General features: G+C 74.8%; 40 protein-coding genes and 1 pseudogene. 21 read left to right on the top strand and 20 right to left on the bottom strand.

Going from position 1 to position 44328, the window contains the following annotated elements:
* Positions 1-132, top strand: a pseudogene (locus ACI783_RS15740) (IS481 family transposase); the annotation flags it as partial.
* Here ACI783_RS15740 and ACI783_RS15745 read toward each other — a convergent pair.
* Positions 129-365 (bottom strand): DUF6458 family protein, encoded by a 237-nt coding sequence (locus ACI783_RS15745; RefSeq protein ID WP_457141312.1) that lies wholly within the window; start codon positions 363-365, stop codon positions 129-131. The pseudogene ACI783_RS15740 and the gene ACI783_RS15745 overlap by 4 nt on opposite strands.
* 128 nt (positions 366-493) lie before the next feature.
* The gene (locus ACI783_RS15750; protein WP_457141313.1) at positions 494-1117 is read right to left on the bottom strand and encodes an HD domain-containing protein; all 624 of its coding nucleotides are present in this window, start codon (positions 1115-1117) and stop codon (positions 494-496) included.
* 39 nt (positions 1118-1156) lie between these two features.
* On the opposite strand from ACI783_RS15750, the gene ACI783_RS15755 reads away from it, so the two are divergent.
* Positions 1157-1972: an LURP-one-related/scramblase family protein gene (locus ACI783_RS15755; protein ID WP_457141314.1), complete on the top strand. Its 816-nt coding sequence runs from the start codon at positions 1157-1159 to the stop codon at positions 1970-1972.
* Between the two features lie 257 nt (positions 1973-2229).
* Here ACI783_RS15755 and ACI783_RS15760 read toward each other — a convergent pair whose 3' ends face one another.
* The gene (locus ACI783_RS15760) at positions 2230-3651 is read right to left on the bottom strand and encodes a glucose-6-phosphate dehydrogenase (protein ID WP_457141315.1); all 1422 of its coding nucleotides are present in this window, start codon (positions 3649-3651) and stop codon (positions 2230-2232) included.
* A 195-nt stretch (positions 3652-3846) separates the two neighbouring features.
* On the opposite strand from ACI783_RS15760, the gene ACI783_RS15765 reads away from it, so the two are divergent.
* The 4 genes from ACI783_RS15765 to ACI783_RS15780 all read left to right on the top strand — a co-directional run bounded on the left by ACI783_RS15765 (position 3847) and on the right by ACI783_RS15780 (position 8225).
* On the top strand, positions 3847-4368 hold the full coding sequence (locus ACI783_RS15765) for a DUF7282 domain-containing protein (protein ID WP_457141316.1): 522 nt from the start codon (positions 3847-3849) through the stop codon (positions 4366-4368).
* A gap of 50 nt (positions 4369-4418) precedes the next feature.
* A complete protein-coding gene (locus tag ACI783_RS15770) occupies positions 4419-4928 on the top strand; it encodes a DUF7282 domain-containing protein (RefSeq protein ID WP_457141317.1) in 510 nt (169 codons plus the stop codon).
* Positions 4929-5073: 145 nt separating this feature from the next.
* On the top strand, positions 5074-5199 hold the full coding sequence (locus ACI783_RS15775; protein WP_457141318.1) for a hypothetical protein: 126 nt from the start codon (positions 5074-5076) through the stop codon (positions 5197-5199).
* 47 nt (positions 5200-5246) lie between these two features.
* Positions 5247-8225 carry a helix-turn-helix transcriptional regulator gene (locus ACI783_RS15780; protein WP_457141319.1) on the top strand — a complete coding sequence of 993 codons (2979 nt, stop codon included), beginning with the start codon at positions 5247-5249 and terminating at the stop codon, positions 8223-8225.
* 71 nt (positions 8226-8296) lie between these two features.
* Here ACI783_RS15780 and ACI783_RS15785 read toward each other — a convergent pair whose 3' ends face one another.
* A complete protein-coding gene (locus ACI783_RS15785; protein WP_457141320.1) occupies positions 8297-8623 on the bottom strand; it encodes a PspC domain-containing protein in 327 nt (108 codons plus the stop codon).
* 395 nt (positions 8624-9018) lie between these two features.
* On the opposite strand from ACI783_RS15785, the gene ACI783_RS15790 reads away from it, so the two are divergent.
* The 3 genes from ACI783_RS15790 to ACI783_RS15800 are packed head-to-tail and all read left to right on the top strand — an operon-like array spanning position 9019 to position 16255.
* Positions 9019-10536, top strand: coding sequence for a DNRLRE domain-containing protein (locus tag ACI783_RS15790; RefSeq protein WP_457141321.1), 1518 nt, complete (start codon positions 9019-9021; stop codon positions 10534-10536).
* 35 nt (positions 10537-10571) lie between these two features.
* Positions 10572-15749 carry an RHS repeat-associated core domain-containing protein gene (locus ACI783_RS15795; RefSeq protein WP_457141347.1) on the top strand — a complete coding sequence of 1726 codons (5178 nt, stop codon included), beginning with the start codon at positions 10572-10574 and terminating at the stop codon, positions 15747-15749.
* Between the two features lie 35 nt (positions 15750-15784).
* Positions 15785-16255 carry a hypothetical protein gene (locus tag ACI783_RS15800; RefSeq protein ID WP_457141322.1) on the top strand — a complete coding sequence of 157 codons (471 nt, stop codon included), beginning with the start codon at positions 15785-15787 and terminating at the stop codon, positions 16253-16255.
* Between the two features lie 32 nt (positions 16256-16287).
* On the opposite strand, the gene ACI783_RS15805 is transcribed toward ACI783_RS15800, so the two are convergent.
* Positions 16288-18066: a DEAD/DEAH box helicase gene (locus tag ACI783_RS15805; RefSeq protein ID WP_457141323.1), complete on the bottom strand. Its 1779-nt coding sequence runs from the start codon at positions 18064-18066 to the stop codon at positions 16288-16290.
* 510 nt (positions 18067-18576) lie between these two features.
* Here ACI783_RS15805 and ACI783_RS15810 point away from each other — a divergent pair.
* Both ACI783_RS15810 and ACI783_RS15815 read left to right on the top strand, forming a co-directional pair.
* On the top strand, positions 18577-19779 hold the full coding sequence (locus tag ACI783_RS15810; RefSeq protein ID WP_457141324.1) for an aminotransferase-like domain-containing protein: 1203 nt from the start codon (positions 18577-18579) through the stop codon (positions 19777-19779).
* Positions 19780-19860: 81 nt separating this feature from the next.
* Positions 19861-20706 (top strand): alpha/beta fold hydrolase, encoded by an 846-nt coding sequence (locus ACI783_RS15815; protein WP_457141325.1) that lies wholly within the window; start codon positions 19861-19863, stop codon positions 20704-20706.
* Between the two features lie 15 nt (positions 20707-20721).
* On the opposite strand, the gene ACI783_RS15820 is transcribed toward ACI783_RS15815, so the two are convergent.
* From ACI783_RS15820 to ACI783_RS15835, 4 genes are all read right to left on the bottom strand, one after another.
* Positions 20722-22407, bottom strand: a complete 1686-nt coding sequence (locus ACI783_RS15820) for a DNA repair helicase XPB (RefSeq protein WP_457080510.1) — start codon at positions 22405-22407, stop codon at positions 20722-20724.
* Positions 22408-22630: 223 nt separating this feature from the next.
* The gene (locus ACI783_RS15825) at positions 22631-23077 is read right to left on the bottom strand and encodes a PaaI family thioesterase (RefSeq protein WP_457141326.1); all 447 of its coding nucleotides are present in this window, start codon (positions 23075-23077) and stop codon (positions 22631-22633) included.
* A 19-nt stretch (positions 23078-23096) separates the two neighbouring features.
* Positions 23097-24380 carry a class I SAM-dependent methyltransferase gene (locus ACI783_RS15830; protein WP_457141327.1) on the bottom strand — a complete coding sequence of 428 codons (1284 nt, stop codon included), beginning with the start codon at positions 24378-24380 and terminating at the stop codon, positions 23097-23099.
* 124 nt (positions 24381-24504) lie between these two features.
* Positions 24505-26781, bottom strand: coding sequence for a helicase-associated domain-containing protein (locus tag ACI783_RS15835; protein ID WP_457141328.1), 2277 nt, complete (start codon positions 26779-26781; stop codon positions 24505-24507).
* A gap of 79 nt (positions 26782-26860) precedes the next feature.
* Here ACI783_RS15835 and ACI783_RS15840 point away from each other — a divergent pair, with 79 nt between their 5' ends.
* Positions 26861-27376, top strand: a complete 516-nt coding sequence (locus ACI783_RS15840; protein WP_457141329.1) for a hypothetical protein — start codon at positions 26861-26863, stop codon at positions 27374-27376.
* Positions 27377-27491: 115 nt separating this feature from the next.
* Positions 27492-27713 (top strand): hypothetical protein, encoded by a 222-nt coding sequence (locus ACI783_RS15845; RefSeq protein WP_457080525.1) that lies wholly within the window; start codon positions 27492-27494, stop codon positions 27711-27713.
* Between the two features lie 116 nt (positions 27714-27829).
* Here ACI783_RS15845 and ACI783_RS15850 read toward each other — a convergent pair whose 3' ends face one another.
* Entirely contained in the window at positions 27830-28150 is a 321-nt protein-coding gene (locus ACI783_RS15850; RefSeq protein WP_457141330.1) for a hypothetical protein, read from the bottom strand.
* Between the two features lie 211 nt (positions 28151-28361).
* On the opposite strand from ACI783_RS15850, the gene ACI783_RS15855 reads away from it, so the two are divergent.
* Positions 28362-28745 carry a cold-shock protein gene (locus tag ACI783_RS15855; protein WP_457141331.1) on the top strand — a complete coding sequence of 128 codons (384 nt, stop codon included), beginning with the start codon at positions 28362-28364 and terminating at the stop codon, positions 28743-28745.
* A gap of 13 nt (positions 28746-28758) precedes the next feature.
* Here ACI783_RS15855 and ACI783_RS15860 read toward each other — a convergent pair whose 3' ends face one another.
* Together ACI783_RS15860 and ACI783_RS15865 are read right to left on the bottom strand one after the other, a co-directional pair.
* Positions 28759-29259 carry a DUF2771 family protein gene (locus ACI783_RS15860; RefSeq protein ID WP_457141332.1) on the bottom strand — a complete coding sequence of 167 codons (501 nt, stop codon included), beginning with the start codon at positions 29257-29259 and terminating at the stop codon, positions 28759-28761.
* Entirely contained in the window at positions 29256-30521 is a 1266-nt protein-coding gene (locus ACI783_RS15865; protein ID WP_457141333.1) for an MFS transporter, read from the bottom strand. Before ACI783_RS15865 ends, ACI783_RS15860 begins: the two co-directional genes overlap by 4 nt.
* Before the next feature lie 516 nt (positions 30522-31037).
* Here ACI783_RS15865 and ACI783_RS15870 point away from each other — a divergent pair.
* On the top strand, positions 31038-31865 hold the full coding sequence (locus ACI783_RS15870; protein ID WP_457141334.1) for a DUF3027 domain-containing protein: 828 nt from the start codon (positions 31038-31040) through the stop codon (positions 31863-31865).
* Positions 31866-31905: 40 nt separating this feature from the next.
* Here ACI783_RS15870 and ACI783_RS15875 read toward each other — a convergent pair whose 3' ends face one another.
* Positions 31906-32115, bottom strand: a complete 210-nt coding sequence (locus ACI783_RS15875; protein WP_457080537.1) for a DUF2530 domain-containing protein — start codon at positions 32113-32115, stop codon at positions 31906-31908.
* A gap of 164 nt (positions 32116-32279) precedes the next feature.
* On the opposite strand from ACI783_RS15875, the gene ACI783_RS15880 reads away from it, so the two are divergent.
* From ACI783_RS15880 to ACI783_RS15905, 6 genes are all read left to right on the top strand, one after another.
* The gene (locus tag ACI783_RS15880) at positions 32280-33821 is read left to right on the top strand and encodes an NCS2 family permease (RefSeq protein WP_457141335.1); all 1542 of its coding nucleotides are present in this window, start codon (positions 32280-32282) and stop codon (positions 33819-33821) included.
* Positions 33822-33912: 91 nt separating this feature from the next.
* Entirely contained in the window at positions 33913-34347 is a 435-nt protein-coding gene (locus ACI783_RS15885; RefSeq protein WP_457141336.1) for a MarR family winged helix-turn-helix transcriptional regulator, read from the top strand.
* The gene (locus ACI783_RS15890; protein WP_457141337.1) at positions 34344-35729 is read left to right on the top strand and encodes an MFS transporter; all 1386 of its coding nucleotides are present in this window, start codon (positions 34344-34346) and stop codon (positions 35727-35729) included. Before ACI783_RS15885 ends, ACI783_RS15890 begins: the two co-directional genes overlap by 4 nt.
* A 126-nt stretch (positions 35730-35855) precedes the next feature.
* Positions 35856-36344 carry a hypothetical protein gene (locus tag ACI783_RS15895; protein ID WP_457141338.1) on the top strand — a complete coding sequence of 163 codons (489 nt, stop codon included), beginning with the start codon at positions 35856-35858 and terminating at the stop codon, positions 36342-36344.
* 32 nt (positions 36345-36376) lie between these two features.
* Positions 36377-36922, top strand: coding sequence for an RNA 2',3'-cyclic phosphodiesterase (gene thpR / locus ACI783_RS15900; protein ID WP_457141348.1), 546 nt, complete (start codon positions 36377-36379; stop codon positions 36920-36922).
* 34 nt (positions 36923-36956) lie between these two features.
* On the top strand, positions 36957-37781 hold the full coding sequence (locus ACI783_RS15905; RefSeq protein ID WP_457141339.1) for an acyl-CoA thioesterase: 825 nt from the start codon (positions 36957-36959) through the stop codon (positions 37779-37781).
* A gap of 14 nt (positions 37782-37795) precedes the next feature.
* Here the strand turns inward: ACI783_RS15905 and ACI783_RS15910 are convergent, their stop codons facing one another.
* The 7 genes from ACI783_RS15910 to ACI783_RS15940 form a co-directional block, all read right to left on the bottom strand.
* A complete protein-coding gene (locus ACI783_RS15910) occupies positions 37796-40471 on the bottom strand; it encodes a hypothetical protein (protein WP_457141340.1) in 2676 nt (891 codons plus the stop codon).
* On the bottom strand, positions 40468-41169 hold the full coding sequence (locus ACI783_RS15915) for an ABC transporter ATP-binding protein (protein ID WP_457141341.1): 702 nt from the start codon (positions 41167-41169) through the stop codon (positions 40468-40470). Before ACI783_RS15915 ends, ACI783_RS15910 begins: the two co-directional genes overlap by 4 nt.
* Positions 41166-41849, bottom strand: coding sequence for an ABC transporter ATP-binding protein (locus ACI783_RS15920; protein WP_457141342.1), 684 nt, complete (start codon positions 41847-41849; stop codon positions 41166-41168). Before ACI783_RS15920 ends, ACI783_RS15915 begins: the two co-directional genes overlap by 4 nt.
* 12 nt (positions 41850-41861) lie before the next feature.
* Positions 41862-42431: a TetR/AcrR family transcriptional regulator gene (locus tag ACI783_RS15925; protein WP_457141343.1), complete on the bottom strand. Its 570-nt coding sequence runs from the start codon at positions 42429-42431 to the stop codon at positions 41862-41864.
* Between the two features lie 74 nt (positions 42432-42505).
* The gene (locus tag ACI783_RS15930) at positions 42506-43273 is read right to left on the bottom strand and encodes an ABC transporter permease (protein ID WP_457141344.1); all 768 of its coding nucleotides are present in this window, start codon (positions 43271-43273) and stop codon (positions 42506-42508) included.
* The gene (locus ACI783_RS15935; protein ID WP_457141345.1) at positions 43270-43992 is read right to left on the bottom strand and encodes an ABC transporter ATP-binding protein; all 723 of its coding nucleotides are present in this window, start codon (positions 43990-43992) and stop codon (positions 43270-43272) included. Before ACI783_RS15935 ends, ACI783_RS15930 begins: the two co-directional genes overlap by 4 nt.
* A gap of 61 nt (positions 43993-44053) precedes the next feature.
* Positions 44054-44328: diguanylate cyclase (locus ACI783_RS15940; RefSeq protein ID WP_457141346.1), on the bottom strand; the 275-nt coding region annotated here is incomplete at its 5' end.

Raw genomic sequence — 44328 nt, forward strand, 5'->3', positions numbered from 1 at the left:
GCCAGTGACGCCGACCGCGCCGCTGCCTACCCTGCCTGGCTACACCACTACAACCACCACCGCGGCCACACCGCACTCGCCGGCAGACCCCCGGCCAGCCGCGTCACCAACCTGTCAGGTCAGAACAACTAGTGGCTCTCCTCCGTGGTGGACCGGCGCACCGGGCCGCCCTCGTAGCCGTCGGTGCGCACCACGCGGCGACGGCGCGGTGCCCAGACGGCGAGCTCGACGATGATGCCGAGCGCGCCGACCGCCATCAGGATCCAGCCGACGACGTCGAGGTCGACCCCGCTGACCTGGGCGGTCACCGCGAAGGTGAGCACAGCGCCGACGGCGAGCAGGAAGATGCTGGTGCCGAGTCGCACGGGGAACTCCTCACGTCCGGCGACCGGGGCCCTGGCGGGAGCCGCTGGACGGCGGCTGGTCGCCGGGCAACCGTGGATCACGGCCGGCCTGCGCGCGACCCGACGATCACCCGATCGGGTGGTCGTCGTCAGCTGCGCGCGCGCAGCAGGGTGAGCTCGGCGGTCAGGTTTGCCCGCGCGCGGGGCTCCCACCCGGCGGCCAGCTCGGGCAGCCGGTAGAGCGAGGGCAGCTCCAGCAGGTGCTCCAGCACCGCGATCCGGCCGGTCGTGAACTCGGCGTCGGAGAGGTGCCCGTACTCCTCCCGCACCGCGGAGGCGTAGGCGGCGTAGGACTCCGGTGGGCCGGCCAGCACGGCGAGGTCGGCGTCGCACAGCACCGCGCCGTTGGCGTCGTCGTCGGCCGGGTCGTGCCCGGCGGTGAGCAGCACCAGCCGCTCCACCTCCGCGACGGTCTCCTCCGATACCAGCCCGAGCAGGCCGATCCGGGCCCGGGCGGCGCTGACCTCCTCGTTGTCGCTGCGAGCCGGTTCGTAGGCGACGTCGTGGTACCAGGCGGCCAGCCGGACGGCGGTGGGGTCGGTGGCGTGCGCGGCCAGCCGGTCGACGATGCCGAGGACGGCGGCCAGGTGGGCGACGTCGTGGTAGCGGCGGTGCGGTTCGCTCCACGCGCCGACGACCGCGGCCCACTCGGTGCGCGAGGTCGGGGAGTCCCCGGCCAGCGCCGCCCACTGCTCGAACCCGACGCCCGCCACGTCCCCGAGTCTGGCAGGCGCGGTGGTTAGCGTGCAGGCATGACCCAGCCGCCCCCGCCGCCGGGCTGGTACCCCGACCCGGCCGGGGGTGGCGGCCTCCGCTGGTGGGACGGCGGCGCCTGGACCCAGCAGACCCAGCCCCAGCACACCCAGCCCCAGCACAGCCAGCCCCAGCACGCCCAGCCCCAGCACACCCAGCCCCAGCACGCCCAGCCCCACCGCACCCAGAGCGAGCAGGTGCCGCCCGGGCACCCGCGGTCGGTGCTGCTGGAGCAGCCGGTGCTCGTCGTCCAGCAGCGGGCGAAGCTGGTCGAGCTCACCAACGAGTACGCGGTGCTGGACGGCGCCGGTCAGCAGGTCGGCGCCGTGACCCAGGTGGGGCAGAGCAGCCTGCGCAAGGCGTTCCGGCTGATGACCCGCTGGGACCAGTTCCTCACCCACACCCTCGAGGTGCGCGACGCCGCCGGCCCCGTGCTGCTGCTGACCCGCCCGGCGAAGCTGATGCGCTCGCGGGTGCTGGTGGCCCGCCCCGACGGCACGCCGGCGGGAGAGATCGTCCAGGCGAACGTCGTCGGGCACATCCGGTTCGACCTCGTGGTCGCCGACCGGCTGGTGGGCGCGATCCAGGCCGAGAACTGGCGGGCCTGGGACTTCGCGGTCGTCGACGCCGCCGGGGCCGAGGTTGCCCGGATCACCAAGACCTGGGAGGGGCTGGCCCGCACCCTGTTCACCACCGCCGACGACTACGTCGTCCAGGTGCACCAGCGGCTGCCCGACCCGCTGGCGACCCTGGTGCTGGCCAGTGCGCTGACGGTGGACACCGCACTGAAGCAGGACGTCCGCGGCCTCAACTGAGGTCCCGATTGAGTTCATCGCCACGCGCATGGGGCAGGGGGGCGCGGGTACGGTGGAGGACGTCCGGGCCGGGCGACCTGTGTCCCCGGGCTCCACTTGATAACTGCCGCTGGGGAACACCGCTCCGACCTCGGTCGGGGGTCTGGAGCCCCAGATGTGCAAACCGCCGCGAGGCGACCAGCGTCCGGTCCGGACCTCACCGACGCAGCGAAGCCCCCGCTCTCCTCGAGAGCGGGGGCTTCGTGCGTTCGCAGGTGCTACTGCTCGGTCTGGCCCAGCAGCCAGCCGACCTCGCCGGCCAGCTCGTTGGCCGCCGCCGGGCCCCACGAGCCGGGCTCGTAGCGGTGCACCTCGGGCCGGGAGTCGAGCACCGGCTGCAGCGCCCGCCAGGTCTGCGCCAGGCCCTCGCTGGTGGTGAACAGCGACCGGTCGCCGACCAGCACGTCGTGGATGAGCGAGACGTAGGGCGGCAGCGGCTCACCACCGGACACCTGGGAGAGGTCCAGGGTGGCGCGGGCGCGGGCGGTCTCCAGCTCCGGGCCGGGGCGCTTGGCCAGCATGTCGATGTCCAGCGAGCCGGCCCCGGCGAGCGACAGGCTGACGACGTTGCCGTTGGCGGGGACGTCGTGCACGGGCCCGATCGGGCGGTGCAGCACCAGGCTGACCCGCTGCTGCTTGGCGGCCAGCCGCTTGCCGGTGCGCAGCAGGAAGGGCACGCCCCGCCACCGCCCGGTGTCGATGAAGAGCTTGGCGGCGACGAAGGTGTCGGTGTCGCTGTCGTCGGGGACGGCGTCCAGCTCCCGGTAGCCGTCGAACTGGCCGAGGACGACGTCGGCCGGCGCCAGCGGGCGGAACGCGGCGAGCACGGACTCGCGGGCGGCCAGGATGTCGCTGGCCCGGAAGCTGACCGGTGGCTCCATGGCGACCTCGGCGGCGACCTGGAACAGGTGGGTGACCAGCATGTCCAGGGTCGCGCCGGTGGCGTCGTAGAAGTCGGCGCGGTCGGCGACGTCGAGGTCCTCGGGGACGTCGATCTGCACCTGGGCGATGTGCTCGCGGCTCCAGATGTGCTCGAACAGGCCGTTGGCGAAGCGCAGCACGTGCAGGTCCTGGGTGCCCTCCTTGCCCAGGAAGTGGTCGATCCGGAAGACCTGCTCCTCGTCGAAGACCGAGTGCACGACGTCGTCGAGCTCGCGGAAGGCCTCCGGGGAGTCGCCGAACGGCTTCTCGTAGACCACCCGGGCGCGCTCGGCCAGCCCGTGGGCGCCGATCGCCCTCGTGTACCCGGTGAACGCCTTCGGCGGCAGCGACAGGTAGTGGACCACCTGGGCGTCCTCGCCGATCTCCGCCCGGGCCTTGGCCACGACGTCGAGCAGCTGCCCGGGGTCGTCCTCGGTGAACCCGCCCCCGGCGAAGCGCAGCCGGGTGGCGAACTCGTCCCACGGGCCCTCGTCGGGGGAGGGGCCGAACTCGGTCAGCGAGCCGCGGACGTGGTCGACGAACTCCTCGTCGGTCCGCTCGCCGCGCCCGCTGCCGATGAGCCGCCACTCGTCGGGCAGCAGGCCGTGCTGGGCGAGCTGGAAGAACGCCGGGAGCACCATCCGGCGGGCCAGGTCACCGGTCGCGCCGTAGAGCACGAACACGGTCGGGGTCAGGTCGTTCGCGCCGTTCTCGGGCACTGTCGTCCTCTCACACGTCGTCCGGGCCGGGTCCGCCAGGGGACCGGCCCCAGGGGATGCCGCCCACGACGTCGGGGGTGCACCAAGCTGTTCCGGACAACCGCCCGGTGCCCGGCAGTCTTCCCCATGTCGGTCCCGCCGCGCGCGTCGATCACGGTGTGTGGACAGCGGCCAGGAGTGGGCAGTGACAGGACCATGAGACGACCTGCGCTGCTCGCCCTCCCTGCTGCCGCCGTCCTCGCCCTGACCGCCTGCGGCGACGACGCCGCCGAGCAGGAGCCCACGCCCGCCGTCGGCACCACGTTCGCCGAGGACGGCACCGACGACTCGGCCGCGGCGACCGAGACCGGCCGGGCGACCGGTGCCCCGATCGCCGAGGTGGAGTTCGACGACCAGTCCGGGGACGGCAGCTCGGTCACCGTCGCCCGGGTCGCGATGACCGTCGACGGGTTCGTCGTGATCCTGCCCGGCGACGGGTCCGACGACGACGTCACGGAGGCCGAGGTGCTCGGCTCCACCGCCGTGCCGGCCGGCGAGGCGACCGACGTCGAGGTGCCGCTGTCCCCGGCGCTGACCGAGGACACCGACCTGGCGGCGGTCCTCTACGGCGACACCGACGAGGACGGGGACTTCGACCCCTCGATCGACCAGCGGATCCCGGACACCGACGACGAGGACGGCGTCGTCTCCGACGACGCGTCCTACACCGTGAGCTGATCGGGCGTACGGCGGGTGTGGTCCGGCGGGGCCCGGGGCAGGAGGTCTGCATGACCAGCTCCCGCCGGGCCCTCGTGACCGTCCCTGCCGCCGTCCTCCTGCTGTCCGCCTGTGGGGACGGCGCGGATGCACCGGCCGGTGACGCCCCGCCGTCCTCGCCCGCCACCGCGGGATCGACCACGATCGCGCCCGAGGGGGAGTCGGGCAGCGGGCAGATGGCCGACCTGGAGTTCGAGGACCAGTCCGGCGCCGGCGACCGCGTGGTCGTCGCCAGGGTGACCGCACCGGGCGGCGGCTTCGTCGTCGTCAGTGGCGGCGACGACGCGGTGCTCGGCTCGACCCTGGTGCAGGTGGGGACCACCAGCGACGTGGCCGTGGACCTCGACCCGGCGCTGACCGCGGACACCGACCTGACCGCCACTCTGTACGCGGACACCGACGCCGACGGCGAGTTCGACCAGGCGGTCGACGAGCCGGTGCCGGCGCCCGAGGACGCCCGGGAGCCCGCGGACGAGCAGGACGACGTGGTCGCCGACGAGGCCACCTACTCCGTGGGCTGAGCGCCTGACGTTGCTCCGCGGCCCCGCCTGAGGGGGCCTCAGACGCCGACCGCTCCCGGGAACTGCCCGATCGCCCGATGCCCGGGGCCCTCCCTCAGGGCGACCGTCCTCCTCGTCCACCCACGGACGACACGAGGAGACGGTCATGGCGCACTACCCCAACCCCGCCCTGGAGGCCGAGCTGGCCTGGCGCCGGGAGCTGGTCGAGCGGTCCTTCGCCCGGGGCAGCCGGCGGGGGTCCTGGACGACCCGGCTGCGGCGGGCGCGCTGACCTCGTCGGCGGCCGGCGCGTCGGTGGGCCGTGCCACGATCACCGGCGTGCCGCGCTGGGACGAGGGTCCGCTGGTCGGCCGGGTGACCGAGCTCGGCCGACTGCTGGCGCACGTCGACGCGGCGGCCGCGGGGCGCCCGTCCGGGGTGCTGGTGGCCGGCGACGCCGGCGTCGGCAAGACCCGGCTGCTCGACGAGCTGGCCCGCCGGGCCACCGGGCGCGGGGTGCGGGTGCTCACCGGGCACTGCGTCGACCTGGGCGACGTCGGCCTGCCCTACCTGCCCTTCGTCGACCTGCTGCGGCCGGCGGCCGCCGACCCGGAGCTGGCGCCGGTGCTGGCCCGCCACCCGGTGCTGGCCGGCCTGCTCGGCGGTGGTGCCGTGCCGGAGCGCTCCCGCCCCGAGCTCGGCCTGTCGTCGCCGCACCGCACGCTGCGCCCGCCGGACGACGACGGCCGGCTCCAGCTGTTCGAGTCGGTGGCCGCGCTATTGGGCGAGCTGGCCGGCGAGCGGCCGGTGCTCGTCGTCCTGGAGGACCTGCACTGGGCCGACCGCTCCAGCCGCGACCTGCTGCGCTACCTGCTGGCCCGGCTGGCCGACGAGCGGGTCGCCGTCGTCGCCTCCTACCGCGCCGACGACCTCCACCGCCGGCACCCGCTGCGCCCGCTGCTCGCCGAGCTGGTGCGGCTGCCCGGCGTCGAACGGCTTCCCCTGGAGCCGCTGGCCGACGCCGAGGTGGAGACGCTGGTCCGCCGGCTGGCCGCCGTCTCCGGTGGGCCCGGCGCTGTTCCGGTCGAGGACGTCGTCGCCCGCGCCGAGGGCAACGCCTTCTACGCCGAGGAGCTGGTGGCAGCGGGGGAGGCGCTGCCCGGTGGGCTGTCCGAGGTGCTGCTCGCCCGGGTGGAGCAGCTCGGCCCGGCCGCGCAGCAGGTGCTGCGGGTGGCCGCCGTGGCCGGGCGCTCGGTGCGGCACGAGCTGGTCGCCGCGGTGGGCGGGCAGTCGGCGGCCGAGCTGGAGGCGGCGCTGGCCGAGGCGGTGCACCGGCACCTGCTGGTGGTCTCCGACGACGGGCGCTACCGGTTCCGGCACGCGCTGCTGCGCGAGGCGGTGCTGGCCGACCTGCTGCCCGGTGAACGGGTGCGGCTGCACGCCGCCGTCGCCGCCCAGCTGGCCGACCGGCCGGAGGCGGGGACGGCGGCGGAGCGCGCCCACCACCTGCGCGAGAGCAACGACCTGCCCGGCGCGCTGAGCGCCTCGCTGGAGGCCGCGGCCGCCGCCCGCCGGGTGGGCGCTCCCGCCGAGCAGCTGCAGCACCTGGAGGCGGTGCTCGAGCTGTGGACCGCGGTGCCGGACGCCGCCGACCGCGCCGGCCGCCCGCAGGAGGCGGTGCTGCTGGACACGGCTGCGGCGGCCCGGGCGGTCGGTGACCTGCACCGGGCGGTGGCGCTGCTGCGCTCGGCCGGGGAGCTGCTCGGGCCCGACGGCGAGCCCGAGGCGCGAGCGCGGGTGCACTACACGCTGGCGCAGGTGCTGGGCCGGATCGAGGAGGCGGCCGAGGCCCACCGGGAGAGCGCCGCGGCGATGGCGCTGGTGCCCGCGCAGCCGCCCTCGGCGGTGCGCACCTGGGCGGCGGCCACGCACGCCCGCACCAGCTACTCGCTGGGCCTGGTGGAGGAGGCGGACGCCGCGGCCGAGGAGGCGCTCGCGGCGGCCGACGCCCTGGGGCTGGACAGCGCGTGGGCCGACACCGCCGTCTCCCTGGCCCGCGGGTCGGGCGGCGGCGACCGGGCGGCGGTGCGGGCGCGGTTCGACGAGGCCCGGGCGCGGGCGGCGCGGTCCGGCGACGGCGACGTGGAGATGCGGGTCTGGTTCAGCCAGGCGATCACCGCCTACGACGCCGGCGAGCTGGCCGAGACGCTGACGCACGTCACCGCCGGGCTGGCCCGGGCGGCGACGCTGGGTGTGGAGTGGTCGTTCTACGGTGCCGAGCTGCGGCACCTGGAGGTGCTGGCCCGGTACGTGCTCGGCGACTGGGACGGCAGCCTGGTCGCCGCCGACGCGCTGGCCAGGGTCCCCGACATGGCCGCGCACGTGCGCGCCGACGGGCTGCTGGTGCTGGTCGGCCGGGGTGACCCGCGGGCGGCCGAGCGGCTGGGCTGGGCGCAGGGGCCGGCGTCCCGCTGGGACAACCACGTGCTGCTGATGCTGGCCACGGTGGCGGCGGAGATCGAGCTGGCCGCCCAGGCCGGTGACGCGGCGGCGGCGGTCGAGCGGGCCCGGTTCGCCGACCGCCGGCTGCGCGAGCTGTGGGGTGACGAGCGGCTCGCCTCGGTGCGGCTGGCGGCGAGCGCGCTGGCAGCGGTCGGCGACGTGGCGGTCGCGGCCCGGCGGGCCGGGGACGAACCGGCGGTGGTCCGCTGGGGAGCTGACGCCGACGGGCTGGCCGAGATCGGCCGGTCGGCGGCGCAAGTGCCGTACCCGGTCGGCATCGAGGCGCGGGCGTGGCGCACGCGGTTGGAAGCCGAGCTGGCACGGGTGCGGGGCGAGGCCGCGGTGCAGCTGTGGCGGCGCGCGGTCGAGGAGTTCGGCGACCTGGGGCACGTGTACGAGCAGGCGCGGTCCCGGCTCCGGCTGGCCGAGGCGCTGCTGGCTGAGGCACTGCTGGCTGAGGGGCTGCTGGCCGGCGACGACCGGGCGGGCGCGGCCGCGGAGCTGGCGGCGGCGCACGAGGTGGCGGTGCGGCTGGGCGCCGAGCCGCTGCGGACGGCGGTCGAGGCGCTGGCCCGCCGCGGCCGGCTGGAGCTGCCGGGGGTACGGGCAGTCGAGCCCGGCGCCGTCTTCACGCCGCGGGAGACCGAGGTGCTGGCGCTGGTCGCGCAGGGGCGCACCAACCGGCAGATCGGCGCGGAGCTGTTCGTCAGCGAGAAGACCGCCTCCGTGCACGTGAGCAACATCCTGGCCAAGCTCGGCGCCACCGGGCGGGCGGAGGCGGTGGCCCTCGCCGCCGCCCGCGGCCTGCTCGGCTGACCTGCGTCCTTCAGTTGATCATCGGCGAGCGGCCGGGCCCGGCGGCGTGTCGGGCAGCCGTTCGCCGATGATCAACGACCGGCCGGGGTGCGCACGACCACCTTGCGGAGCCGCTCGACCCACTCGTCGAGCACGTTCGTGCGGTCGTCGGGCGTGGCCGGGGCGGTGGGCATGAGCAGCCACAGCGCCAGGTAGAGCCAGAACCCGGCGCCGCCGGCGAAGACCAGCGCGACGAACCCGAGCCGCCACAGCAGCGCGTCGATCCCGGTGTGCTCGGCCAGCCCGGCGGCCACGCCGCCGACCAGCAGGTGCCGCCGGTTGCGGCGCAGCGGCGGCCGGTCGGCGGGCGTCTCGGTGTGGGGGGCGTCGGTGGGCGGAAGTTGCGTGGTCTCGGTCATGACACAAGCCTGCGCTCGGCAGTGCCCGCCCGGCATCGGGGAACCCCCGGATCCGTCCCTGGTCTCGCAGCTCAGAGGCCGATTCGGGGTACCCGCAGTGATCCGGGCGACGAAGCGGACGAAGTCAGGTGGAGGAGTCGGTTGGCCCGACTTCTGAGGCGCCTCTGACTGTTGGTAACGAAGTGGCAACTGATTGCAGTCAGGGGTCTTGCGGACCATGATCGTCCGCTGTCACTGTGTGCGCGCTGAACGCCCCGGACGGTCACCTCGACGCCTGGATCTGCTCCCTGACCTGGTGAAAGAGGTCCACCGTGCGCCATCGGCACGCCTTCGCTCCTGTCGTCGGCTGGCGCTCACGTGGCCCCGTGGGCGTGGTACTTGCGGCCACCCTGGTGATGACCATCCTCCAGGGCGCGCCCGCTCAGGCAGCACCCGCTCAGCGCACGTCCCCGCTGCCCGAGAGTGCCGTCGAGGGCACTTCCGACGACCGGGTGCCCGTCCCGAGCAAGGCAGTGCCCGCGCCGGCGATGGACGAGTTGTCGGTTCAGCCGCCACCGGTGGAGAAGTTGCCGCACGTCGATATGCCAGAGATGCCCGAGGAGTTTGCTCCCAACGTCGAGGCAGCGCTTGAGGAGGCGGCTGCACTCCTGGAGGCGGCGGAGACGGGGGATCCGATCGAGATCGCTTCCGCGACGACCGAGTCGACAATCAAGCATGCGATGCCCGATGGCACAGTGCGGGTGGAGGCCAGCGCAGGCCCAGTGCGGGTCGAGGTGGACGGCGAGTGGTTGGCACTCGACACGACGTTGGAGTTCACCGAGGACGGCGCTCGCCCCAAGGCCACGACTGCCGACCTGGCGTTCGCGGATGGTGCGCCCGGTAGCACGATGGTGACCTTCGGGGATGGTGAAGGCAGCCTCCTTCGGCTCGACTGGCGCGAGAAGCTCCCCAAACCGGAACTGGACGGTAGTTCGGCGACCTATCGAAACGTCATGCCGCAGGTCGACCTGGTCCTCACGGCCACCCGACAAGGATTCACTCAGCACTTGGTCGTGCAGCAGCGGCCCAGTGAGAGCACGTTTCGTGCGCTGGATGAGCTGGTGTTCCCTGTGGAGACGGCCGGCGCTGAACTCGTCGAAGCGGGAGAAGGGCGCCTGGAACTCGTCGACGGTCACGACGACGTCGTTGCCACGACCGCGCCAGCGGTGATGTGGGATTCGCGCACGGAGTCTTCGACGGGGGGCCCACTGGTGATGCGGTCCGTCGACGTGCAGGTCGCCGACGAGAGTCTGCTGCTCAGGCCGGACTCCGCCTTCTTGCGGCACCCGGAGACTGTCTACCCGGTGACGATCGACCCGGCTGGGCAGCTAGGTCTCTTCGAGGACACCTATGTCCAGAGCAACATCCGCATCGACCAGCAGTTCCTGAAGCCCGACTTGCTGGTGGGGGCAGCCCCCAACAGTGGTGGTCAGGTGAACCGTTCCCTGCTGAGGTTCTGGGTCGACGAGGCCGAACACAGGGTCGTCACCTCGGCGACCCTGGCTCTGTGGGAGAACTGGTCGAGCTCCTGCTCCCCCCGTTGGGTGGACATCCGCGAGGCAGGTTGGTTCGACCCGAAGGCGGTCACCTGGCCTGGCCCAGCCCTGGGTGCGCTGGTCGGCAACGCCAACGTGGCCAAGGGATACGGTCCGGGCTGCCCGGCGGGGTGGGTGATTTCAATATCACGGACTGGGTGCGCCACTTCGCCAATCTCGCCAACAACAAGGGTGACACCATGGCGTTGGCCGTCGTGGCGAGCAATGAGTCTGATCCGCTTGGCTGGAAAAAGTTCAACTCCGCAGATGCGGCGAACAACCCGCCGAAGCTCTACTTCAGTTACGACGGGAACTGTGATCAGTACTGGGGTAACGTAATCTGTGGCCCGATCAGGGCCAAGTGGGAAACGTTGGTGTTAAAGAAGGAAACGGAAGAAATCGGTTGGCCGACCACCAGTAATAACTGCGCTCTGTCCGGCGGAGCGGGTTGCCTCAATCACTTTGAAAAGGGGTCGATTTACTGGACCCAGGCCACGGGTGCCGTCATGGTCGATCCTCGCGTGAGGGACCGTTGGGCGGCCTTGGGCTGGGAGCGGTCGTACCTGGGCTACCCGACGTCTGACACCAAGTGCGGCCTCAAGGACGGTGGATGCTTCAGCCATTTCCAAGGCGGCTCCATCTACTGGACCCCGGCCACCGGTGCTGTCGACGTCAAGACGGACGTTCGGAACCGTTGGGCGGCATTGGGGTGGGAGCGGTCGTACCTGGGCTACCCGACGTCGTCCACCAACTGCACCCTGAAGGACGGCGGCTGCTTCAACCACTTCCAAGGCGGCTCCATCTACTGGACCCCGGCCACCGGTGCTGTCGACGTCAAGACGGACGTTCGGAACCGTTGGGCGGCGCTGGGGTGGGAGCGGTCGTACTTGGGCTACCCGACGTCGTCCACCAACTGCACCCTGAAGGACGGCGGCTGCTTCAACCACTTCCAAGGCGGCTCCATCTACTGGACGCAAGCCACGGGCGCCCGCGATGTCCGAGGGCCCACCCGCGATGCCTGGGCTGCGCTTGGTTGGGAGCGCAGTTGGCTGGGCTATCCGACAGGCGACCCGCAGCCGGTCGCGGGCGGTATCCGCCAGGAGTTCCAAGGTGGCAACATCGTCTGGGACGAACGGTCGAACACCGCGACGGTGGGGGCCGGCACGCTCAAGCACCCGACTCAGTTCCAGCGGGTGACACAAGCGCGGACGCAGTTGAAGGCCACGGCGAAGACTCCGGCCGGCGCGGGCTCCTACGACGGGGTGCGGTTCGAGTGGCGCCCGTACAGCCTGGCCCCCAGTGACCCGTGGACGTCTGTCAACCCCTCGACGCTGCGTCTGCCCGACGAGAGCGGGGTGTCGGGCACCTGGCTGCCGCTGGTCGACGAGGACGGCGGCAAGGCGTCGGCGACCTACACCTGGAACGCCACCACGAGCATCCCGGCCGACGGGTTGTACCAGGTCCGCGCCTGCCTGAGGTTGGTCGGCGGGGGTGCCGATCGGTGCACCGGGGTCACCCAAATCACGGTCGACCGCGCGGGCCTGACCGGCGCCAACGCCACTGCCGACGTCGGGCCGGGCACCGTCAGCCTGCTCACCGGCGCCTACGCGGTGACCGGCCGCGACGCGGAGGTGACCGCACCGCACGGTGGCCTGGCCGCGGTGCGGAACTTCGCCAGCAACGCCCCTACCCGTCCCGGCCCGCTGGGACCGGGGTGGCGGTTCTCGCTGGCCGTGGACGAGGCCGGTGCCGACTACGAGAGCCTGACCGACCGGACGAGCACGGTGCTCATCACCCGGGGTGACGGCACCCAGCTGCCCTTCGTGCGGAAGTCATCCGCCCCGGCCGACGTGAACAACTACGTGGCCGAGGGGGAGGCGAGCACCGAGGGCGCCACCCTGACCTTCGAGCCGGGGCCGGCGGGCACGGCGAGCAGTTACGTCCTGAAGGACCTGGACGGTGACAAGGTGACCTTCCGCCGGGCCGACGGCGGGAACGGCCACCTCGACGGCGCCCTCTTCCGGGTCGAGAAGGTCGAGGCGATCCGGGGCAAAGCCGGGAGCACCGACCTCGCTCCTGCCCTCACCAGCGTCGCCTACACGGCCGCCGGCAACCCGCGGCTGCTGATGGCGCCCACCGACGCCGGTGCAGCGTGCGGTGACCCGGCGACGACTCAACCCGCTGGCTGCCGCGCCCTGGAGTTCGTCTACACCGGTTCCGGCACGGGCGAGCGGCTGCAGGAAATCCGGCTCCGGGCCACCGGCGCGGTGCCGGGAGCCGACGGCCTGGTCACCGGTTCCTCCCCGGTGCAGGCACAGACGATCACCCTGGCCACGTACACCTACGACGGTGCGGGCAGGCTCGCCAAGGTCACCGACCCGCGCACCGGTGCGCAGGTCAGCTACGGCTACCGCAGCGATGGCCGGCTGTCTGCGATCACCCCGGTCGGTGGCACGGCGACCTGGGCGCTGGGCTACGACGACCTGGCACACCCGCGACTGTCCACGGCGGTCCTCGACGACCAGCCCGGCGCGGGTCTGCCGGCCCAGCAGACGAGCATCCGCTACGACGTCCCCCGCAACGGCGGCGCGGGCCTGCCCACGCTGACCGCGAGCGAGGTCGCCCGGTGGGGGCAGAAGTCCACCCCCACCGATCTGACCGCCGTCTTCGACGCGGCGACCGTGCCCGACGCGACGCCCAGCGAGTCGCAGTGGCGCGGTGCGACCCTGTACGCCCTCGACGTCAACGGCCGCGTGGTGAACACGGCCAACTTCGGCGGCACGGCTGACCAGGACACCGGGGCCGACCAAGCGCCCGCGTGGCGGATCAGCACCACGGAGTACGACACGGAGGGCCGAGGCAACGTCGTCCGTTCGCTGACGGCGGGCAACCGTGACCGTGCGCTGGCAGTCGGAGACGGCAGCGCGGTGCAGGCCCGGCTGCTGGACACCGTCAACGTCTACTCGGCCGACGGCATCGACCTGCTCCGCTCCTACGGCCCCGCGCGTCCGGTCGTGGTGGCGGACGGATCGCGGCTGGTCAGCGCACGCACCCGCACGACCACCGAGTACGACACGAAGGCGCACCACCCCGAGTTCGAGCAAAGCCTGCACCTGCCCGTGCGCACCGTGACCGATGCGGTGGAGATCCACGCCGGACTGCCGGTCGGCTCCGCCGGGACGGAAGCGGGGCTGCCGGCGCTGGACAGCACGAGCCGGGTGACCACGCTGGAGTACGGAACGCCGAACGCCTGGAAGTTCGGGACGCCGACCGCGACGCGCGTGGCTCCCGGTGGTGGAGCGGCCGAGGTCGTCACCCGGCAGGTCGTCGACGAGCAGGGGCGGACGACCTCCCGCACCCTCCCTTCCGGTGGCGCCGCCACGAACACCGCAGCGACGACGATCAAGATCTACTACGCAGCCACGAATGCCGACCCGCAATGCGTCAACCAGGCGTGGGCAGGGTGGCTGTGCAAGAGCCTGCCCGGCGGTGCCCCGTCGGCCGGCGCGCCCATCCCGACGAGCCACGTGGTCGGCTACGACGTCTACGGCAACCCGACGCGGACGGTGGAGACCGGTCAGGGGGTCAGCCGCACCACCGACGTCAGCTACGACGCCGCCGGCCGGTCCCGGCGGTCGGTGACCACGGGCACTGGTCCGGAGGTCGGACAGCTCCGCCCGGTGACCGAGACCGTCTACAACGCTGCCGGTCTGGTCGAGCGCACCCAGCTGCTCACCCCGGACGGGCGAGTCGGCGGCACCCTCGCCGAGGGCACCGCACCGATCACCCGCACCTACGACGCCTACGGCCGCCTGACCACCTACACCGATGGCACCGGCCTGGTGAGCTCGTACTCGTACGACGCGGTGGGCCGGCTGACCACGGTGGCCAACGACCACGGCACCCGGACCGTCGGGTACGACGGCAACGGTGAGCGCGGCAGCCTGCCGACCACGGTGGAGGTCTCGGGGGTCGGGACGTTCACCGCGCGGTACGGCGCCGACGGGACGCTGGTCCGGGAGAACCTGCCCGGGGGATTCGGCGCGACGACGATCCGCGACGCCGGCGGCGACCCGGTGAGCCTCACCTATCGCAAGACCGCGGCGGACGGCACCGTCAGCGAGTGGCTGCGGTCGACGGCGAGCGTGAACGCGTTCGACCAGGTGGACACGTACCGCACGGTCACCGCACAGGGCACCGGCCGGGCCACCCGGTACGGCTACGACGGCCTGGGTCGGCTGGTCACGGCGACGGACACGACGGCGCTGAACGCGGCCGGGTTCCCGACCGGGCCCTCGTGCACGCGGCGGTACACCTTCGACGTCAACTCCAACCGGACGGCGTTGGCCCAGGCCGCCAGTGCAGGGGCGCCCCCGGAGGCCTGTGCCAGCAGCGTGCCGGCCGCGGACAGCTACGCGTACGACTCGGCCGATCGGTTGCAGCCGGCGGGTGCGCGGGGCGCGCTGCGGTACGACGCGTTCGGTCGCACCCGGGTGCTGCCGTCGGTGGACACCGCCGACCACGGTGGGAACGTGGCGCTGGACTACTACATCGATGACCTGGTGACGTCGATGATCCAGGGCACGCGGACCAGCACCTTTGGCCTGGACGCTGCCGCGCGGCGGACAGTGCGCAGTGACACCGACACCACCACGCCCGGGGTGACCCGGCGGATGGTCAGCTTCTACAGCGGGGACGACGACAACCCGGACGTGGTCAAGGAGACCGACAACAGCTTCACGCGCAACGTGCTGTCCTTCGGTGGGTTGACCGCGACGGTCGGCTCGGCGGGGACGGCGGGCGCGACGGTGACGCTGCAGTTGGCCAACCTGCACGGCGACATCGCGGCCACCGTGCTGGTGACCGCGACCGACCCGAGTGACATGCGGGTCACCGAGACCACCGAGTACGGAGAGCCGCGCAACCAGCCGAAGGCCGGCACGACCGCACCGCGGTATAGCTGGCTGGGCACCCACCAGCGCGACGCCAGCACCCCTGGCGGCCTCACCCTCATGGGTGTCCGCCTGTACTCGGCCAACCTCGGCCGCTTCCTCAGCGTCGACCCCGTCGAAGGCGGCGGAGCCAACGACTACGAGTACGCGCTGGGGGACCCGGTCAATAAGACAGACCTGGATGGCCGTTGGCCGAACTGGAGGAAGATCGGCAGTTCTTTGGCGCGCGCATCGCTCAAGGTCGCGAGGGCGGTCACCAACAGCAAGTGGGGAAAACGCATCAACAGGTTCTGCACGTTTGCCATCGGCCCCGTGTCTACGGCTTGCGGGGTCGTGTACACCGCGGCCTACGCGCGGCAAGGCAGGTTGAAGGTGGCCGCTTGGTCCGCGGCGGGAATGGTGGGCGGCGGCCTCGTCACCGGCGCAGTGAGCAGGGGGTTTCGCCGCGCCCACGTCTCCGCCGTGCGAGCATCCACACGACGGTTCCCAGTGGCTAGTCGACCGGGACGGGCATGGAGGGCGACCTCATGGACATCCAGTCAGTTGCACGGGATGGCTGCCGGAGCCGCAATCGACCGCATCGGCAGTCGAGCGAGATGAGGCTCGGGGGAAGTGAGGAGCCCATCATCGAACCCGTGACGCGAGAAGTGTGGCGGCCCTTTCTAGCCTTCGGCGCCATCGCTGGGGCGGTGCTGGTGGCCGGTTTCGTGGCCTGGGTCAGCGGGTCGATCCTCGGCTTGCAGGTCGCCAACTTCGTCGCTGTGGTGTGCGTGGCCACTGCATGCGTGCGCGCGCTGATCTGGTGGCTCGTGCCCGCTCGAGTCGTCGTTTCCCACGACGACTCGGGTCTGTTCGTCCGCCGAGGCGGCAAGCTGCTGCGGGACTACCCGTGGGCCGACATCCAGGAGGTCCGGCTGGTCTGGGGCGACCGATGGCCGGAGTGGAACAGGTGGGCCACCTTTCCCTGCCTGAGCGTGGTGCTCCGGGGAGAGCCGGGGGCAGTGAACCTCTCACCTTCTTTCCTGCTCGTGCGCGTGCCCGACGTGGAGAAGGCGGAACGGGAACTGGAAGGAGTGGTGCAGAGACACCTCGACGCTGGCACGTAGCAGCCCTCGACGGCAGGGCCGAGGTGTGCGGCTCAGAGCATCGTGCGCAGGCGTTCGCGGCGGGCGCGGAGGACGTCGACCGACGCGGACGCCGACGGCGGGCCGGGCACCGACTGGCGCAGCTGGGTGTGCACCACGGCCTGCGGCTGGCCGGTCTTGGCCGCGATCCGGTTGACCAGCCGGTTGACTTCCCGGCGCAGCTCGGCGGCGTCGCGCCAGGAGCGGCCGGCTTCGTCCTCGTCGGGGTGGTCGTCGACGACCATGAAGCTGTCGGTGTCGTCGGAGATCCGCCGGGCGGCCTCTACGCGCAACCGCAGTTCGTCGTCCCGCTTGGCCAGCAGGGAGGCGGTCTGCTCGGGGGTGAGCAGCCCGGGGATGCCGAGGAACTCCTCGTCCTCGGGCTCGACCACGGTGGTCACGCCGCCGGAGCCGGTGTGCGCCGTCCCGCTGGACAGCACGTGGGCGAAGCGGGCGTCGGCCTCCAGGGCCTCCCACTCCTTGGCCGCGCCCTCGCGCGGCTCCCGCTCCGGCAGGTCGAGGGTCTCCAGCTCCTGCTCGGGCTGGGTCTTCGGCGGCGGGATGACGTGGTTGCGCTGCTCCTCCATGCCGGCGGCCAGGGTCAGCAGCGGCCGGACGGCGGGCAGGAACACCGTGGCCGACTCGTGCGGTGCCCGGGCGCGGACCACGCGGCCGACGGCCTGGGCGAAGAACAGCGGCGTCCGGTAGGAGGTCATCCAGGCCAGGACGGCGGCGCGGGGCACGTCGACGCCCTCGGAGACCATCCGCACGCAGACCGCGATGCGGGCGCCGCCCTTGTTGAACTTCTCGATCTTCTTCGACGCCTTCGGGTCGTCGGAGAGGATCAGCTCCGGCGCCTTCCCGGTCACCCGGCGCACGATCTTGGCGTACTCGCGGGCGTCGTCCTGGTCGCTGGCCAGCACCAGCCCGGCGGCGTCCGGCATGCCGCCCTCTTCGCGGAGGTGGGTGATCCGGTCGTCCATCGCGGCGATCACGTGCGGCACCCACTGGCCCTTGGGGTCCAGGGCGGTGCGCCAGGCCTGCATCTCCACCGAGCGGGTGCCGGCCTCGCTCAGCGAGGCGGCGACCACCTCGCCGGCGGAGTTCCGCCAGCGCGAGGTGCCGGTGTAGGCGGCGAAGACGACCGGGCGGACGACGTTGTCGGCCAGCGCCTCCTTGTAGCCGTAGGTGAAGTCGGCCATCGACATCAGGCCGCCCTGCCCCTCGAACCCGTCCTCCACGTACTTCACGAACGGGATGCGCTCGTCGACCTTGGTGCGGAAGGGCGTCCCGGTCAGGCACAGCCGGCGGGCGGCGCGGCCGTAGGCCTCCTCGACCGCCTCGCCCCAGGAGAGGCCGTCACCGGCGTGGTGCACCTCGTCCAGGATCACCAGCGTCTTGACGGTGGTCGCCCGGGCTGCGTGCAGCATCGGCTTGCCGGCGACCTGCGCGTAGGTGGTCACGTAGCCCTGGGTGCCGGCGCGCACCGGGCCCACGGCGTTGGTCAGGTTGGGGTCGAGCGCGATGCCCATCGCGTCGGCCGCGTCGGCCCACTGCATGCGCAGGTGGTCGGTCGGGCAGACCACGATCACCCGGGCGACCTCGCGGCGGGACAGCAGCCGGGCGGCCAGGGTCAGCGCGAAGGTGGTCTTCCCCGCGCCCGGGGTCGCGGTGACCAGGAAGTCCTTGGGGGACTCCTCCTCGTACTTGCCGAGGGCCGCCTGCTGCCAGGCCCGGAGCGGTCGGCTGGTCGTCTGCGGGGCCCGGGCCGCCGCCTGTGTTGCAGTCGCCATGTCGGGAGTCATTCTGGACGGCGGCGGGGCAACACGCCCAACCGGGTGCCTCCGGCGCGCCCCCGCCGTCCCGACGTATATGGGCCGGCCGTCGAGCCGCTGACCTGCATGTTCGTGCCACCCCGGGGCAGAGTGTGGCGATGCTCATGTCCCGGGGCGGACCGTCTCGTCACGTCACGCCGGCCCCGCCCGTCCCGGCGGGCCCCGGCCGCCGAAATGGCCATTTCGGCGGTTGGGGGCCGCCGGGCGGTCAGGGGGGGGCGGGGAGCAGCTCGTCCAGGGTGACCGGCAGCTTGCGCACCCGGACGCCGGTCGCGGCGTGCACGGCGTTGACCACCGCGTGCTGCTCACGCGAACGCCCGCCGCGACGTAGGCTGGGGGACGGCCCCTCGACCAGGAGGCCCGTTCGGCCCGGTTCCCAGCGGGACACCCCCCGCTGCCCGGCGTCGCCCCCTCACCGCGCCCTGCTGCGGCGCCGGTGCCCGTGTGTCCCGGCCTCCTGGAGTCCCCGTGTCCCCTGCCGTCCTCTCCCGCGCCCTTCCGCCGCTGGCCCAGCGGCTCACCGGGGTCGCCAGCTCGCCGGTCCGCGAGCTGCTGGCGTTGCTCGACCGGCCGCAGGTCATCTCCTTCGCCGGTGGCCTGCCCGCGCCCGAGCTGTTCGACCTGGACGGCGTCCGGGCCGCCTACGACAGCGTGCTCTGGGGTCCGCACGCGCGTCGCGCGCTGCAGTACGCCCCGACGGAGGGGGACCGGCAGCTGCGGGCGCGGGTGGCCGCCCGGATGACCGCCCGCGGGATGCTCAGCTCGGTCGACGACGTGCTGGTCACCTCGGGCTCGCAGCAGGGCCTGACCCTGGTCGCCACCGCCCTGCTCGACCCGGGCGCCGTCGTCCTGGTCGAGGACCCGACGTACCTGGCCGCCCTGCAGTGCTTCCAGCTGGCCGGCGCGCGGGTCGTGCCGGTGCCCACCGACGAGCACGGCATCGACCCGGCGGCGCTGGCGGAGACGATCCGGCGGGAGCGGCCGACGCTGGTCTACCTGGTGCCGACGTTCGCCAACCCGACCGGCCGCACCATGCCGGAGCACCGGCGCGCCGAGGTGGTCGAGCTGACCGCCCGGCACGGTGTCTGGCTGGTGGAGGACGACCCCTACGGGGAGCTGCGCTACCGGGGCGCCGACGTCCCGCCGCTGGCCGCCCAGCCGGGCGCCGACGAGCACGTCGTCCACCTGGGCAGCTTCTCCAAGATCGCCGCCCCGGGGCTGCGGCTGGGCTGGCTGCGGGCGCCGTCCCGGCTGCTCCCGGCGCTGACCGTCGCCAAGCAGGCGGCCGACCTGCACACCTCGACGATCGACCAGGCCGCCGCGGCGGCCTGGTTCGCCGCGGCCGACGTCGAGACGCACCTGCAGACGCTGCGGCGGGCCTACCGGCAGCGCCGGGACGCGATGGTGGCCGCACTGCCCGCCACGCTGCCGGCGGGCAGCACCTGGACCGAGCCGGACGGCGGCATGTTCGTCTGGGCGCGGCTGCCCGGCGGGGTCGACACGGCGGAGCTGCTGCCGCGGGCGCTCGCGGCCGATGTCGCGTTCGTCCCCGGCGCCGCGTTCTACGCCGGGACGCCGGACCGGTCGACGCTGCGGCTGTCGTTCACCACGCACCCGCCCGAGCGGATCGCCGAGGGCATGACCCGGCTGGGCAGCGTGCTGCGCGGCTGACCGGTGGGGCCGGCCGGTGCGGGTGCCCCGGTCGCGCGGCCCCCGCTACGCGAACCGATCGCCGGCTGCGAGGCTGCGGACGTGGAGCTCGACCAGGTCTTCGATTGGCGGGGTCGGCGCGTGCGCTGGACCCGGTTCGGCACCGGCCCCGCGGTGGTCTTCTGCCACGGCACCCCGTGGTCGTCGTGGTTGTGGGCCCCGTACGCGCGGGCGCTGGCCGGGGACTTCACGGTGCACCTGTGGGACATGCCCGGTTACGGCGCCTCGTCCATGGACCCCGAGCACGCCGTCTCCCTCGACGTCCAGGGCGAGTTGCTGGCTGACCTGCTGCACCACTGGGAGCTCTCGCCCGAGACCGGCGGGCGAGGCGCCCGGGGGCCGCACGTCGTCGCTCACGACGTCGGCGGGGCGGTCGCCTTGCGGGCGCACCTGCTGCACGGTGCCCGCTACGCATCCCTGGCCCTGGTCGACGTGGTGGCGCTGGCCCCGTGGGGCTCGCCGTTCTTCCGCCTCGTGCACGACCACGCCGACGTCTTCGCCGCGCTGCCGGCCGCCGTGCACGCCGGAGCGGTGCGTGCCTACATCGCCGGTGCCAGTCACCGCGGGCTGACCGAGGCGCAGCTCGACACCCTCGTGGCACCGTGGACGACGCCCGCGGGGCAGGCGGCGTTCTACCGCCAGATCGCGCAGGCCGACGAGGCGTTCACCGACGTCCTGGAGCCGCTCTACGGTTCGCTGGACCTGCCGGTGCGCGTGGTGTGGGGAACCGAGGACACCTGGATCCCGGCCGACCGGGCGCACCGCCTGGCAGGCGCCATCCCCGGCGCCGAACTCGTCCTGATCCCGGACGCCGGACACCTGGTCCACCTCGACCAGCCGGCGCACCTCGCCACCACGCTGGGCGCCTGGCTGGCCGGTCGACGCTGACCGGGAGCCCGGGCGTCAGTCGGCCGGCTGGTCGACCCAGTCGGGGCCGTTGACCTCACCGGGGCCGGCGAGGTCGGCGGCGTCCACGATCGTGTACGCGTAGCCCTGCTCGGCGAGGAACCGCTGGCGGTGCGCGGCGTACTCGCTGTCGAGGGTGTCGCGGCTGACCACCGTGTAGAAGTGCGCCTGCCGGCCGTCGGCCTTCGGGCGCAGCACCCGGCCGAGCCGCTGGGCCTCCTCCTGCCGCGACCCGAACGTGCCCGACACCTGGACGGCGACCGCGGCCTCGGGCAGGTCGATGGAGAAGTTCGCGACCTTGGAGACGACGAGGGTCTTGATCTCCCCGGTGCGGAACGCCTGGAACAGCCGCTCCCGCTCCTTGTTCGTCGTCGATCCCTGGATGACCGGGGCGTCCAGCGCCGCACCGAGCTCGTCGAGCTGGTCGAGGTAGGCGCCGATGACGAGCTTCTGCTCCTCGGGGTGCCGCTCGAGCACCCGGCGGATCACCGGCAGCTTCGACTGGGCGGTGGCCGCGATCCGGTAGCGCTCCTCGGGCTCGGCGACCGCGTAGGTCATCCGCTCCTCGTCGTCGAGGGAGACCCGCACCTCGATGCACTCGGCCGGCGCGATGTACCCCTGCGCCTCGATGTCCCGCCACGGCGCGTCGTACCGCTTGGGGCCGATGAGGGAGAAGACGTCGTCCTCGCGGCCGTCCTCGCGCACCAGCGTCGCGGTCAGCCCCAGCCGGCGGCGGGACTGCAGGTCGGCGGTGAGCCGGAAGATCGGCGCGGGCAGCAGGTGGACCTCGTCGTAGACGATCAGGCCCCAGTCCTGGGCGTCGAACAGGTCCAGGTGCCGGTACTCGCCCTTCCGGCGGGTGGTGATCACCTGGTAGGTGGCGATGGTGACCGGCCGGATCTCCTTGCGCTCACCGGAGTACTCGCCGATCTCGTCCTCGGTCAGGCTCGTCCGCGCGATCAGCTCGCGCTTCCACTGCCGTCCGGAGACGGTGTTGGTGACCAGGATCAGCGTGGTCGCCTTCGCCTCGGCCATCGCGGCCGCACCGACCAGGGTCTTGCCGGCGCCGCAGGGCAGGACGACGACGCCGGAGCCGCCGGCCCAGAAGCCCTCGACCGCCTCCTGCTGGTAGTCGCGCAGGTTCCAGCCGTCCTGGTCGAGCTCGATCGGGTGCGCCTGGCCGTCGACGTAGCCGGCGAGGTCCTCGGCCGGCCAGCCCACCTTCAGCAGCGCCTGCTTGAGCCGGCCGCGCTCGGAGGGGTGGACGACGATCGAGTCGGCGTCGATGCGCTGGCCGAGCATCGGGGCCACCCGCTTGCTGCGGACGACCTCCTCCAGCACCGCCTTGTCGGTGCTGGTGAGCACCAGCCCGTGCACCGGGTTGTTGGCCAGGGTGAGCCGGCCGTAGCGGTCCATCGTGTCGGCGATGTCGACCAGCAGCGCGTGCGGCACGGGGTAGCGGGAGTAGCGGACCAGAGCGTCGACGACCTGCTCGGCGTCGTGGCCGGCGGCGCGGGCGTTCCACAGGGCCAGCGGGGTGACCCGGTAGGTGTGCACGTGCTCGGGGGAGCGCTCCAGCTCGGCGAACGGCGCGATCGCCGCCCGGCACTCCTTGGCCAGCGGGTGGTCGACCTCCAGCAGCAGGGTCTTGTCCGACTGGACGATGAGGGGGCCGTCGCTCACGCGGGGGTTCCTTTGCTCGGAGACTGCGGCGCAGCACGCGCGCCGGACTGACCACGGTAACGCCGGATCGAGACGGGTCCTTCCGTGCGCCGAGGGGTGTGGCCGTGCGGGTTGACCCGGCTGGGCGGACGTTGGGCCGTGTCGTGGCGCGGCTCAACGTCAGTTCGCCCGGGTTGACCCGCACCGGGGCGGGGTCAACCCGGGTCCACCACGGCTGACCGGGTCAGGTGCGCGGGCGCCAGCGCTTCCAGTGCGCGACGCCGGTGGCCCGCGGCTTGCCGTCCCACAGCAGCGCGACGTCGACGGTCATCGCCGCCTCGTCGGCCTCGGTGACCACCGCGGTCAGCTCCACCGGCTCGGTCAGCGGGGCGGGCCGCAGGTACCGGACGTCCAGCCCCGCCGTCACGTACGGCAGCGCGGCGCCGGGCAGCGCACCCCACCCGCGGAGGTCGGCCTCGTGCAGCACCGCCGCCGCGCTGGAGCAGTCCAGCAGCGTGGAGATGACCCCGCCGTTGAGGAACCCCAGCCCGTTGTCGTGCTGCGACCAGGGCAGGAACTCGGCGACCACGCCGTCCTCGGTGGGGAAGCTGGCCAGCTGCAGGCCGCGCGGGTTGGCCGGCCCGCACCCGAAGCAGGTCAGCTCGGGCGCGAGCCGCTGCTGGATGCTCACGCGGGACACGCGCACGGCCTCACAGCCAGTCGGTGCGGCGCAGCGGGGGCTGGTCGCCGCCGGTCCTCTGCAGCAGGACCTGGTTGACGCCCATGTCGCCCTTCTCGAAGGCGAGCGCGCTGGCGGCCATGTAGAGCCGCCACACCCGGGCCCGACCCTCGCTGGTGGCGGCCACGGCGGCGTCCCAGTGCTGCTCGAGGTTGGCCACCCAGGCGCGCAGGGTGAGCGCGTAGTGCTGCCGCAGCGGCTCCACGTCGATCACCTCCAGGTCCCGGGACTCCAGCAGGCCGACCATCTCACCCAGCCCCAGCAGCTCGCCGTCCGGGAACACGTACCGGGCGATGAAGCTGTCCGGGTCCCACGTCGCCGTCCCGGCGTTCCAGGAGATCGCGTGGTTGAGCAGCCGCCCGCCGGGCCGCAGCAGGCCGCGCAGCTGCGCCACGTACGCCGGCATCTGGTCCCGGCCGACGTGCTCGGCCATGCCGATCGAGCTGATCGCGTCGAACGGCCCGTCGGTCACCGTGCGGTAGTCCTGCACCCGGATGTCGATGCGGTCGGTGAGCCCGGCGTCCGCGGCCCGCTTGCGGGCCAGTCGCGCCTGCTCCTCCGACAGCGTGATGCCGACGACGTCCACGCCGTAGCGGCCGGCGGCATGGATGGCCATCGACCCCCAGCCGCAGCCGACGTCGAGCAGGCGCATGCCCGGCCGCAGCCCGAGCTTGCGGCAGATCAGGTCCAGCTTCGCCTCCTGCGCGGCTTCCAGGCCCACGTCGGGGGACTCCCAGACCGCGCAGGAGTAGACCATCGACGGGCCGAGCACCAGCTCGTAGAAGTCGTTGCCGACGTCGTAGTGGTGGCTGATCGCCGCGGCGTCCCGGGCCCGGGAGTGGCGCCGGCCGGCCCGGCCGAGGTCGGCCTCCTCGGCGGGGGGCGCAGGCTCGGGGCCGACCGCGCCGAGCCGCAGCGCGGTGCCGAGCAGAGCCAGCCGCTCGCGCACGGTCGGGGCGGCCATCGGACCGGTCTCGGCCAGCCGGCCGACGGAGCTCAGTGCGGCGAAGGTCGCGAAGACGTCGCCCTCGACGTCGATCTCCCCGGCGACGTGGGCCCGGCCCAGCCCGAGCTGGCCCGGGGACCACGCCAGCCGGCGCAGCGCCCGCCGGGACCGGACGGCGATCACCGGGGCGTCCGGCGGGCCGGCCAGCGAGCCGTCCCAGCCGCGCAGCCGCAGCGGCAGCTCCGCCGTCCCCAGCACCGCGCCCAGCGCTGCTGCCAGCCGATCGGCGACCGTCCTGCGTCCCGTCATCCCCACGCTCCTCGCTCTGGGCGCAGCCGGGCGACCCGTACGGGCAGGCCGGTTGCACTGACCAACTGTCCCGCGCAACGCCGGGCGGGGCGTTGATCATCCCTCCGGAGGTCGAGAAGGGGAATCAGGTGCGTCGCCGGTGGTCGCCGGCGGCGTCCTCCGGCGCGGCCAGCGCGACCGAGGTGATCCGGTGGACGGCGAACGTGCGGGTCTCCCCGCGGCCCTCGTCGAAGCCCTGCAGGAAGCCCCCGGCCAACGACACGGGCTGGACCATCCGCTGGCTGCCCGATCCCTGCGCGTCGACGTAGCCCAGCCACACCGGCGCCTTCTCGCGCACCGCCTGGGACAGCAGCTCGAGCGTGCTGGCGGTCGTCACCCCCGGCACCTGGCGCACCGGCTCGGTGCGGCGGGCGGCGAGCGCCGCGTCCCCGGCCCGGATCTCGCGCACCGTCCCCGCGACGTCGTCCGCGGACAGCGGGCGCGGCGCGACCGGCGCGGACCCACCGGGGCGCCGGCCGGCCGCGCGCGGCGGCTGGGGAGGCCGGGTCAGCACCGCGCCCCCCGCGTTCTCCCCGGCCGGGGCGTATCCCGCCGCGCGCAGCACGGTGAGCACCTCCTCCGGCGGCAGCCCGCTGACCAGCACCCCGGGCGCGAGGCGGCGCAGCTCGGCGTTCGCCGTCCGCCGGTCGCTGAGCACCTGGGACACCAGGCCGTGGTCGTCGGAGCGGACGTAGCACTCGATGGCGCCGACCCGCAGCCGGCCGTGCTGCCGGGCGACGTCGTCGACGAGGAAGTCCAGCGCCTGCGGCACGGGGGTGCGCGAGACGCGGGTGAACAGGTCGTGCAGGTCGGTGGCCGACCAGCCGGCGTCCAGCGCGCGGCGGATGCTGCCGTCGCTGACCCGGTAGACCGTCGCCCCGCCGGAGGACTCCACGTCGGCGACGACGGCGAGGGTCGCGGCCAGCTCGGCGACCAGCGGGCCGGGGGCGATGAGCGAGAGGTCCGGCTGGGCGAGCACGTGGTCCAGCGGCTCGGGCAGCAGCCCGCGCATCCCGTCCGCGGCGGCGTCCGCCCCGCGGGTGAGCAGGCCGCGCCCACCCGTGCTGAGCACCCCGCGGACGGCGATGCCCAGCCGCTCGGCCTCGGCCAGCAGCGCCGGCACCGGGGCCAGCCGGTCGGCCCGCCGCGGGGTGCGCCAGCGCAGCAGCGCGACCAGCTCGTCGGCGACCAGACCGCGCCCGGGCGGGAACTCGGCCAGCACGGCCAGCGCCGAGCGGCGCAGCACCGGCGCGGTCTGCCGCACGGCGTCGGGGGAGAGCACGTTGACCGCCTTGCCGGCCACGTCGCGCTGGCCGACCAGGGAGAACAGGCGGGTGCTGGTCAGCCAGCCGTCGGCCAGCGCGGCCCAGCGGTCGGGGAGGTCCTGCTCGCGCCAGGCGTCGTAGAGCCGGGTGGGCAGCCACTCGTCGCGCTGCGCCCCGCCGACGTCGAGCAGGCCGGCGACGTGTGCGAGCTCGGTCAGGAAGGCGACGTCGGCCTCGCCGATCCGCAGCTCCTTGGCCAGCCGCTTCTGGTCCCGCACGCCCAGCCCGCCGCTGCGCAGCAGCCCGGCCGGCTCCTCCTCCAGGGCGGTGAGCAGGTCGGCGACCCGGCCCAGCACCTCGAGCGCCGCGCCGGCCGCCTGCTGGTCGACCCGCGCCGGGTCGAGCGAGGTGACCTGCGGTTCCGGGCGCAGCCGGGGCGGGCCGAGCGGGCGGTCGCCGCGCAGCAGCAGCCCGATCTCCCGGGGGAGCTCCACGTTCACCGCGTCGATGCGCGCGAGCATGCCCTGCTGCAGCAGCCGGCGTGCGGGGGAGGGCGGCCCACCGGCCGGGGTGTCGGGCAGATGGCCGACCGGCCGGTCGCCGGCCAGCCGCTCGAGCACCGCGCGCTCGTCGTCGTCCAGCCCGGCGAGGACCGCCGGCAGGTCACGGGGCAGCGGCACCCGCAGGTCGCTCGCCCGCCGGCCCAGCCCCGCCGGGTAGCGGACCGCCCGGCGGACCGGCTCGGGGGCGTGCAGCTCCTCGTCGCCCCACAGCAGCGCCCGGGTGGTCAGCGTCCCGACCGCGGCGTCGACCACCTCGGCGGGGACGTCGGGCAGCAGCCCGGGCAGCTCGGTGCGCCGGACGCCGTCGGTGGGGGACAGCAGCACCGCGTCGAGCACCTGCAGCGTCGCGGCGTCCAGCTCGTCGAGCGCCCGGTCGACCGAGACCGGCACCGCGAGCCGGGTCGCGAGGCCGACGACGTCGGACGGCGCGGGGCGCGCCACGTCGGGCCGGGCGGCCAGCAGGGCGCCCAGCTGCTCGTCGGTGCGGGTGCGCAGCCAGGCGGCGAGCGTGGCGGGCGGCTGGTCCGGAGACATCCGGTGCACGCTACGTCCTGTGCCGGCGCCCCTGCTCTGCCGCCGCCGCCCCGCACCGCCCCTCTGCCACCATGCCCCGGTGGCCGCCCTGGACGATCCGCAGACCCGCGCGGCGCTGGCCGCCCACCGCGCCGGGGCGCTGCGCTGGCTCGGTGGCGGCGCGCTCGCCGTCGTCCTGGGCTGCGTGGCCGGGGCGGCGGTCGTCCGGATCGCCCGGGACGGCGGGGAACGGCCGCCGCTCGCCGGGCTGGTCGTCGTCGTCCTGGTGGTCGGCGGGATCGTCGGTGTCGTCGTCGGGGTGGGCGCACTCCTGCGCACCCGGCGGTGGAGCCGGGCGCTGGCCGGCACCGGCTGGCAGACCGGGGTGCTGCGGGTCGCCGGCCCGGCGACCCTGCACGTCGAGCCGGTCGGCTACGACGACCTGACCGACGAGCCGTTGCGCCTGCGGCTGCTGTCCACCGCGGTCTGGCGCACCCGCGCCGTCCAGCGGCTGGACGGCGCCGAGGTGGCCGCGGCCCGGGTGTCCCCGCGGGAGTGGGTGCTCACCGCCGACGGCGCGGGCACGGTCTACGGCGCGCGCGTCACCGAGCGCTGACCCACCCGCTGGTGCGACACCACGGAGTGCGGTGCGTGTCACCGGCGGTCGGCACGGGAAGATGAACGGGAACCGCGCCGGCGTCCGGACCGGCTGCACCGCACACGGAGGCGACATGGCCAAGCGCAACGACAAGCACGCCCACCTGGTCGAGCCCACCTGGGGTCAGCGCACCGAGGGGGAGGCGCCGGTGACCGAGCTGGTGAGCGAGATGGCCGGTGGCCTGTCCCCGTTCGGCGAGGACCACTCCTTCCCGCTGCCCCCGGAGCGGCTGCGCTACGCCCACCCGCAGGACCGGCCGAACCGGGCCGGCGTGCAGCTCCCCGAGAACCGCTGAGTTCCGCCGCGCTGCCGTCCGCGCAGCAGCGGCACCTCGCGGTGCCGCTGCTGGGCGACACGACCGGGGCGACCTCGGTCGGACGGCAGCGCGGGAGGGCGACCCCGACCGGCGCCTCAGACCCGGTCCGGCGCCCGTGGGACCAGTCCGGTCAGCGCCCGGCTCACCAGGCCCCCGGCGATCGACCACAGCGCTGCCGCGAACAGCGTGTTCACCGTCTCGGCGAGCCGCGGGTCGTCCGGGGTGAACAGGCCCACGGTGAGGCCGCCGAGGGAGTGCCGGAGGTCGCTGGCGAACTCGACCAGCGGGTTGGCCGGGTCGGCCGCGAAGAAGACGAAGAGCGCGTGCAGCGCGATCAGCCCGGCCACCACCGACGCGCCCAGCCGGACGGTGGTGGCGAGCACGCCGAGCAGCGCACCGACGGCCGATCGGATCATCTCCGGCATGGTGCCTCCTGCCGGACGCCGGCGCGCGGGCGACCCCGGTCCCCGACCCGGCGGACGACGGGAACGGTGCCTGGTGGTCGCCCGAGAGGCGGCGCCCTCCGGGCCGCGCCGCGACTAATCTGGACGTCGCGTCGCCGACACCCGGCGGCGCGGTCATGCGGCTCGACGAGCCGACCGAACGACGACTGACCGAGGGATCGACGTGCCCAGCGGCAAGGTGAAGTGGTTCAACGCGGAGAAGGGATTCGGCTTCCTCGCCCACGACGGCGGGCCGGACGTGTTCGTGCACAAGGACGCGCTGCCCGCCGGCACCACCGAGCTGAAGCCCGGCCAGCGCGTGGAGTTCGGCATCGTCCAGGGACGCCGCGGCGACCAGGCCCTGCAGGTGCAGGTGCTCGACCCGCTGCCCTCCGCCGTCGCCGGGCACCGCAAGGACCCGGAGGCCCTGGTGCCGATCATCGAGGACCTGATCAAGCTGCTCGACGGCACCTCCTCCGCCCTGCGGCGCGGCCGGTACCCGGACAAGCAGGTGGCCCGCAAGGTCGCCACCGTGCTGCGCGCCGTCGCCGACGACCTCGACGCCTAGAGGAGCGACCCCGTCAGCCGGCGGGTGGTGCCTCGGTGGTCGCCGCGGTGCCCTCGCCGGCGCGGATGAACCCCACCGGCCAGGCGCCGGACAGCCCCTGGCACGCGTCCGGGTCGCGGCGCTGGACCACCACCAGGTAGTACGTCGGCGGGACGACGTCGGAGGTGTTGATCCCGTCGAACACGGCGCGGCCGGCGTCGACGTCCACCTCGCCGAGCTGCTCCTCCAGCCGTTCGTCGAAGACCTGGACGCTCCAGCCCGCGTCAGCGACGGCCTCGGGCACCTCCAGCGAGACGGTGGTGTCCGGCCAGACCTCCAGGATCGGCGGGGTGATCTGGTAACGCTCGCCCTCGCCGTCCCGGCAGTACTGGGTGGGGTCCAGCGTCACCTGCTGCGGCCCCACCTCGACGGTCACCGTCGGTACCGGGTCGCCGGTGGAGCGGTCGCCGCAGCCGGCGAGCACCGCCAGCCCACCCAGCAGTGCCACCGCGGTCGCGCCGCGCGCCGTGCTCACGTCCGTGCCTCCTCGTCGGCGGCCCGGCCGCCGGTTGCGTCGCTGCGGGTGCGCAGGCTCCACAGGGTCAGCCCGACGGCCAGCACCAGCAGCGCCGAGGCCACGGTGAAGCCCAGCCACCCGGTGGTGGGCAGCAGGATGCCCAGTGCGCCGCCGAGCACCCAGGCCAGCTGCAGCCAGGTCTCCGAGCGGGCGAACGCCGAGGCGCGCAGCGCGTCGGGCACCTCCCGCTGGATGATCGCGTCCAGGGCCACCTTGCCCAGCGCGTTGGTCACCGCGGCCACCCCGGCGACCAGCACCGCCATCGGCAGGCTGAACAGCGCGGCGGCCAGCCCGGTGATCGCCGCGGCGATGCCGGCGGCCACCAGCACCACCCGGTCCGGGCTGGCGGTGCGCAGCCGGGAGCCCACCGCGGTGCCGAGGAAGCTGCCGGCGCCCGCGGCGGCGGCGATCGCGCCGAGCGCCGCGGTCGCCTGCCAGCCACCGTCGACGGTGGCCTGCACGAGGAACGCGGAGAAGATCGTCAGGAACCCCGCCAGCCCGCGCAGCGCGGCGGTGGCGCGCAGCGCGGTGACCACGTGCGGGACCACTGGCCGCCGGCCGCGACCGGGCAGCCGGATCGGGGCCGTCCGCAGCACGTCGGCCGGCTGCTCGCCGACGGCGACGTCCACGTGCGGCGGCAGCCGCACCGCCAGCACCGCGGCGACGACGAACACGGCGGCGGTCGCGCCCAGCTCCCAGGCGAAGCCGAGCAGGGACGCGATGCCGGCGCCGAGGGCACCCAGCACACCGCCCGTGGCCAGCCCGAACACCGACAGCCGGGCGTTGGCGGAGGTGAGCGACAGGGCCTCCGGCAGCACCCGCGGGACGACGGCCGCGCGCAGCACGTTGAACGACTTGCTCAGCACCAGCACGCCCAGGGCCGCCGGGTAGAGCGCCAGGTCGTCGTGGTGGGCGGCCATCAGCACCGCCAACGCCGCCCGGCCGCCCAGGCTCGCGGCCAGCGCCCAGCGGCGACCGTGCTGCAGCCGGTCCAGTGCGGGGCCGATCACCGGGGCGACCAGCGCGAACGGCGCCATCGTCACCAGCAGGTACAGGGCCACGTTCCACCGCTGGGCGTCGGTCGTGGCCGCGGAGAAGAACAGGGTGCCGGCGAGCGAGACCATGATCATCGCGTCCCCGGCCACGTGCAGGGCGTTGACCCACACCAGGTGCGACAGGCCGGTCTGCCCGGCGCCGTCGGCGCGGCCGGCGGCGCGCACGCGCCGGACCGTCGCCGCGGTGAGCTCCCGGCTCCGCGCGGCCGCGACCCGGGTGACGGTGAGCTTCGCGGGCCGCGCGCCGGGACCGGGGGGCGCGGCGGCCGCGCCCGCCGGCCCGCCCTGCGGCGACGTGCCCGGGGGAGGCGGCGCGGCACTCGGCGGAGCCGGCGGTCCAGTCGGGGGAGCCGGCGGCGCGGCCACGGGCGGCGGGGGCACCGGCCGGGTCTGCTGCCACGAGGGGGCCGGCGTCGGGCGGACGGCGGTCGGGGTGTCGTCCCCCGGAGGCTGGCCGGTGGCCACCGGCATCGGCCTGGTCTGCTGCCGGCGGATGCCCATCGGGGAGGTCTCCACCCCGCGCTCGGGCTCGCCGCGCGAGCGACGCCGGCTCCGCCACGAGCGGGGTCCGGAGGCAGCGGGCACGGCTCCATCGTGCCGCAGCCACCTGTGCGACCGGCGTGGACGGCGCCGGGAGGTGCGGTGGGGTGCGCCGGCGCGGTCATCCGCGACAATGGCTGCGTGTCCGACTCCGCGTACGCCGCTGCTCATGGTCCCCGGCCGGACGAGGTGCTGGCCGCTGCGGTCGAGCTGGCCCGGGCCGCCGCCGTCGAGGTCGCGGGTGACCCCACCGTGGTCGGCGACCACCTCGGCGTGCTCGCCGAACCGCTCGTCGCCGAGCCCACCGGGGAGGAGCCACCGGCGGAGGTGCTCGGCGCGGTGCTGACCCACAGCTTCGCCGCGACGCTGCCCGGTTACGTCGGCTGGCACTGGGCGGTCACCGTCGCCTGCGTCCCCGGCGACGACGAGGTGACCGTCGACGAGGTCGTCCTGCTGCCCGGGGACTCGGCGCTGCTCGCCCCGGCCTGGGTGCCCTGGCACGAGCGCCTGCGGCCCGGCGACATGTCGGTGGGCGACGTGCTGCCCGCCACGGAGGACGACGACCGGCTGGTGCCGTCCTACCTGGCCGACGACGACGCCGCCGACGACCCGGCCGGCCGCGTGGTCGCCGAGGAGCTGGGGATGGGCCGCGAGCGCGTCCTCTCCCCGCACGGGCGGGGCAAGGCCGCCGAGCGCTGGCGGGAGGGCGACTTCGGCCCCCGCTCGGCGATGGCCCGGCACGCACCGGGGCCCTGCGGCACCTGTGGCTTCTGGATCCCGCTGGCCGGGTCGATGCGGCTGTCGTTCGGCGCGTGCAGCAACGCCTACGCCCCGGCCGACGGGCGGGTCGTGACCGTCGACTACGGCTGCGGCGCGCACAGCCAGGCCACCCTGGACCGCACGAGCGGCGACCCGGTGGAGGTCAGCACCACCGCCCGCTACGACACCGCCGACTTCGACGTCATCTAGCGGCCCGCCTGGCTCGGTCGGTAGGGCGACGACGTAGCCCTCAGCGCTGGCCCTGCCAGCGCATGAGGCCGAGGCCGAGACCGGCGAGCGCGATGGCGGCGACGCAGGTCCAGGTCCACACCCGGTCGACCCGGTCGCCGAGCAGGAGCAGCACCACCAGCGCTACCGCCCACAGCGCGGTCCCGATCAGGACGACCCGGGCGGTGTCGACCTGCAGCGGCGGCGGGGACGGGCGGGTGGGTGCGGGCACGCCCCGAGCGTAGGGGCCGAGGTGCTGGTCACGGCGCCGCCCTGCGCATCGGCGGCCGTGCGTGTGGCACGCTGTCGCCGCTCGTTGCCAGCTGCACCGGGCGGTCCGCCAGGTGCGCCGTCGCCCTGCCGCGCCGCGCCGGCCCGCGTCCCCGGGGGTCTCCCATGCCCGATCGGTCCCGTCCCGCCCGCACGCCCGCCTCCGGCCCGCAAGCGGCCGACGCGGCCGACGGCAAGGCGGTGCTCGGCCCGGAGGGCGCCCCGCCCCGGCGCAGCCCCGGCCCGCGGGTCAAGCCGCGCAACGGCCTGGACCGCTACTTCGAGATCAGCGCCCGGCGCTCCACGGTCGGCCGGGAGGTCCGCGGTGGGCTGACCACGTTCTTCACGATGGCCTACATCGTGGTGCTGAACCCGATCATCCTGTCCGGTGCGGACATCAACGGGAACACGCTGCCGTTCACCGCGGTCGCCGCCACGACCGCTGTCGTGGCCGGCGTGCTGACCATCGCGATGGGCGTGGTCGGCCGGTACCCGCTGGCGCTGGCGGCCGGACTGGGCATCAACGCGATCGTGGCGGTCTACGCCGCCACCCAGCTGGCCTGGCCGGAGATCATGGGGCTGGTCGTGCTGGGCGGCCTGCTGATCGCGGTGCTGGTGCTCACCGGCTTCCGGCGCGCGGTGTTTAACGCGATCCCCACGCAGCTGAAGATCTCCATCGCCGTGGGCATCGGCTTCTTCCTCACCATCGTCGGCCTCGCCGACGCCGGGGTGATCCGGCCGGGCACCGGGGGGCTGATCAGCTTCGGCGTGGGCGGGCAGCTGGCCGGCTGGCCGATGTTCACCTTCGTCGTCGGCCTGCTGGTCACCAGCGTGCTGGTGGTGCGCCGCACCCGCGGCGCCCTGCTGATCGGCATCGTCGTCACCACCCTCCTCGCCGTGGTGGTCGAGGCGATCGCGGACGTCGGGCCGCGCACCGGCGCCGACGGCGCGAGCAACCCGCGGGGCTGGGCCCTGCAGGTGCCCACCTGGCCCGACACCTGGTTCGACCTGCCCGACCTGTCGCTGGTCGGCCAGTTCTCGCTCTTCGGCGGCTTCTCCCGGATCGGGCTCGTCGCCGCCCTGCTCATCGTCTTCTCGATCATGATCGCCGACTTCTTCGACACCGTCGGCACCATCACCGCGGTCGGGGCCGAGGGCGATCTGCTCGACGAGGACCGGAACCTGCCGCGCTCCCAGCCGGTGCTGCTGGTCGACTCGCTGGCCTCGGCGGCCGGCGGGGCCTCGAGCGTGTCGAGCAACACGACCTACATCGAGAGCGCGGCGGGAGTCGGCGACGGCGCCCGCACCGGGCTGGCGAGCGTGGTCACCGGCCTGGTGTTCCTGGTCGCGGCGTTCTTCACCCCGCTGGTGCAGGTCGTGCCCTCGGAGGCCGCCGCCCCGGTGCTGGTCATCGTCGGCGCGATGCTGATCAGCCAGATCCGCGAGCTCAGCTGGGACGACATGTCGCTGGTCATCCCCGCGTTCCTGACGATCGCGCTGATGCCGTTCACCTACTCGATCACCATCGGCATCGGGGCCGGCGTGGTCAGCTACGTGCTGCTGCGGGTGGCCACCGGCCGGCGCCGCGACGTGCACCCGCTGATGTGGGTGATCGCGGCGGTGTTCGTCGTCTACTTCGCGCTCGACCCGATCCAGCAGCTCTTGTGAGGAGGGGCCCCCGCCCGGCGCACGCGCAGGGCGGGGGTCCCAGCACCTCCCGATCGTTAGGCACGCTTCTCACCTCGGTTAGGCTCGCGACGTGGCTCGGACGACGCTGGACACCGCGGCGCTCGCCCACGACCTGCGGCTGGCCGTGATGAGGTTCTCCCGCCGGCTGCGCAACCAGCGGGTCGACACCTCGGTGACCCTCACCCACCTGGCCGCGCTGTCGACGCTGAAGCGGCACGGTGCGATGAGCCCGGGCGAGCTGGCGGCGCACGAGCGGGTGCAGCCGCCGTCCATGACCCGGGTGGTCGTCGCCCTCGAGGGCAAGGGCCTGGTCACCCGCACCCCGCACCCCACCGACGGGCGGCAGGTGGTCATCGACCTCACGCCGTCCGCCGAGGAGCTGCTCGCCGACGAGGTGCGGGCGCGCGAGGCGTGGCTGACCGGGCAGCTCCAGCAGCTCACCGCGGAGGAGCGCGCCACGCTGCGCGAGGCCGCGACGATCATGGACAAGCTCGCCAGTGGGTGACCTCCACGCCTGAGGCAGCCGCGCCGCGACGGGCCGGGATGTTCGCGGCCCTGCGGGTCCGCAACTTCCGGCTGTACGCCTCGGCGAACCTGGTCAGCCTCACCGGCACCTGGATGCAGCGGATCGGCCAGGACTGGCTGGTCCTGCAGCTGTCCGGGGGCAGTGGCGTCGCCCTCGGCATCACCACCGCGCTGCAGTTCGCCCCCACCCTGCTGTTCAGCTTCTACGGCGGGGTGCTCGCCGACCGCTACGACAAGCGCCGGGTCCTGACCGTCACGCAGGCGGTCATGGGGGCGCTGGCTCTCGGGCTCGGCCTGCTGGTGGTCACCGACGCGATCGTGCTCTGGCACGTCTACCTCCTCGCCGCCGCGCTCGGCGTCGCGTCCTCGCTGGACATGCCGGTGCGCCAGTCGTTCGTCTCGGAGATGGTCGGCCCCGACCGGCTGGCGAACGCGGTCAGCCTCAACTCCACCGTCTTCAACGGGGCGCGGCTGGTCGGACCGGCGGTGGCGGGCTCGCTGATCGGCGTCTCCGGCGGGGACACCGGACCGGCGTTCCTGGTCAACGCCGCGAGCTTCGGGGTGACCATCACCGCGCTGCTGGCCATGCGGGGCAGCGAGCTCCACCGCAGCCGGCCGGCGGCCCGGTCCCGCGGGCAGCTGCGCGAGGCGCTGGGTTACACCCGACGCCGTCCCGACCTGGTGCTGGCCATGGCGCTGGCCTTCGTGGCCGGCAGCTTCGGCTTCAACACCCAGATCACCATCGCGCTGATGGCCCGCGAGGAGTACGGGCTCGGGGCGGCCGCCTTTGGGTTCCTCTCCACCTGCTACGCCGTCGGCTCGCTGTCCGGGGCGCTGCTGTCCACCCGGCGGAGCGCCCGGCCGCTGCAGCGGTTCCTGGTCGTCTCCTCCGGCGCCTTCGGCGTGTTCCTCGTCGTGGCCGGGCTGATGCCGAACGAGACCGCCTTCGCCGTGCTGCTGGTGCCGACGGGCGCCTCCGCGCTGGTGTTCAGCGTGGCGTGCAACAGCTTCGTGCAGCTCGGCGTCGCTCCGGAGATGCGGGGCCGGGTGCTGGCGCTGTACTTCACGTGCTTCATGGGCGGCACCCCGGTGGGCGCACCGGTGATCGGCTGGGTGTCCGAGCACCTGGGCGCCCGCTGGGGGTTCATCGCCGGCGGGCTGGCCTGTGTAACGGCCGCGGTCGTCGCCGGTGCGCTGCTCGCCCGCGGACGGCGGGTCCGGCTGGAGCTGCACGTCCGCCCGCCGCGCGCGCAGCTGCACGTCGCCGCCCGGCCAACGGTGCCCGCCCCGGCCGCCGCGCTCGTCGAGGCGGCCGACGGGGAGGTGCCCGGTGAGCAGGTGGCGCGGGATCCGGCCCGCTGAGGACAGGATGAGCGATCAGCTCACCGGCTGCGCTGACGTCGTCACGTTGTGGTCTTGGCGACACCGTCGTACCGTTTCGTCGTGCCGTCGGGAGGGTCGGGCTCTGCAGACGTCGGGACGTCGCTGATGCGTCTCGGCGTGCTCACCGTGCTCCTCGCCGTCGCCGTGCTGGTGATCCTGCTCCTCGTCCGCTGGGCGACCGGGGAGCTGCAGCACCGCCGCTCGGCCCGCCGCCGGAGCCGGGCCCGCGAGCTCGCCCGCCGGCAGGCCCCGCCCCGGCCGCCCGCGCGGCGCCCCGCCACCCACCCGGCCGGCTCCTCGGCCCGCCGGCGGGCCGGCCCCGCCACCGATCCGGGCATGCCCGCCCGCCGGCCGCTGGAGGCCGTCGCGGCCGACGTCCGGCGGCTGACCCGCGAGCTGGCGATGGTGCCCGGGGGGATGCCGATGGCCCGCCGCCGCGGGCTGCTGGCCGCCTACGACGACGTGCTCGTCGAGGCCGCGGGGTTGCTGCAGGTCGACCACCGGCTGGCCGAGGTGCCCCCCGAGTACCGCGAGCTGGAGCGGATCCGGCTCATCGGGGCCCTGGAGGCCGCCGGGCTGGTGGTGGACCGCTGACCAGCCCGGCCACCGCGGGCTCGGCGGGCCGGCTGTTCCTCGCCGTCGACCCACCACCGGAGGCCGTCGACGAGCTGGACGCCGCCCTGCGGCCGGTGCGTGAGGCGCCGGGTGCGCCGCGCTGGACGCCGCCGGAGCGGTGGCACCTCACCCTGCTGTTCCTCGGGCAGGTGCCCGCCGGACGGCTCCCGCTCCTGCTCGACGGGGTGGGGCCGGCCGTCGCCGCGGCCCCGCCGATGTCGCTCGCACTCGCCGAGGGCGGCCGGTTCGGGTCCCGGCGCCGTCCCACCGTCTGCTGGGTCGGGGTCACCGGCGACGTCACCCCGCTGACCGCGCTGGCCGACCGGCTGGCCGACGCCGCCCGCGGCGCCGGCCTGGCCGTGGAGGACCGGCCGTTCCGGCCGCACCTGACCGTGGGCCGCTGGCGTCCCGGGCAGCCCGCCGACGGCGACCTGCCCGAGCGGCTGCGCGGACGCCGGGGCCCGGTCTGGCCGGTCACCGAGGTGGTGCTGTGGCGCAGCCACCTCGGCCCGTCGCCACGCTACGAGCGCGTGACCGCCTGGCCGGTCGCCCGCTGACCCGGGACGCCGGGCGCCTGGCACGCTGTCCGGCGTGACGCAGACCGACCAGCCCGCCACCGCGTTCGACACCGCCACCGCGCTCACCCGCACCGAGGGGGGCGGCCTGACCGCCGAGCTCGACCCCGGCTGGGACGTCGGCGGCGGGATCCTCAACGGCGGCTACCTGCTCTCTGTCGCCGCCCGCGCCGCGGTGCTCGAGTCGCCGCACCCGCACCCGGTGGCGCTCTCGGCCAGCTACCTGCGTGCCCCCGCGGCCGGCCGGGCGTCGCTGACCGTCGTCCCCGGCCCGGCCGGCCGCACCGTGGCACACAGCCAGGTGGTGATCGCCGACGACGCCGGCCCGGCGATCACCGTGCAGGCGACGACGGCGACCCTGGGCGACGAGCTGCCGCAGGTGGTGACGCCCCGGCCGGTGGTGGCCCCGGTCGAGGAGTGCCTGTCCATCGCCGAGCACGCGCACCTGGCACCGCCGCAGATCCAGGTGCCGGGGCTGGTGCGGCGGATCGACGTCCGGTTGGACCCGGCGTGCGCCGGCTGGGCGCTGGGGCAGCCGGGGGAGGAGCCGGTGCTGCGGGCGTGGCTGCGCTTCACCGACGACCGGGAGCCCGACCCGCTGGCGCTGGTCGCCTTCGCGGACGCGCTGCCGCCCACCAGCTGGGCGCTGGGCCGGTTCGGCTGGGCGCCGACGGTGCAGCTGCAGGTGCTCGTGCGCGCGCTGCCGGCGCCGGGCTGGTGCCTGGTGGAGGCCCGCGCCGGGGAGGTCGCCGGCGGCTGGCTGGACGAGGACTACCGGATCTGGGACTCCACCGGCCGGCTGGTCGCGCAGAGCCGCCAGCTCGCCCGCGCCCCCCGGTAGCCGGCGGGGGCCTCCTACTGGCGGAGGACGGTCGCCGGGTCCGCGCGGTCGGCGGCGCGCTGGGCGTAGAGCGCAGCCAGCCCGGCCACCACGACGACGACCCCCGCGCTCAGCCCCAGCGCAGGCCACGGCACGTCCAGCAGCGGCGTCGGGGGGCGGAGGAGGTCGACGTCCAGCCGGCGGTACACCAGGGCGACGGCGCCGCTGGCCAGCAGGCCGCCGAGCAGCACGCCGACCGCCGCCACCCCGATCAGCTCCACCAGCAGCGAGCGCAGGTGGGCCCTCCGGGTCAGCCCCAGCCGGCGGGCCATCACGTACCCGGCGACCCGGGTGCGTGACCGGGCCTCCAGGTACAGCAGCAGCCCGCCGACGGCGATGACCCCCACGAAGACGGCCAGCGCGGACAGGTAGCCGAAGGTCCAGGTGATGCCCAGGAAGTTGGCGGTGTCCAGCACGGCCGCCGGGGTGATCTCCCGCCCCGGCAGGCCGCCCGCGTCGACCAGGGCGTCGACGGCGGGGGCGAGCCGCCCGTTGGTCCAGATCTCCGACTGCCGCGCGGATCCGGCGCTGCGCTCGATGGTCGGCACCCGGTCGGCGGCGACCAGGACGACCGGGTCGACGGTGCGCCGCCCGGGGAGCACCCGGGCCTGCGCGACCACCTCGGCGGCCAGCGGCGCGGTGCCCAGCCGCAGCTGCGGGTCGCCCAGCGGCACCCCCTGGGCCACGACCGGGACCCGGCCGTCGACCTCCGGGCCCTGCAGCGCGGCCATCAGCTCGGGGAGCGGGATGTCGGCGAAGGAGTCGTCCCAGAACGCCGTCCCGGCGAAGGTGCCGGGGTCGACGGCGAGCACCTGGACGTCGGTGCGGGCACCCTCGGCATCGACGACGTCGCCGTCGTACCGGACGACGAACGTGCCGATCCGCTCGACCCCGGGGACGGCGTCGAGTCGGGACACCGACGTGAGCGCGCGCCCGGCGCCGACCTGCACCCCGACCTTCGCGTCCAGGGTGGCCTGCGAGCTGGCGGTGAGCGTCGCGGTGTAGCCCAGCACGGCGACCGGCAGGGTCACCGCGGCCAGCAGCGTGGCGGTGGCCAGCCGGGCGGCGGTGAGCCGGTTGACCGCGAGGAACACCGCGGGGGAGCGGCGGCCGGCCCAGCGGCGCAGCCGGGGCAGCAGTGCGGTGACCAGCCGGGCCAGCAGTGCCGCGGCACCGGCGACCGCCAGCAGCGGGAAGGCGACCAGCAGCCCGTTCACCTGGGCGACGCCGGCGTCGGTGACCACGGCCTCCCGGCTCTCCAGCAGCAGCCAGCACCACGCCGCGGCGACCAGCAGCGCCAGCTCCCACGGCACCGTCGCCGGCCAGCGTGGTGCGGCGCCCAGCGGGCGCTCGGCGGTGCCCCGCGCGCGGAGCCCGGCGAGGGCGGCCGCCGCCCCCAGGCCGACGACGAAGGCCGCCGCCCCGGCCGCGAGGGCGGTGGTGGTGGCGGCGGGGTCCAGGTCGTCGGCGGGCCCGATCCCGGCGATCAGCAGCCGGGACCCCGCCCACCCGAGCGCCGCCCCGGCCAGCGCCGGCAGGCCGAGCTCGAGCGCTGCCTTGCCGGCCAGCGGCACCGGGCCGACGCCGCGGGCGGCCAGCAGCCGCACCTCGGCGGCCCGGCGGTCGGCCCAGAAGCTGCCCGCCGCGGCGACCAGGACCAGCGCCAGCAGCGCCCCGGCCACCGCCACCGGCACCACCGGGCCGCGCAGGCCGCGCTCGACCAGCTCCGCCCGCTCCACTGCGTCGACCAGCCGTGGGTTGACCCAGGTGAGGCCCATCTCGGCGGCGGCGGCCGCGGGGACGCCGAGCCGCTCCCAGGTGTCGGCCTGGGCGCGGTCCTGCGCCGCCACCAGCTCGCGGGCGTCGGAGATCGACAGCTCGCCGGCCTCGACCGGCACCTGGGCCAGCTGCTGGACGCCGGTGAACCCGGCCGCCACCTCGTGGAAGGTCGCCGGGTCGGTGGCCAGCGCGAAGGCCGGTGGGGGGACGTTGGCGCTGGTGTCGTTGGCGTAGAGCAGTCGGTAGTCGCACCAATAGGGGCCCGGGTCGACCGCGAAGAGATCCGTGTAGAGCCCGGTGACCGTCACGGGGGTGCCGGCGACGGTGATCCGGTCGCCCAGCGCGATGCCCACGCTGCCGGCGTACCCCGCCGGCAGCCACAGCCCGGCGCCCGGCTGCTGCGCCACCACCTCGACGTGCTGCGGCGCGTCCGGCCGGTAGAAGAGGCTGACCAGCAGCCTGACGTCCCGGCCCGCGGCGTCGGTGACCGTGGCGGCGCCGGGACCGCGGTTCGGCCCGACCATCTCCGCGGTCGCCAGCACCGGGCGGCTGGTCCGGCCCTGCGCGGCCCAGGCGGCCGCGAGCGCGTCGTCGACCGCGGCGGACGCCGTCCCGCCGGTGGGGTCGCCGTTCTGGTCGAACTGCCTGCTCTCGACCCCGGCCTGCACCCAGCCGGCCTCGGCGCACCGCTGGGCCAGCTGCTCCTGCAGGGCCGCCGAGCGGGCGGAGGAGAGGAACAGCGGGGCGGAGGCGACCGCGCAGGCCAGGATCGCGGTGGTCACCAGCACGGCGACCACGGCGGCGGGGGAGCGCAGACCCAGCAGCGGCGCCCGGGTCCACGGCGCCAGCCGCCACAGCGGCGGCCGGCTCACGGGTGGCCCCCCTCGGTGACGGGCCGCTCGGTGATCCGGCCGTCGCGCATCGACAGCACCCGGTCCGCGCGGGACCAGGCGATCTCGTCGTGCGTGGCGACCAGCACCGCGGCGCCGGCGTCGGCGGCCGCCCGGACGGCGTCCAGCAGCCGGTCGGCGTGGCCCCGGTCCTGGTGCGCGGTGGGTTCGTCGGCCAGCAGCACCGCCGGGCGCAGCAGCAGCGCCCGGGCGACGGCGGCCCGCTGCTGCTCACCCAGGGAGACCTGGTGCGGGTAGCGGTCGGCCAGGTGGTCCAGCCCGAAGTCGGCCAGCAGGCCGGCGGCCCGCGGCCGCTCGTCGGCGAGCGTGCCGCGCAGCCGGGCCGGCAGCAGCACGTTGTCGGCCAGGCTGAGGTCGGCGACGAGGCCGAGGGCCTGCGGCACCAGCGCGAGCTCCGGCCAGCCCAGGGCGTCCGGACGGCGGCCGGCCAGCTCGCCGGCGTAGGCCAGCTGCCCGGCGTCGGGAGTCTCCCAGCCGCACAGCAGCGCCAGCAGCGTCGACTTGCCCGACCCCGAGGGCCCGACCAGGGCGACGAACTCCCCGGCGGCCACCGCCAGGTCGACCCCGGCGAGCGCCGCGACCGTCTCCGTGCCCCGCCGGTAGCGCTTGACCAGCCCGGTGCCGGCGAACCCGCCGGTGCTCACCTCCTCACCGGTCACCGTGCGACCAGCCGGCCGTGGTCGAGCCGGATGAACCCGTCGGCGATCGCCATCACCCGGGGGTCGTGCGAGGAGACGACGAACGCCACCCCGCCGGCGGCCAGCTCGGTCATCGCGGCGAGCACCCGCTCGGCCGCCGCGGTGTCCAGCTCGGCGGTGGGCTCGTCGGCGACCACCAGCGTCGGGTCACCGACCACCCCGCAGGCGACCGCCAGCCGCTGCTGCTCACCGCCGGAGAGCTGCGCCGGGTGGTGGTCGGCCCGGCCGGCCAGCCCGAGCCGGTCCAGCAGGGCCCGCGCCTCGTCGTCGGTCACCGGGGCGCCGCGCAGCTGGGCGGCCAGCCGCACCTGGGCGAGCGCGTCGAGGTAGGGCAGCAGGTTGTCCGCGGGCCGCTGGAAGAGGTAGGCGACCTGGCGCTGCCGGAGCCGCCGCCGGGCACGGGGGCGGAGCCGGTCGACCCGCTGCCCGGCGACGAGCACCTCGCCGTCGTCCGGGGAGTCGATGCAGGCCAGCAGCCGCAGCAGCGAGGACTTGCCCGATCCCGACGGCCCGACCACCACCGTCATCCGGGCAGGGGGGATCGCCAGGGTGACACCGTCCAGCGCGGTGACCGACTCGGTCGCCGTCCGGTAGGTCTTGACCACTCCCCGGCAGGTCGCCGCCGCGTCCGAGTCGCTCATCAGGGCGGGAGCCTAGGGGGTGCCCGGCCTGTTCCCCGGCAGCTCGACCGGCCCGGTGAGGTAGCGCTGGACGGTGGGCCCGATCGCGGCGACCAGCTCCTCGGCCGGCGCGGAGGCCAGCGGCTCGAGCCGGAGCACGTAGCGGGTCATCACCACACCGACCAGCTGGGAGGCGGCCAGCGCGCCCCGGGTCTCCGCCTCGGCCGGTGGCAGGTCCAGCGTGCCGAGCACCCGGCGGAGCACCTGCGCGGTGAGGAACTCGCGCAGCAGCCGGGCGGTCCACTCGTTGCTCACCGCGGAGCGGACCAGGGCCAGCCCACCGGCGCGGGCCGGGCCGTCCCACACCCGCAGCAGCATCCGGACGACGTTGGCCCCGAGCTCCGCCGTCCCGCCCGCCAGCACCTCGGGCAGCAGCTCGGCGGGGTCGGCCGGCGCCTCGACGGCGGCGAGGAACAGCTTGTCCTTGCTGCCGAAGTAGTGGTGCACCAGCGCCGGATCGACCCCGGCGGCGGTGGCGATCAGCCGGATCGAGGCGCCGTCGAACCCCCGCTCGGCGAAGGCGTCGCGGGCCGCGGCGAGCACCGCCTCCCGGGTGCCGGGGTTGCCGGGCCGGCGCCCGGAGGGGCGCCGGCGCGCCGGCCGGGGCGCGGGGTCGCTCAGCTGGTCCTCCTCCGCAGGGTGGTCGCCGCCAGCCCCAGGGCCAGCAGCGCGGCGCCGGCCACGACGCCGACGTCGGTCCACATCGTGCCCGTCGGGGTGGGGGAGCCGCCGACCTCCCGCAGCGCGTCGACGGCGTAGGTGAGCGGCAGCACGTCGCTGACCGCCTGCAGCCACCCGGCCAGCTCCTCGCGCGGCACGAGCAGGCCGCACAGGAAGAACTGCGGCAGCACGACCACCGGCATGAACTGGACTGCCTGGAACTCGCTGCGGGCGAAGGCGCTGGCCAGCAGCCCGAGGGCGACGCCGAGCACCGCGTCGACGACGGCGATGAGCACGACCAGGGCGGCCGGGCCGGCGACGTCCAGGTCGTAGAGGGTGGTCGCGACGGTCACCGTGACGACCGCCTGCGCCGCCGCGGCCAGCCCGAACGCGGCCCCGTAGCCCAGCAGCAGGTCACCGCGGGACAGCGGGGTGGTGAGCAGCCGCTCGAGCGTGCCCGTGGTGCGTTCCCGCAGCATGGCTATGCTGGTGACCAGGAACATCACCACGAACGGCAGCACGCCGAGCATGGTCAGCCCCACCCGGTCGAAGGTGTCCGGCTGGCCGGGGACGGCGGGCACATCGGCGTAGACCAGGTACAGCAGGCCCAGCAGGGCGCTGGGCAGCACCAGCAGCATCGCCACGGTGCGGTGGTCGTGGCGCAGCTGCCGCAGCACCCGGACGGCGGTGGCCCCGGCCAGCGGCGGGTGCAGCGGGGCCGTCACGCCGGCACCTGCTCGGTCTGCCGGATCAGGGTGAGGAACGCCTGCTCCAGGTCGTCGGTGGCGGCGTCGGCGCGCAGCCGGGCGGGCGTGGAGTCGCTGAGCAGCCGGCCGTCACGGAGCAGCAGCAACCGGTCGCAGCGGCCCGCCTCGTCCATCACGTGGCTGGAGACCAGCAGCGTCGTCCCGCCGCCGGCGAGGGTGGCGAACAGCTCCCAGAGCTCGACCCGGAGCACCGGGTCCAGCCCCACGGTGGGCTCGTCGAGCACCAGCAGGGCCGGCCGGGCGACCAGGGCGCAGGCCAGCGAGACGCGGCCGCGCTGCCCGCCGGAGAGGCTGCCGACCAGCTGCCCGGCGGCACCCCGCAGGCCGACGTCGGCGAGCGCGGCGTCGGCGTCGGCTGCGCTCCGGCCGGCGAGGGCCGCGAAGTGGCGGACGTTCTCCCGCACGGTCAGGTCCGGGTAGACGCTCGGGGCCTGGGTGACGTAACCGATCCGGCTGCGCAGCGCCCGGGAACCGGCGGGCTCGCCGAGCACGGTGACCCGCCCGGAGCTGATCCGCTGCACGCCGACGACGGCGCGCATCAGCGTCGTCTTCCCGCTGCCGCTGGGCCCCAGCAGGCCGGTGACCTGTCCCGGGGGCGCGGCGAAGGCCAGCCCGTGCAGCACCCGGCGGCCCCCGCGGTGGACGACGAGATCGGTGACGGTGACGGCGGCGTCCATGCCGGCCTCCCAGAACTCAACGAGTGATGAACTCAACGCTAGGTGAGTTCGCCGCGAGCAGTCAAGGCGTGAAGAGCGCGACCCCCGTGCGGCCGGTCTTGGCGCGGTACATCGCGATGTCGGCCTGGCGGAACAGCGTCTCCGTGTCGGCGGCGTACGGCCCGGAGACGGCGATGCCGAGGCTCGCGCCGACGTCGAGCGCGTGCCCCTCCACCGGGAACGGCAGCTGCAGCGCCGCCCGCAGCCGGGTCGCGGCCGCGACCCCCTCCGTGCGGCTGACGCCCCGCATCAACACCGAGAACCCCGCCCCGCCCAGACGGCCCACCACGTACCCCA

Source organism: Modestobacter sp. SYSU DS0511, assembly GCF_054050755.1.

Bases quoted from the DNA above. Each gene is read 5' to 3' on its own strand.
- ACI783_RS15755 (WP_457141314.1), top strand. From the start codon at position 1,157: ATGACCCAGCCGCCCCCGCCGCCGGGCTGGTACCCCGACCCGGCCGGG.
- ACI783_RS15765 (WP_457141316.1), top strand. From the start codon at position 3,847: ATGAGACGACCTGCGCTGCTCGCCCTCCCTGCTGCCGCCGTCCTCGCC.
- ACI783_RS15770 (WP_457141317.1), top strand. From the start codon at position 4,419: ATGACCAGCTCCCGCCGGGCCCTCGTGACCGTCCCTGCCGCCGTCCTC.
- ACI783_RS15775 (WP_457141318.1), top strand. From the start codon at position 5,074: ATGGCGCACTACCCCAACCCCGCCCTGGAGGCCGAGCTGGCCTGGCGC.
- ACI783_RS15785 (WP_457141320.1), bottom strand. From the start codon at position 8,623: ATGACCGAGACCACGCAACTTCCGCCCACCGACGCCCCCCACACCGAG.
- ACI783_RS15790 (WP_457141321.1), top strand. From the start codon at position 9,019: ATGACCATCCTCCAGGGCGCGCCCGCTCAGGCAGCACCCGCTCAGCGC.
- ACI783_RS15805 (WP_457141323.1), bottom strand. From the start codon at position 18,066: ATGGCGACTGCAACACAGGCGGCGGCCCGGGCCCCGCAGACGACCAGC.
- ACI783_RS15830 (WP_457141327.1), bottom strand. From the start codon at position 24,380: ATGACGGGACGCAGGACGGTCGCCGATCGGCTGGCAGCAGCGCTGGGC.
- ACI783_RS15835 (WP_457141328.1), bottom strand. From the start codon at position 26,781: ATGTCTCCGGACCAGCCGCCCGCCACGCTCGCCGCCTGGCTGCGCACC.
- ACI783_RS15845 (WP_457080525.1), top strand. From the start codon at position 27,492: ATGGCCAAGCGCAACGACAAGCACGCCCACCTGGTCGAGCCCACCTGG.
- ACI783_RS15850 (WP_457141330.1), bottom strand. From the start codon at position 28,150: ATGATCCGATCGGCCGTCGGTGCGCTGCTCGGCGTGCTCGCCACCACC.
- ACI783_RS15880 (WP_457141335.1), top strand. From the start codon at position 32,280: ATGCCCGATCGGTCCCGTCCCGCCCGCACGCCCGCCTCCGGCCCGCAA.
- ACI783_RS15895 (WP_457141338.1), top strand. From the start codon at position 35,856: ATGCGTCTCGGCGTGCTCACCGTGCTCCTCGCCGTCGCCGTGCTGGTG.
- ACI783_RS15920 (WP_457141342.1), bottom strand. From the start codon at position 41,849: ATGAGCGACTCGGACGCGGCGGCGACCTGCCGGGGAGTGGTCAAGACC.
- ACI783_RS15935 (WP_457141345.1), bottom strand. From the start codon at position 43,992: ATGGACGCCGCCGTCACCGTCACCGATCTCGTCGTCCACCGCGGGGGC.